The 55,326-nt window shown below is 69.7% G+C and carries 56 protein-coding genes (2 of these 56 only partly in view); 19 read left to right on the top strand and 37 right to left on the bottom strand.

Annotated elements, in window-relative coordinates:
* A protein-coding gene (locus E0H92_RS23160; RefSeq protein WP_165549927.1) for an ABC transporter ATP-binding protein crosses the window boundary here: on the top strand, positions 1–847 show its 3' portion. The gene continues 449 nt to the left of window position 1, outside the view; only the last 847 of its 1,296 coding nucleotides appear in the window; its start codon lies beyond the left edge, outside the window; the stop codon is at positions 845–847.
* Between the two features lie 50 nt (positions 848–897).
* Positions 898–2,358: an outer membrane protein assembly factor BamB family protein gene (locus E0H92_RS23155; protein ID WP_131497695.1), complete on the top strand. Its 1,461-nt coding sequence runs from the start codon at positions 898–900 to the stop codon at positions 2,356–2,358.
* Between the two features lie 2 nt (positions 2,359–2,360).
* On the opposite strand, the gene E0H92_RS23150 is transcribed toward E0H92_RS23155, so the two are convergent.
* The gene (locus E0H92_RS23150) at positions 2,361–3,524 is read right to left on the bottom strand and encodes an acyl-CoA dehydrogenase family protein (RefSeq protein ID WP_131497694.1); all 1,164 of its coding nucleotides are present in this window, start codon (positions 3,522–3,524) and stop codon (positions 2,361–2,363) included.
* Positions 3,525–3,648: 124 nt separating this feature from the next.
* Here E0H92_RS23150 and E0H92_RS23145 point away from each other — a divergent pair, with 124 nt between their 5' ends.
* Positions 3,649–4,986, top strand: a complete 1,338-nt coding sequence (locus E0H92_RS23145; protein ID WP_202873780.1) for a UDP-glucose dehydrogenase family protein — start codon at positions 3,649–3,651, stop codon at positions 4,984–4,986.
* Here the strand turns inward: E0H92_RS23145 and E0H92_RS23140 are convergent.
* The 3 genes from E0H92_RS23140 to E0H92_RS23130 form a co-directional block, all read right to left on the bottom strand.
* A complete protein-coding gene (locus E0H92_RS23140) occupies positions 4,983–6,203 on the bottom strand; it encodes an MFS transporter (protein ID WP_131460206.1) in 1,221 nt (406 codons plus the stop codon). The two genes, E0H92_RS23145 and E0H92_RS23140, sit on opposite strands and share 4 nt — an antisense overlap.
* Positions 6,204–6,278: 75 nt before the next feature.
* On the bottom strand, positions 6,279–6,764 hold the full coding sequence (purE, locus tag E0H92_RS23135; RefSeq protein ID WP_131460932.1) for a 5-(carboxyamino)imidazole ribonucleotide mutase: 486 nt from the start codon (positions 6,762–6,764) through the stop codon (positions 6,279–6,281).
* Positions 6,765–6,789: 25 nt separating this feature from the next.
* Positions 6,790–7,962 (bottom strand): 5-(carboxyamino)imidazole ribonucleotide synthase, encoded by a 1,173-nt coding sequence (locus E0H92_RS23130; protein WP_238152514.1) that lies wholly within the window; start codon positions 7,960–7,962, stop codon positions 6,790–6,792.
* Between the two features lie 144 nt (positions 7,963–8,106).
* On the opposite strand from E0H92_RS23130, the gene E0H92_RS23125 reads away from it, so the two are divergent.
* Together E0H92_RS23125 and E0H92_RS23120 are read left to right on the top strand one after the other, a co-directional pair.
* On the top strand, positions 8,107–8,667 hold the full coding sequence (locus E0H92_RS23125) for a GtrA family protein (RefSeq protein WP_131497693.1): 561 nt from the start codon (positions 8,107–8,109) through the stop codon (positions 8,665–8,667).
* 12 nt (positions 8,668–8,679) lie between these two features.
* Positions 8,680–9,234, top strand: coding sequence for a hypothetical protein (locus E0H92_RS23120; RefSeq protein WP_131497692.1), 555 nt, complete (start codon positions 8,680–8,682; stop codon positions 9,232–9,234).
* Positions 9,235–9,239: 5 nt separating this feature from the next.
* Here the strand turns inward: E0H92_RS23120 and E0H92_RS23115 are convergent, their stop codons facing one another.
* The gene (locus E0H92_RS23115) at positions 9,240–10,151 is read right to left on the bottom strand and encodes a hypothetical protein (RefSeq protein WP_131460210.1); all 912 of its coding nucleotides are present in this window, start codon (positions 10,149–10,151) and stop codon (positions 9,240–9,242) included.
* Between the two features lie 74 nt (positions 10,152–10,225).
* On the opposite strand from E0H92_RS23115, the gene E0H92_RS23110 reads away from it, so the two are divergent.
* A complete protein-coding gene (locus tag E0H92_RS23110) occupies positions 10,226–11,437 on the top strand; it encodes a GNAT family N-acetyltransferase (protein WP_131497691.1) in 1,212 nt (403 codons plus the stop codon).
* Positions 11,438–11,443: 6 nt separating this feature from the next.
* Here E0H92_RS23110 and E0H92_RS23105 read toward each other — a convergent pair whose 3' ends face one another.
* The 3 genes from E0H92_RS23105 to E0H92_RS23095 are packed head-to-tail and all read right to left on the bottom strand — an operon-like array spanning position 11,444 to position 13,824.
* Positions 11,444–12,505 carry a nucleotidyl transferase AbiEii/AbiGii toxin family protein gene (locus tag E0H92_RS23105; RefSeq protein WP_131497690.1) on the bottom strand — a complete coding sequence of 354 codons (1,062 nt, stop codon included), beginning with the start codon at positions 12,503–12,505 and terminating at the stop codon, positions 11,444–11,446.
* The gene (locus tag E0H92_RS23100; RefSeq protein WP_131497689.1) at positions 12,498–13,154 is read right to left on the bottom strand and encodes a type IV toxin-antitoxin system AbiEi family antitoxin domain-containing protein; all 657 of its coding nucleotides are present in this window, start codon (positions 13,152–13,154) and stop codon (positions 12,498–12,500) included. Before E0H92_RS23100 ends, E0H92_RS23105 begins: the two co-directional genes overlap by 8 nt.
* A gap of 58 nt (positions 13,155–13,212) precedes the next feature.
* A complete protein-coding gene (locus E0H92_RS23095; RefSeq protein WP_131460213.1) occupies positions 13,213–13,824 on the bottom strand; it encodes a PH domain-containing protein in 612 nt (203 codons plus the stop codon).
* 165 nt (positions 13,825–13,989) lie between these two features.
* Between E0H92_RS23095 and E0H92_RS23090 the strand changes: the two genes are divergently transcribed.
* From E0H92_RS23090 to E0H92_RS23080, 4 genes are read left to right on the top strand one after another with little or no spacing between them, the layout of a single operon-like run.
* Positions 13,990–15,384 carry an OFA family MFS transporter gene (locus E0H92_RS23090; RefSeq protein WP_131497688.1) on the top strand — a complete coding sequence of 465 codons (1,395 nt, stop codon included), beginning with the start codon at positions 13,990–13,992 and terminating at the stop codon, positions 15,382–15,384.
* Complete coding sequence (locus E0H92_RS45775) at positions 15,381–15,488, top strand: MFS transporter small subunit (protein WP_420323244.1); 108 nt, start codon at positions 15,381–15,383, stop codon at positions 15,486–15,488. The genes E0H92_RS23090 and E0H92_RS45775 overlap by 4 nt, the downstream gene beginning before the upstream one ends.
* A 48-nt stretch (positions 15,489–15,536) precedes the next feature.
* Positions 15,537–16,433, top strand: coding sequence for a helix-turn-helix transcriptional regulator (locus E0H92_RS23085; protein ID WP_131497687.1), 897 nt, complete (start codon positions 15,537–15,539; stop codon positions 16,431–16,433).
* The gene (locus E0H92_RS23080; protein ID WP_131497686.1) at positions 16,433–16,966 is read left to right on the top strand and encodes an MOSC domain-containing protein; all 534 of its coding nucleotides are present in this window, start codon (positions 16,433–16,435) and stop codon (positions 16,964–16,966) included. The genes E0H92_RS23085 and E0H92_RS23080 overlap by 1 nt, the downstream gene beginning before the upstream one ends.
* Here E0H92_RS23080 and E0H92_RS23075 read toward each other — a convergent pair.
* The 3 genes from E0H92_RS23075 to E0H92_RS23065 all read right to left on the bottom strand — a co-directional run bounded on the left by E0H92_RS23075 (position 16,963) and on the right by E0H92_RS23065 (position 21,137).
* On the bottom strand, positions 16,963–17,772 hold the full coding sequence (locus tag E0H92_RS23075) for a biotin--[acetyl-CoA-carboxylase] ligase (RefSeq protein WP_131497685.1): 810 nt from the start codon (positions 17,770–17,772) through the stop codon (positions 16,963–16,965). The genes E0H92_RS23080 and E0H92_RS23075 overlap by 4 nt on opposite strands.
* Positions 17,769–20,396 carry a phosphoenolpyruvate carboxylase gene (locus tag E0H92_RS23070; RefSeq protein ID WP_131460218.1) on the bottom strand — a complete coding sequence of 876 codons (2,628 nt, stop codon included), beginning with the start codon at positions 20,394–20,396 and terminating at the stop codon, positions 17,769–17,771. The genes E0H92_RS23075 and E0H92_RS23070 overlap by 4 nt, the downstream gene beginning before the upstream one ends.
* Before the next feature lie 114 nt (positions 20,397–20,510).
* Complete coding sequence (locus tag E0H92_RS23065) at positions 20,511–21,137, bottom strand: TetR/AcrR family transcriptional regulator (RefSeq protein ID WP_131460219.1); 627 nt, start codon at positions 21,135–21,137, stop codon at positions 20,511–20,513.
* Between the two features lie 66 nt (positions 21,138–21,203).
* Between E0H92_RS23065 and E0H92_RS23060 the strand changes: the two genes are divergently transcribed.
* The gene (locus E0H92_RS23060; protein ID WP_131497684.1) at positions 21,204–21,686 is read left to right on the top strand and encodes an SCP2 sterol-binding domain-containing protein; all 483 of its coding nucleotides are present in this window, start codon (positions 21,204–21,206) and stop codon (positions 21,684–21,686) included.
* 5 nt (positions 21,687–21,691) lie between these two features.
* On the opposite strand, the gene E0H92_RS23055 is transcribed toward E0H92_RS23060, so the two are convergent.
* Positions 21,692–23,458 (bottom strand): hypothetical protein, encoded by a 1,767-nt coding sequence (locus E0H92_RS23055; protein ID WP_131497683.1) that lies wholly within the window; start codon positions 23,456–23,458, stop codon positions 21,692–21,694.
* An 89-nt stretch (positions 23,459–23,547) separates the two neighbouring features.
* Here E0H92_RS23055 and E0H92_RS23050 point away from each other — a divergent pair, with 89 nt between their 5' ends.
* Positions 23,548–25,125 carry an acyl-CoA carboxylase subunit beta gene (locus E0H92_RS23050; RefSeq protein ID WP_131460221.1) on the top strand — a complete coding sequence of 526 codons (1,578 nt, stop codon included), beginning with the start codon at positions 23,548–23,550 and terminating at the stop codon, positions 25,123–25,125.
* Positions 25,122–25,316 (top strand): acyl-CoA carboxylase subunit epsilon, encoded by a 195-nt coding sequence (locus E0H92_RS23045; protein WP_131460222.1) that lies wholly within the window; start codon positions 25,122–25,124, stop codon positions 25,314–25,316. The genes E0H92_RS23050 and E0H92_RS23045 overlap by 4 nt, the downstream gene beginning before the upstream one ends.
* Positions 25,317–25,322: 6 nt before the next feature.
* Here E0H92_RS23045 and E0H92_RS23040 read toward each other — a convergent pair whose 3' ends face one another.
* The 5 genes from E0H92_RS23040 to E0H92_RS23020 are packed head-to-tail and all read right to left on the bottom strand — an operon-like array spanning position 25,323 to position 31,185.
* Positions 25,323–26,798 carry a peptidase M16 family protein gene (locus tag E0H92_RS23040; protein ID WP_165549925.1) on the bottom strand — a complete coding sequence of 492 codons (1,476 nt, stop codon included), beginning with the start codon at positions 26,796–26,798 and terminating at the stop codon, positions 25,323–25,325.
* A gap of 46 nt (positions 26,799–26,844) precedes the next feature.
* Positions 26,845–27,873 (bottom strand): hypothetical protein, encoded by a 1,029-nt coding sequence (locus E0H92_RS23035; RefSeq protein ID WP_131497681.1) that lies wholly within the window; start codon positions 27,871–27,873, stop codon positions 26,845–26,847.
* Complete coding sequence (locus tag E0H92_RS23030; protein ID WP_131497680.1) at positions 27,870–28,265, bottom strand: hypothetical protein; 396 nt, start codon at positions 28,263–28,265, stop codon at positions 27,870–27,872. The genes E0H92_RS23035 and E0H92_RS23030 overlap by 4 nt, the downstream gene beginning before the upstream one ends.
* A gap of 41 nt (positions 28,266–28,306) precedes the next feature.
* Positions 28,307–29,497, bottom strand: a complete 1,191-nt coding sequence (locus E0H92_RS45655; protein WP_165549923.1) for a Maf family nucleotide pyrophosphatase — start codon at positions 29,495–29,497, stop codon at positions 28,307–28,309.
* Positions 29,494–31,185: a DUF885 domain-containing protein gene (locus E0H92_RS23020; protein ID WP_202873779.1), complete on the bottom strand. Its 1,692-nt coding sequence runs from the start codon at positions 31,183–31,185 to the stop codon at positions 29,494–29,496. Before E0H92_RS23020 ends, E0H92_RS45655 begins: the two co-directional genes overlap by 4 nt.
* Before the next feature lie 100 nt (positions 31,186–31,285).
* On the opposite strand from E0H92_RS23020, the gene E0H92_RS44245 reads away from it, so the two are divergent.
* Positions 31,286–32,569 (top strand): neutral zinc metallopeptidase, encoded by a 1,284-nt coding sequence (locus E0H92_RS44245; RefSeq protein WP_165549921.1) that lies wholly within the window; start codon positions 31,286–31,288, stop codon positions 32,567–32,569.
* Here the strand turns inward: E0H92_RS44245 and E0H92_RS23005 are convergent.
* A complete protein-coding gene (locus tag E0H92_RS23005; protein ID WP_131460226.1) occupies positions 32,549–32,887 on the bottom strand; it encodes an MmcQ/YjbR family DNA-binding protein in 339 nt (112 codons plus the stop codon). The genes E0H92_RS44245 and E0H92_RS23005 overlap by 21 nt on opposite strands.
* Before the next feature lie 2 nt (positions 32,888–32,889).
* Positions 32,890–34,302, bottom strand: coding sequence for a DHA2 family efflux MFS transporter permease subunit (locus E0H92_RS23000; protein ID WP_131497678.1), 1,413 nt, complete (start codon positions 34,300–34,302; stop codon positions 32,890–32,892).
* A 92-nt stretch (positions 34,303–34,394) separates the two neighbouring features.
* Here E0H92_RS23000 and E0H92_RS22995 point away from each other — a divergent pair, with 92 nt between their 5' ends.
* Positions 34,395–34,940, top strand: a complete 546-nt coding sequence (locus E0H92_RS22995) for a TetR/AcrR family transcriptional regulator (RefSeq protein ID WP_131497677.1) — start codon at positions 34,395–34,397, stop codon at positions 34,938–34,940.
* Here the strand turns inward: E0H92_RS22995 and E0H92_RS22990 are convergent.
* The 8 genes from E0H92_RS22990 to E0H92_RS22955 form a co-directional block, all read right to left on the bottom strand.
* On the bottom strand, positions 34,937–35,485 hold the full coding sequence (locus E0H92_RS22990) for a hypothetical protein (protein ID WP_131497676.1): 549 nt from the start codon (positions 35,483–35,485) through the stop codon (positions 34,937–34,939). The two genes, E0H92_RS22995 and E0H92_RS22990, sit on opposite strands and share 4 nt — an antisense overlap.
* A gap of 31 nt (positions 35,486–35,516) precedes the next feature.
* Entirely contained in the window at positions 35,517–36,818 is a 1,302-nt protein-coding gene (locus E0H92_RS22985) for a DUF58 domain-containing protein (protein WP_131497675.1), read from the bottom strand.
* On the bottom strand, positions 36,815–37,810 hold the full coding sequence (locus tag E0H92_RS22980; protein WP_238152516.1) for an AAA family ATPase: 996 nt from the start codon (positions 37,808–37,810) through the stop codon (positions 36,815–36,817). Before E0H92_RS22980 ends, E0H92_RS22985 begins: the two co-directional genes overlap by 4 nt.
* A gap of 9 nt (positions 37,811–37,819) precedes the next feature.
* The gene (locus E0H92_RS22975; protein ID WP_131497674.1) at positions 37,820–38,401 is read right to left on the bottom strand and encodes a hypothetical protein; all 582 of its coding nucleotides are present in this window, start codon (positions 38,399–38,401) and stop codon (positions 37,820–37,822) included.
* Positions 38,398–39,114 carry a DUF4129 domain-containing protein gene (locus E0H92_RS22970; RefSeq protein ID WP_131497673.1) on the bottom strand — a complete coding sequence of 239 codons (717 nt, stop codon included), beginning with the start codon at positions 39,112–39,114 and terminating at the stop codon, positions 38,398–38,400. Before E0H92_RS22970 ends, E0H92_RS22975 begins: the two co-directional genes overlap by 4 nt.
* A gap of 17 nt (positions 39,115–39,131) precedes the next feature.
* Positions 39,132–40,343 carry a GNAT family N-acetyltransferase gene (locus tag E0H92_RS22965; protein ID WP_131497672.1) on the bottom strand — a complete coding sequence of 404 codons (1,212 nt, stop codon included), beginning with the start codon at positions 40,341–40,343 and terminating at the stop codon, positions 39,132–39,134.
* A 97-nt stretch (positions 40,344–40,440) separates the two neighbouring features.
* Positions 40,441–41,859: a proprotein convertase P-domain-containing protein gene (locus E0H92_RS22960; RefSeq protein ID WP_131460234.1), complete on the bottom strand. Its 1,419-nt coding sequence runs from the start codon at positions 41,857–41,859 to the stop codon at positions 40,441–40,443.
* Between the two features lie 105 nt (positions 41,860–41,964).
* A complete protein-coding gene (locus E0H92_RS22955) occupies positions 41,965–42,852 on the bottom strand; it encodes an XRE family transcriptional regulator (protein WP_238152517.1) in 888 nt (295 codons plus the stop codon).
* 103 nt (positions 42,853–42,955) lie between these two features.
* On the opposite strand from E0H92_RS22955, the gene E0H92_RS22950 reads away from it, so the two are divergent.
* Entirely contained in the window at positions 42,956–44,029 is a 1,074-nt protein-coding gene (locus E0H92_RS22950; protein WP_131460235.1) for a CobW family GTP-binding protein, read from the top strand.
* On the opposite strand, the gene E0H92_RS22945 is transcribed toward E0H92_RS22950, so the two are convergent.
* Together E0H92_RS22945 and E0H92_RS22940 are read right to left on the bottom strand one after the other, a co-directional pair.
* Positions 44,026–44,721, bottom strand: a complete 696-nt coding sequence (locus E0H92_RS22945; protein ID WP_131497671.1) for a maleylpyruvate isomerase N-terminal domain-containing protein — start codon at positions 44,719–44,721, stop codon at positions 44,026–44,028. The genes E0H92_RS22950 and E0H92_RS22945 overlap by 4 nt on opposite strands.
* A gap of 161 nt (positions 44,722–44,882) precedes the next feature.
* Positions 44,883–45,659 (bottom strand): HpcH/HpaI aldolase family protein, encoded by a 777-nt coding sequence (locus tag E0H92_RS22940; protein ID WP_131497670.1) that lies wholly within the window; start codon positions 45,657–45,659, stop codon positions 44,883–44,885.
* A 73-nt stretch (positions 45,660–45,732) separates the two neighbouring features.
* Between E0H92_RS22940 and E0H92_RS22935 the strand changes: the two genes are divergently transcribed.
* Complete coding sequence (locus tag E0H92_RS22935) at positions 45,733–46,659, top strand: aminoglycoside phosphotransferase family protein (RefSeq protein ID WP_165549920.1); 927 nt, start codon at positions 45,733–45,735, stop codon at positions 46,657–46,659.
* On the opposite strand, the gene E0H92_RS22930 is transcribed toward E0H92_RS22935, so the two are convergent.
* A complete protein-coding gene (locus tag E0H92_RS22930) occupies positions 46,656–48,185 on the bottom strand; it encodes an acyl-CoA carboxylase subunit beta (RefSeq protein WP_131460239.1) in 1,530 nt (509 codons plus the stop codon). The two genes, E0H92_RS22935 and E0H92_RS22930, sit on opposite strands and share 4 nt — an antisense overlap.
* A gap of 7 nt (positions 48,186–48,192) precedes the next feature.
* The gene (locus E0H92_RS22925; protein WP_131460240.1) at positions 48,193–49,356 is read right to left on the bottom strand and encodes an acyl-CoA dehydrogenase family protein; all 1,164 of its coding nucleotides are present in this window, start codon (positions 49,354–49,356) and stop codon (positions 48,193–48,195) included.
* A 68-nt stretch (positions 49,357–49,424) separates the two neighbouring features.
* Between E0H92_RS22925 and E0H92_RS22920 the strand changes: the two genes are divergently transcribed.
* The gene (locus E0H92_RS22920) at positions 49,425–49,817 is read left to right on the top strand and encodes a MerR family transcriptional regulator (protein ID WP_238173551.1); all 393 of its coding nucleotides are present in this window, start codon (positions 49,425–49,427) and stop codon (positions 49,815–49,817) included.
* A gap of 9 nt (positions 49,818–49,826) precedes the next feature.
* Here E0H92_RS22920 and E0H92_RS22915 read toward each other — a convergent pair whose 3' ends face one another.
* Positions 49,827–50,258, bottom strand: a complete 432-nt coding sequence (locus E0H92_RS22915) for a MarR family winged helix-turn-helix transcriptional regulator (protein ID WP_131497667.1) — start codon at positions 50,256–50,258, stop codon at positions 49,827–49,829.
* A gap of 65 nt (positions 50,259–50,323) precedes the next feature.
* Here E0H92_RS22915 and E0H92_RS22910 point away from each other — a divergent pair, with 65 nt between their 5' ends.
* Entirely contained in the window at positions 50,324–51,079 is a 756-nt protein-coding gene (locus tag E0H92_RS22910; protein WP_131497666.1) for a nitroreductase/quinone reductase family protein, read from the top strand.
* Positions 51,080–51,121: 42 nt separating this feature from the next.
* On the opposite strand, the gene E0H92_RS22905 is transcribed toward E0H92_RS22910, so the two are convergent.
* The 5 genes in view from E0H92_RS22905 to nirB are tightly spaced (at most 20 nt apart) and all read right to left on the bottom strand, a layout consistent with a single transcriptional unit that may run on beyond the window.
* Entirely contained in the window at positions 51,122–51,349 is a 228-nt protein-coding gene (locus E0H92_RS22905; protein ID WP_131460244.1) for a hypothetical protein, read from the bottom strand.
* Positions 51,350–51,369: 20 nt separating this feature from the next.
* The gene (locus E0H92_RS22900) at positions 51,370–52,125 is read right to left on the bottom strand and encodes a sirohydrochlorin chelatase (RefSeq protein WP_131497665.1); all 756 of its coding nucleotides are present in this window, start codon (positions 52,123–52,125) and stop codon (positions 51,370–51,372) included.
* The gene (locus tag E0H92_RS22895) at positions 52,122–53,249 is read right to left on the bottom strand and encodes a uroporphyrinogen-III synthase (RefSeq protein WP_131460246.1); all 1,128 of its coding nucleotides are present in this window, start codon (positions 53,247–53,249) and stop codon (positions 52,122–52,124) included. Before E0H92_RS22895 ends, E0H92_RS22900 begins: the two co-directional genes overlap by 4 nt.
* The gene (gene nirD, locus E0H92_RS22890) at positions 53,242–53,583 is read right to left on the bottom strand and encodes a nitrite reductase small subunit NirD (RefSeq protein ID WP_131460247.1); all 342 of its coding nucleotides are present in this window, start codon (positions 53,581–53,583) and stop codon (positions 53,242–53,244) included. Before nirD ends, E0H92_RS22895 begins: the two co-directional genes overlap by 8 nt.
* Positions 53,580–55,326, bottom strand: the 3' portion of a protein-coding gene (nirB, locus tag E0H92_RS22885) for a nitrite reductase large subunit NirB (protein ID WP_131497664.1). Its footprint extends 2,159 nt past the window's final position; only the last 1,747 of its 3,906 coding nucleotides appear in the window; the start codon falls outside the window, past its right edge — the gene reads right to left on this strand; the stop codon is at positions 53,580–53,582. The genes nirD and nirB overlap by 4 nt, the downstream gene beginning before the upstream one ends.

The following is a 55,326-nucleotide window of genomic DNA, read 5'->3' as shown; positions in this document are numbered from 1 at the left end:
CCGGCAGCCGCGGATCTTCCTGATGGACGAGCCGCTGTCGAACCTGGACGCGACCATGCGCACGGAGTTGCGTCAGGAGATCGGGGCGATGGTCCGCGATCTCAAGGTGACCACGGTCTACGTGACCCACGACCAGGTCGAGGCGCTCACGCTCGCGGACCGGATCGCGATCATGCGCGACGGCCGGATCGAGGATGTCGGGACGCCCGCGCAGATCTACAACGACCCGGCCACCGCCTTCGTCGCCGGATTCCTCGGTACGCCGCGGATCAACCTGCTGTCCGCGACCGTCCGGGTCACCGCACGGCACCGGGTGAGCCTCGACTTCGGGGCCCAGACCCTCCCGTTGCCGCCGACCGACCGCCGGTCCCTGATCCTGAGCCGGCACGACGGCGCCCGCGTGATCGTCGGCGCCCGCTCGGACGCCATCACACCGGCCGCCGACGGCGACGACACGGACCAACTGTCCGGAACGCTGCGAGCCCTCGAGTTCCACGGCAACCAGTGGATCGCCTTCATCCATTGCGGTATCGAAGTACTCAACCCCGACTTCGTCGGACCGGCCCCGACCACGTCCCCGTCGCTGGTCGAACGTCCGCGGATCCGGCACGCCGCCGCCCACGGATCAGCCCTGAGCACGATGGCCAAATCCGTCTTCCGCCGCTCCACTACACCGCCCGCCGTCGAACCGGACGACTCCCCGACACACCGCCGGGCCGACCTCGTCCTCGAGGTAGCCGCCGACACCAGCCTCACCACCGGCGGCAAGATCCACCTGACCGTCGACACCTCCCGCCTGCACATCTTCGACCCCCACGGCCAACGCATCGACCGCGTCACCCGGTAACCCGGCAGCGCCGGGAAGGTGTGGACCGTCGCTGTGGTAGATCACTGACTGTGATCAGAAGACTCCTGCGCGGCCGTCGTCTCGTGATCGCCATCGTCGTCGCACTTGGCGCGGTCGCGGGCGGAGGGTTCCTGATCGGGCGCCCGGTGTGGAACGCGCGGTGTGCTGCGGGCTTCGGCGAGATCCCGTCGAAGGAGCTGGGGCAGTTCCGCTCGGTCCCGGTCGCCCAGGTGAACGTCGACGACTTCCCGGAGGAGTACCGGAAGAACGCCCGCACAGCTCTCGAGGTCGCGAAGAGTCCCGTCGCCCCGCTGGGCGCGGCCCGCGGCGCCGTCGTCGTACCGCATAGCTACGGCGTCGCCGGCGCGCAGCTGGCCGGCTCCGAGGACGGCAACGTCAGGCTCGTGATCGGCGCCGGCGGTCTGAAAGGAACGGCAACGTCCGGCGGCGTCGTGCAGGTCGACGGCGAGACCGGCCGCCCTGCCTGGGGACGCCGCCAGGCAGGGTACGCACTCGGTGGCGGCGGCCTGAGTGACCAGTTCCTGCTGTCGCAGATTCCCAACGACAGGGCGCCCCGCGTCGCGGCGGTGAACACGAGCAACGGAGACCTCGCCTGGTGCACGAAACTCGGCAAGGACGTCGAGACCGGCTGGCGGCCGACGTTCGTCTCAGTGGCCAAGGGCGACGCGCTCTTCACCGTCCGCGGCAGTGATTCAGGGGACTCGGCGGATCAGGAGGTGCGGTTGTCGCGGCTCGATACCGCGTCAGGCGAGGTGAGCTGGGACGTACCGGTCAAAGGCGTCACCCAGGCCGATTCCCTGCACCTGCTGGGCGATCGAGTGTTGCTGAGTCCGTTGCGCGCCGACATGGACGACCAGGACAGGGCGGCAATCCTCACGCAGGATCGCGACCAGCCGGTCAGGGATCGCGGCGCGCTGGTCGCCCGGTCGGTCGCGGACGGTTCGGCCAGTTGGTCGTACCGCGGGCCGGACGAGCGGCCGTGGATCAGCAACGTCGTCGGCACCGGCAAGGACGTCGCGGTGGTGATCTCCCGCCGACCGGTCAAGGACGGCGACAAAGCATGGTCGACCGAGACCTGGATGGTCGGCCTCGACCGGACCGGCAAGCAGCTGTGGAAGGCCGACTTCAAGGACCGGTACGACTACGACCTGTCCCGCTTCTTCCTCGTGACCGGTGATCTCGTGGTGTCGCAAGAGCAGGACCCGTCGCAGATGGTGGCGCGAGACCTGGCCACTGGCGAGGTGCGCTGGCGGACTCCACTCCGGAGCGGTGGCCCGCAGCTGAAATCGAGCACTGCCGGCGTCCTCGGACACAGCCTGCTCGCCGCCTCCTACGCCGGCGGGCTGGTCGCCGTCGACCTCCGGACCGGTGCCCTCAGCAACCCCCTACCCGGCGAGAACTTCGGGCCGGTCGACGGCCTCGCCGTCGACGGCCGAACCGTCACGATCGACGTCAACGGCCTCTTCCTCACCTTCGACCGAGTGTTCTGAAGTCAGCTGATGCCCTTGAGGAGTTGGCGGGCCATGACGATTCGTTGGACCTGGTTGGTGCCTTCGTAGATTTGGGTGATCTTGGCGTCGCGCATCATGCGTTCGACCGGGTAGTCGTGGGTGTAGCCGTAGCCGCCGAGGAGTTGGACGGCGTCGGTGGTGACGGCCATCGCGACGTCGGAGGCGAAGCACTTGGCGGCGGCGCCGAAGTACGTCAGGTCGGAGTCACCGCGCTCGGAGCGCGCGGCCGCGGCGTAGGTGAGCTGGCGGGCCGCCTCGATCTTCATGCCCATGTCCGCGAGCATGAACTGCAGGCCCTGGAACTCGGCGATCGCCTTGCCGAACTGCTTGCGCTCCTTCATGTATCCGAGCGCGTAGTCGAGGGCGCCCTGCGCGATCCCGAGCGCCTGCGCGGCGATCGTCACGCGGGTGTGGTCGAGGGTCGCCATCGCGGTGCCGAAGCCCGTGCCCGGATCGCCGATCAGCCGCGCTGCGGGGATCCGGACGTTGTCGAAGTACACCTCGCGGGTCGGCGAGCCCTTGATCCCGAGCTTCTTCTCCGGGGCGCCGAACGAGACGCCCTCGTCGGACTTCTCCACCACGAAGGCGGAGATCCCCTTCGAGCGGGCGTCCGGATCCGTCACCGCGAAGACCGTGTAGAAGTCGCTGACGCCGGCGTTGGTGATCCAGCGCTTCACGCCGTTCAGCACGTACGAGTCGCCGTCGAGCACCGCGCGGGTCTTCATCGAGACCGCGTCCGAACCGGCCTCCGGCTCGGACAGGCAGTACGAGAACATCGAGTCGCCCGCCGCGACCGGCGGCAGGTAGCGCTGCTTCACCTCGTCGGACGCGGACAGCAGCAGCGGCAGTGAGCCGAGCTTGTTGACGGCCGGGATCAGCGAGGTCGAGGCGCACGCGCGAGCGACCTCCTCGATCACGATCACCGTGGCGAGCGCGTCCGCCCCGGCGCCGCCGTACTGCTCCGGGATGTGCGGCGCGTGGAAGTCCGAGGCCTTCAGCGCGTCGTACGACGCCTTCGGGAACTCGGCCAGCTCGTCCACGTCCCCGGCGTGCGGGGCGACCTTGGCGTCGCAGACGTCGCGAACGGCCTCGCGGATCGCCTGGTGCTCCTCGGACAGCGCGTACAGCTCGAATGAGTTACTCACGAGTCACACAGTACGACGAACCAGCCGTCCGGGGAGGGCGTCGTACCCCGAAAGTGACCAAGTACGCACAGGCCGGACATGAGCCGATAACCGGCTGATAACCACGATGGGTAGAGTCCCGGACATGAGTGAAGCGACCTCCCGCCCCCTGCGGATCGCCGTGATCGGCACCGGCTACCTCGGCTGCAACACCTCCGCCGGGATGGCCGAATTCGGTTTCGACGTGATCGGGGTCGAGATCGACGAACACCGGCTGAAGCTGCTGAACGACGGCAAGGCCCCGCTGTACGAACCCGGGCTGGACCCGCTGCTGAAGAAGCATGTGGACTCCGGCCGGCTGCGGTTCACCAGCGACTACACCGAGATCGCCGACTGGGCCGACGTGCACTTCATCTGCGCCGGCACCCCGCAGCTCGAGGGCAGCGAGGCGGCCGACCTGTCCCAGGTGTACTCCGTCGTCGACATGCTCGCTCCGCTGCTCACCAAGCCGACCCTGGTGGTGGGCCGGTCCACGGTCCCGGTCGGTACGTCGAAGGCGGTCGAGGAGCGCCTGCACCGCCAGGCCCCGGCCGGGTCGGCGGTCGAGGTCGCCTGGCAGCCCGAGTTCCTGCGCGAGGCGCACGGTGTGGAGGACACGCTGCACCCGGACCGCCTGGTGTTCGGCGTCCAGTCCGCGGCCGCGGAGGCCCGGCTGCGCGAGGTGTTCGCCACCCCGATCGACGAGGGTTCACCGGTGGTCGTGTGCAACCTGCCGACCGCGGAGCTGGTCAAGGGCGGCGCGAACGCGTTCCTGGCCACGAAGATCTCGTTCATCAACGCGCTCGCCGAGATGGCCGACGCGACCGGCGCGGACGTCACGCAACTGGCCGACGCGCTTGGGTACGACAAGCGGATCGGCCGCGGCATGCTGAACGCCGGCCCTGGGTACGGCGGCGGCTGCCTGCCGAAGGACCTGCGCGCGTTCATGCACCGGGCCGGTGAGCTCGGCGTCGAGGAGGTCATCACGTTCCTGCGCGAGGTCGACGACATCAACCAGCACCGCCGCGCGCGGATCGTTGACCTGACCCACGAGATGCTCGGCGGCCAGTGGATCGGCAAGAACGTCACCGTGCTCGGCGCCGCGTTCAAGGCCGGTACGGACGACGTTCGCGACTCGCCCGCGCTGGACGTCGCCGGGCGGGTCCAGCTGCACGGCGCGAACGTCACCGTGTTCGACCCGGAGGCGATGGAGAACGCCCGCAAGGTCCGCCCGACCCTGCGCTACGCGCCCACAGCGATCGAGGCGTGCCGCGAGGCGCACGCCGTACTGCACCTGACCGAGTGGCCCGAGTTCCGCCAGCTCGACCCGGTCGCGCTCAAGGACGTCGTCTCCAACCCGGTCGTCATCGACGCCCGTCTCAACCTCGACGCTCCCGCGTGGCGCGCCGCGGGCTGGACCTACCGCGCGCCGGGCAGGCCCTAAGCGACGGTGGCCGAGCGCAGCACCGGGCGCGTCAGTACGACGCACCCGGTGATGGCGGCTGCCACCGAGATGCCCAGGCAGACGCCGGTGATGCCGATGCCGCTCACGTCGGAGAGGCTGCCGAGCACTGGGTTCGCGACCATGATCGCGAGGCTCTGGCAGAGCACGACGATCGACTGCAGGCGGGACTGGAACTCACGCTCCACCGAGTTCATCAGCAGCGGCAGCACGTGACCGGTGAACGTGCCGACGCCGATCCCGCTCAGCACCCCGGCGGCGATCGTCAACGGCACCGGCTCCAGCACCGACAGGCCGAGCAGTCCGGCGGCCGCCACCAGAAGTCCGAGTGCGGCGAAGACGCCCGGCCGGGGAAACGCGCCGCGCATCAGGATGCGTAAGGCGATCACCCCCACGCCCAGGCTCCGGCTGGCGACGAGGAGACCGGCCGTCGTGGCGTCCCACCCGTGGTCGCGGGCGAGCAGCGGGAACAGCAGCGCGTCGAGCGGCATCAGCAAACTTGCCGCGATCGTCATCGTGATCAGCAGCGCCCGGGTGAGCGGGCGGCCGAACGCGACCCGGATCCCGGCGCCGATCGAGCGGAGGATGCCGGACGGCATCCGGCCGGGAGGCGCGATCGTCTTCCGCAGCAGGATCAGGACGATGATCATCACGCCGAAGGTCAAGGCGTCGAAACCGGCGGCCGCGGTGAGTCCGGCCCAGCTCACCAGGACGCCGCCGACCGCCGTACCGGTGACGGCGAAGACGACGCCGGTCACCTGAAAGCTCGCGAGCGCCCGCGGCACCTGCGCCGGGGGCACCAGCAGGCGCGGCATGGACCGTGACGACGGCAGGAAGAACGCGTCGATCGTCCCGACCACCAGGGCCAGGACCACCAGCAGCCACACGGGTTCGCCGACAGCCATCGTGGCCGGGACGAGGGCGGCGGTGGTCAGGAACATCGCCGTACAGCTCACCAGCAGCACGCGCGGGGCGCCGTACTTGTCGCCGATCGCGCCACCGACCAGCAGCAGCACGGCCCGCGGTGCGGCGGCGAGCAGCAGGATCAGGCCGGCGACACCGCCGCCATGACGTGTGGCGGACCAGCCGATGGCGAACGTCATCGTCAGATCACCGAGGAGGGACACGACAGCGCCGAACAGCCAGATCCAATAGCGGACCGGAATGCGCTGCGTGTCCGAGTCAGTGGGCGGAGTCACGATCGACGACCTTAGACGACATCCAATGGGAACTCATGACTACCCGCCCCGTCCTGTGGAAAACCACTCACTGCCTCAGCCTTTACGCAGCTCTGCCGCCCCATCACGCACCGTAGCCCCCTTGGCCCGTGCCGCCTCCGCAAGAGTTTCCTGGAACGCGACCATCCGGTCCCGCAACTTGTCGTCGGACGCAGCCAGGATCCGCACCGCGAGCAACCCGGCATTACGAGCGTTCCCAATTGAGACGGTCGCAACCGGCACACCGGCCGGCATCTGCACGATCGACAGCAGCGAGTCCATCCCGTCGAGGTATTTCAGCGGCACCGGGACGCCGATCACCGGCAGCGGGGTCACGGACGCGAGCATCCCGGGCAGGTGCGCGGCCCCGCCGGCGCCGGCGATCAGCACCTTCAGGCCCCGCTCGTGTGCTGACCGTCCGTAGTCGATCATCTCGGCCGGCATCCGGTGCGCCGACACCACATCTGCCTCAAAGGGCACGTCGAACTCGGCGCACACCTCGGCCGCGGCCTTCATCGTCGGCCAGTCGCTGTCCGACCCCATCACGATCCCGATCACTGCTGTTTTCCTATTCGTCGATGGTGCCGGTCAGATACGCAGCCGCATGCCGCGCGCGTTCACGGGTCTGCTCGAGATCGTCGCCGTACGCCGTGACGTGGCCGACCTTGCGGCCCGGCTTCACCGACTTCCCGTAGAAGTGGACCTTCAGGCCCGGGTCGCGCGCCATGCAGTGCAGCAGGCCGCGGTGCATGTCCTCGACGTCGCCGCCGAGCACGTTGACCATGACGGTGTACGGCGCTCGCGCGGCCGGTGAGCCGAGTGGGAGGTCGAGCACCGCCCGCAGGTGGTTCTCGAACTGGGACGTGACCGCGCCGTCGATCGTCCAGTGCCCGGTGTTGTGCGGGCGCATCGCGAGCTCGTTGACCAGCAGCCGCCCGTCCCGCGCCTCGAACATCTCGACCGCGAGGACGCCGACCACGCCGAGCTCGCCGGCGATCCGCAGCGCCGTCTGCTGCGCCTGAGCGGCCCGCTCCGGCGCCAGGTCGGGCGCGGGCGCGGTCACCTCGACGCAGATGCCGTCCCGCTGCACCGACTCGACGATCGGGTACGCGACCGCCTGCCCGTGCGGCGAGCGCGCCACGATCGCGGACAGTTCGCGGACGAAGTCCACCTTCTCCTCGGCCAGGATCGGTACGCCGCTGCCGAACGCGGTCGCGATCTGCGGGTCCTCAGGACCGTCGACGAACCACACGCCCTTGCCGTCGTACCCGCCGCGGGTGGTCTTCAGGATGATCGGGAAACCGCCGACCCGCTTGGCGAAGTCCGCGACCTCGGCGGGCGTCGCGACCACCTGATGCGCGGGCGCCGGCGCGTCGAAGGTGTCCAGCCGGGCGCGCATCACGGCCTTGTCCTGGGCGTGCACCAGCGCGTCCGGGCCGGGGTGGACCATCACACCGTCCGCCTCGAGCGCATGCAGCAGGTCCGTCGGCACGTGCTCGTGGTCGAACGTCACCACGTCGCACTCGGCCGCGAACCGCCGTACCGTCTCTGGGTCCTTGTAGTCGCCGACGGGGGCGTCCGCGACGGCCTGCGCGGCCGACACCGTCTCGCCCTCGGCGAGCACCCGGAGCTGGATTCCGAGGGCGACGGCCGTCTCCTGGGTCATCCGGGCCAGCTGCCCGCCGCCGACCATGCCGACCACCGGGGTACCGACAGGGAGATCCTTACGATCGAACTTCACAGCGGTGAGCCTAATGTCCATACATCATGGCCCGTACGGCGGCCGTCGCGGCGCGCGGGCGATTTCGGAGTCGGACCGGTCGCCGGGTACCGTGGGAAGCTGCCCTCCCCGTCGCGGTGTGATCACAGAAGGTTCCGAAGACCGTTGAAGCTCGTCACCACGCTGTACCGCCAGTTCCAGCACCTGGTGCACGAAGTCGCCAAGTTCGGAGTGGTCGGTCTGCTCGGTCTGGTCGGCGACCTGCCGATCTACAACTGGCTGGTCTTCAGCAACCCGCTGGTGCTCGCCGACTCGGGGGTCGGCATGCTGCACCACAAGCCGCTGACCGCGAAGCTGATCTCGACCACGGTCGCCACGATCGTGACGTACTTCGGCAACCGCTACTGGACGTGGCGGCACCGGGAGCGCTCCGGCCTGCACCGTGAGTACGTGCTGTTCTTCGTGCTGAACGGCATCGGCCTGCTGATCGCGGCCGGCTGCCTGGCCTTCTCGCGGTACGTCCTGGACCTGCACAGCTGGCTGTCCGACAACATCGCCGCGAACTTCATCGGCCTCGGCCTGGGCACCCTGTTCCGCTTCTGGTCCTATCGCAAGTTCGTCTTCAGAGAAGAACTCGCCCTCGAAGAAGCCGAACACACCCCGACCCCGGACTCGCCCGCCGAGCTCGACGGGGAGTCGACCGGAGACCTGCCCGCGGTCCGCTGACCCGGCTGGTCGATGACTTCCCCTACACCGCGGCTCCGTCCCGCAGTTGTCGTCAGCGTCATTCTGGCGGTGCTGCTGGTGGGCACGGCTGTCGCCGGGACCGTGGCCGTCGTCGTCGTGCGGGACGACGCGAAGACGCAACTCAAACGCGCCGACGACCTGCAGCGCAAGGTCGACGAGGCCGGGCCGGGCGAGCAGGTACGCAAGGACGTTCTCGCGGCCGCGCAGGCCGATGTCACCGTCCTCTTCAGCTATGACTACCGAAAGCTCGACGACTACGCCGCGGCGACACGGAAGGTCACGACCGAGAAGTTCGGTGCCGAGTTCGCGAAGACGGTGGCCGCGATCCGTCCGCAGCAGCTCAGCCAGCAGGCCGTGGCCAAGGCCGAAGTCGTGGACGGCGCGGTCAAGGATGCGACCGCGGCCACCGCGCACGTCCTCCTGTTCGTCGACACCACCACGACGACGAAAGGTGCTTCGACGCCGAGCGTCCAGCGAACCAGGGTGCAGCTCACGCTCCAGTCGGTAGCCGGCCAATGGCTCGTGGACGGCGTCGAAGCAGTCTGAGTTCGTTACTCTCCGAACGGCGGTTTCCAGGTGGCGTTGCCGTCGGTCAAGTGGAAGTAGACCGGGTCGGTGAAGGTGCTGGGGACCTTGCCGAAGGACTGGATGACGGTGGTCGCGCCGGTGGCGTGGCCCATGGCGTACATGTAGCCCGTGTGGGTGTCCCGGTCGATGCCGAGCACTACTGAGCCGTACTGGCCGCACTGCTGCGCGATCAACGTCTCGAAGCCCTGCCAGGTCTTACTGCGAACCAGCTTGACGATCGGCTTCATCGGCGCCGTGGCCGGGATGTGGATCGTGTACAGCGCACCGCCGCGGGTGTTCGCGAGGAACGTGTCGTAGGTCTTGGTCGAGCTGATCAGCGCCATCGACTTCACCGCGGCGAATCCGGGCGCGGACACCCTGCTCCGCCACGCACCCTTGCTGTCGATGGTCCAGCGGAACAGCGTGCCGTCGTTGCGGAGTCCGTACATGTTGTAGCGGAGCACCTTGTCGTAGTACAGCCCCTCGTTGAGCGCGACGAAGCTCCCCCAGCCGCCGCCGATCCGCTTGATTCCGCCCTCGATGACGCCGTCCTCACCGGTCGAGTAGCCGGCGTGGTACAGCGCATCCCCCAGCACGCTGTAGCCGCTGGCGAAGGCGATGCTGATCCCGTCGTCGCCCCGCGAGATCGACGAGCTGAACCGAACCGCACCATCCGGGTACACGTCTCGCCCCAGGATGCGGCCGGCCGGGACCTGCGGCGGCGACGCCGCGATGACGCCCCCTTCGCGGTGGTCGCCGCCGGCCGTCACGGACCCCACCGCCACCCCGCAGCCCCCTGCCGACGGCGCGGTCGGCGTCGCTGCCGCGGGTCCCGGGATGATCACCCCAGCCGCCACGAGTAGGGCCGCTGCTGTCGTTCCCAGTGGTTTGAGCATTGGTACCACCCCCTATCTGCCTTGATGGTCGATCAGGCGCTCTGGTTGTCGGTAGGGCGTGTGAAGATGCGGTGGTGACTGACTTCGAGGTGCGGGTAGCGCGGGCGGATGAGCATGATGTGGCCTCGGCGGTGTTCGGTGAGGCGATGATGTTCGACGCGACGCCGAGTGAGCTCGGGCGGCAGTTGTTCGAGCCGGAGCGGGCGCTGATGGCGACCGACGACGGGCAGGTCATCGGGACGACCAGGGCGCTGACGCGGGACCTCTCGGTGCCCGGTGGGGTGGTCGACGCGGCCCATGTGACCGGCGTCGGCGTGCGGGCGACGTACCGGCGGCGCGGTGTCATGTCCGCGCTGATCGGGCGGCAGCTGCGGGAGGTGCCGGAGGCGATCGCGGTGCTGTGGGCGAGCGAGCCGGCCATCTACGGGCGGTTCGGGTACGGCGCGGCCGCGTGGGGCACGAACTACGAGATCGACCTGCGCCGCGTCGGTCCGACCAACGACCGGATCCGTCCGGGCGCGCTCGGCGTACTGACCGTGGACGAGGCGCTCAAGGAGCTTCCGACGGTACTGCGGCGCGCGCAGGAGCAACGCCCCGGTGTGTCCGGGCGGTCGGAGCTGCGGTGGCAGGGTCATCTGGAGGACAAGCCGGACGACCGCAACGGGCGGACCGCGCGACAGATCCTGGTGCATCGCGACGAGGCCGGCACCATCACCGGGTACGCGCTCTGGCGCGGCAAGATGAACTGGGTCCCGACCGGCCCGGCGAACGAGGTCCTCGTCGAGGAACTCGTCGCGCCGGACCCCACGGCGTACCGCGTGCTGTGGCAGCACCTGCTGACGATGGATCTGAGCGCGAAGCTCGGCTACGGGTACGCCGCCGTGGACGAGCCGCTGCAGCAACTCGTCAGCACACCGACCGCCCTCGAACGCCGCGTCGGCGAGTCCCTGTGGGTGCGCGTCACCGACGTACCGCGGGCGCTGCAGCAGCGGCAGTACGCCGTACCGGTCGACGTCGTCCTCGACGTCACCGACGACCTGATCGAGGCGAACACCGGCCGCTTCCGCCTGACCGCCGACGGGTCGTCAGTCACCTGCGCACGCACCGACGACCCCGCCGACCTCAGCCTGCCGATCGGCACCCTCGGCGCGACCTACCTCGGCGGCCGCCCACTGACCGAGTTCGCCCCGACAGGCCGCGTCACCGAACACACCCCCGGCACCCTGACCCGCACAACCGTCGCCTTCACCTGGCCGATCGCACCGGTGAGCCTGGAGATCTTCTAGCCGTCCTCAACGGCCACGGTCTCGAGGCGTACGCCAGTGCTCCCCCGGCGTACCGTGGCGGACCTGCTGATGCCCGTGCACACGTCGGCCGTCGGACAGCGTGGCCGGCGCTCCAATCGACGCGGCTCCTGCAGCCGCACGGTCGGTCCATCCGGTGCCGGGCACCCAGGCAGCCGACGGACCGCGGCGAGACTGCAGCGCCGGGTCGACAAGCTGCGCGACGAAAGCCTCTGCCTCGCCGGCATCGGTCAGGCCGGCGACCGAGGCTGTGCTCTTGGCGAGGCGCTTGTACTCCGCCGTCCAATCTGCTGGGATCTGGAACCGCTCGAACGGCTCTAGGCCGCTCAGCCTGCGCTTGGTGTCGATCGCGACCTGCAGCTCGTTGAGGTCGATCTGCTGGGTTTGCGCGATCACAACCAGATCGACCAGATCCTTGACACGGCTACTCGGCTTCCCGCCCGGGTAGTTGGTCGCCATCGTGGCGCACACCTTGTCTGCCACCTGGTCGACGACGGGGTAAAGCCGATAAGGCCGAGTCACCAGCGGCCGACCCAGCTGGAGTCGGTTGGCGGGCTCCACGATCTCAGGCTGCCCGACCGGCGCCGGGCCGACGACGAGGTCGACCGGCACGTCTCCGATCCTCCGACCGGTCTCGGCGTCGAAGCAGCTGAACACCAGTCGGCGGGTCGCCACGCCTGGCTGGTTGTCGCCGAGCCCTGTCGGCCGTCGCGCGGAGAGCCGGAAGGTCAGGTGGTCGCCCATATCGACGTCCACACAAAGCTTGAGCGCATTCTCAGCTTCGTCGAGATCATCCGCGGACGACGCCAGGTCAACGTCCTTCGTGGCTCGAGTTCTCGGCACACGCGCCAGCATGCTGACGCCACCTTTCAGCAGCCAGCCGGAGTCCGCGCCCGCCGCGAACACCCGGGTCAGGAACCGATCGAAGTACGCTTGCCGGATCAAGGCGTCGACATCGGTGGCCGCTCCCGTCTCGACCGCCTTCTTCGCTGCGTCCTTGATCGCCCGCGAGAGCGACTGCCAGTCCCCGTAGGGTTGCTTCTCAGCCATGCGCCCAGCCTTCAGGGCTGACGCCGGACAACTCGACGAGGTCGCCGGCCAGGGAGATGCCGTCGCCGAGCCGACGCGCAGCGGCGACCGGTTCGAGGTAGGCCACCAGGTCCCGAGGAGACAGCAGCTTCCCCTGCAGTACGGCATCGCGAAGTGTGTCGGCGACCAAGGACCGGTCGATGTGCTGCTCCAGAAGATCGGCGATCGTGCGCTCGACGGTGAGCGTCGGCACGCCCTCCACCGGAACCACCTCGTCCTGGGTCAGTTTCCGGACTCGCAGTCGCACGCCGGGCAGCCTGGTCGACTTCCTCGCCGGGACGATGAAGTCGAGACCGTCGGGCAGGAAGTCCCCGATCCCGTGCAGCAGTGTCGCTGTGACACCGGCAGCCACGACCGGCGCCACACCGTCGCTTGTCCGGGGACCCGTCCCGCCGAGTGCCAGCCAGGTCGCGTAGGTGGTCTGATGCTCGAGCTCAGGCGAGCCGGGCATCCGGTAGACGCCTTGCAAGACTCGCTCGAGGACTCCGGTGGCGGTCAGTCGAGAGAGTTGCTTACGAGAGACGCCAACTTCCTCGGCCTGGGCAGTCGTCAGCAGACCCCAACGCTGTTCAGCGACGGCGCCAAGCTTCGCGAGAGTCACCCCAGCCACTCAACGATTGTACCCCGAAATGGGTACAAATGCTGTAGCTAGTCTTCTTGCCTCTTCGTCAGCGGTCGTCGTCTGAGCTGAAGATGGTGTCGCCTTCGTCGGTTCGGGGGTCCTGCTGGGGGCGGCGGCGCATGTGTTCGGGGGGCTGTTCTTCCTCGAGGATGCCGTCGCCGGGGCGGCCTTCGGGGCCGCCGAAGAGGAGGTCGGACATTTGCAGGTGGACGTGCTCGACGTGCGGTACGTCGGGGAGCACGACCTGACCGCGTTCGCCGGCGGACTCGATGTGCAGCGTGCCGCAACCGAGGATGCGGTCCACCAGACCGTGCTCGTACGACACGTCGTTGATCCGCATCAGCGGGATGTCCCGGCCGGTCCGGGTGAGGATGCCGTGCCGGGTGATCAGCCGCCGGTTGGTGATCGTGTACGTCGAGAAGAACCAGTTCAGGAACGGCTTCACCGCGAAGGTCGCCAGGATCACGACTCCGACCGCGAGGATCGCGATCCGGGCCGGGGTCTGCAGCGACCCGGACGGCACGATCGCGGCCAGGAAGCCGCCCAGGCCCGCCACCACGAGCAGCAGGAAGACCGGCCCGATCAGCGCCTTCCAGTGCGTCCGGGTGCTGACGACGACGTACTCGTCCTCACCCAACAACTTCGCCGAGATCGCCATGGCCCCAGTCTCACAGGTACCGGGTTCGGTTGTCCCCTCCCGACACGATCGAGGGCAGCCACGCGGGCACGATCCGGGGACGAAAAGGTTTAACACTTCACAAAATGCATACAGTGAGCCAGGATGCGCGATGGGTTAACAAGCTGGGGACCAGAAGGAGCCGTGATGGCAGTCTTGTCGATTCTCGACCGGGAGCACACCGTCGCACCGCCGGGCTACAGCCGCTGGCTGATCCCGCCGGCCGCGCTCGCCGTCCACCTGTGCATCGGCCAGGCGTACGCGACCAGCGTCTACAAGACGTCGATGGTGAAGCATTTCGACACCAGCCAGACCGCGGTCGGCGTGGTGTTCAGCATCGCGATCGTGATGCTGGGTCTGTCCGCCGCCGTCGGCGGCACCTGGGTCGAACGCAACGGACCGCGGAAGGCGATGTTCGTCGCCGCCTGCTTCTGGGCGACCGGGTTCCTGGTCGGGGCGCTCGGCATCGGCACCGGCCAGCTCTGGCTGGTTTACCTCGGGTACGGCGTGATCGGCGGCATCGGCCTCGGGATCGGGTACATCTCGCCGGTCTCCACGCTGATCAAGTGGTTCCCGGACCGTCCGGGGCTCGCGACCGGCCTGGCGATCATGGGCTTCGGCGGCGGTGCGCTGGTCGCCAGCCCGCTGTCCCGCCAACTGCTCGGCCTCTACGACTCCGGCTACGACCCGAACGTGAGCACGTCGGTGGCCGGCGGCGGCGCGCTGGTCGGCCTGTTCCTGACGCTGGGCGTCGGCTACTTCGTGATCATGATGTTCGGCGTCTTCAACATCCGCGTCCCGGCCGACGGCTGGGCGCCGGACGGTTTCGACTCGTCGGCGGTGCGGCAGAAGGCGCTCGTCACGACCGGCAACGTCTCGGCGGCGAACGCGATCAAGACGCCGCAGTTCTGGTTCCTGTGGGTCGTGCTGTTCTGCAACGTCACCGCGGGGATCGGAATCCTCGAGCAGGCCAGCCCGATGATCCAGGACTTCTTCCGCGGCGACAACGGCAAGTCGAGTGTCGCGGTCGCGGCCGCGGCCGGGTTCGTCGGCCTGCTGTCGATCTTCAACATGGCCGGCCGGTTCGGCTGGTCGTCGACCTCCGACGTGATCGGGCGGAAGCCGATCTACGCGATGTACCTCGGCGTCGGGATCGTCGCGTACACGCTGCTGGCGTCCGTCGGGCACACCAGCACGGTGGTCTTCGTACTGCTGGCCGCGGTCATCATCTCGTTCTACGGCGGCGGGTTCGCGACCGTTCCGGCGTACCTGCGGGACCTGTTCGGCACGTATCAGGTCGGCGCGATCCACGGCCGGCTGCTGACCGCGTGGTCGGCGGCCGGGATCGCGGGCCCGCTGATCATCAACGGGTTCCTGGACCGCGAGGGCAAACCGGGCACGCTGACCGCGGCGGCGTACCGGCCGGCGCTGTTCACGATGGTCGGCGTCCTGGCCGTCGGGTTCGTCGCGAACCTGCTGATCCGCTCGGTCTCCGAGCGATTCCACGAGAAGTCCGAATCGACAGTGGAGGCGGAAGCATGAATCAGACTCCGCGTTTGGTGATCTCCTGGCTCCTGGTCGCCGTACTCCTCGGCTACGGCATCATCCAGACCCTGATCACCGCAGCCAAGCTTTTCACGCACTAGAGCGAAAACGATCAAGTGCGGCGCTGAGGCGGCGGGCACGATGGTCACATGACCGACGTGTTCGCCGCCTTCGTCTCGGCGCTGGCCGACGCCCTGGACGAGCACGAGGCGACCGCGGCCGAGCTGGCCGCCCGCGTCCGGTTGTCGCGGTCGCACCTGGACCGGATGGTCGAGGCCGCGGCCGGTGAGCGGCCCGCGCAGCTGCGGCGGCGGATCCTGCTCGAGCGGGCGGCGTACCGGCTGCTGACCGGGCCCGGACACATCCTCGACGTCGCGGTCGAGGCCGGGTACGGCTCGCACGAGGCGTTCACCCGAGCGTTCAGTCGCGCGTACGGCGTACCTCCTGCGCACTGGCGCGGACGGCCGGACCGGATCCGGCTGGACGCGCCCAGCGGCATCCACTTCCACCCGCCGAACGGGCTGCGGGTACCGGCCAGGGACGAGGTGAGTTCGATGGATCTGATCCGGACGATGGTTGACCACCACATCTGGCTGCTCGGCCAGATGCTGCGCCAGGCGGGGTCGCTGACCGACGAGCAACTCGACCGCCCGATCGAGATCTCGGTCGAAGGAATCGACGCGGATCCGACGCTGCGATCGTTGCTGTCCCGGCTGGTCGGGCAGCTCGGCATGTGGCACGCGAACCTGGCGGGCGCGACGTACGACTTCTCCGTCGAGAAGGGCGAGAGTGTGCAGAGCATGCGGCGCCGGCTGGACGAGGCCGGTCCGGCGTTCGCCGGCGAGGTCGGTGAGCTCTGTACGGCGAACCGCCTGGACGAGCTGATCGTCTGCCCGGGTGAGAACGTCGAGGTGTACACGGCCGGCGCGATGATCGCGCATGTGCTGACGTTCGCGTCGTACCGCCGGACGCTGGTGGCCGGGGCGCTGCACCATGCGGGGTGCGACGACCTGGACAGCGGCGACCCGATCCGGTGGATCAGCTGATGGGCGCGCGGCTGGTGGCGGTGAACGTCGTCCATGAGCTGATCCGCGGACCGACCCGGTGGACGGCGATCGACAAACGTCCGATGCCGGGGGCGGTCGAGGTCGGCGAGCTGGGGCTCGTGGGCGATCGGCAGTGTGACACGCGGTACCACGGCGGGCCGGACAAGGCGCTCTACGCGTACGCCGAGGAGGACGCGGACTGGTGGGCCGCCGAGCTGGGGCGGGAGATTCCGCCGGGGTTGTTCGGGGAGAACCTGACGACGCGGGGGCTCGACATCACCGGTGCGCTGATCGGTGAGCGGTGGCGGATCGGCGGGATCGTGGTCGAGGTACGGTCGCCGCGAACGCCGTGCGGGAACCTGTCGGGGCGGATGGGGATCAAGCGCTTCCACCACCGCTTCGCTCGCACGGGACGCGTCGGCGCCTACCTGAGGGTGCTGGAGACCGGCAAGGTCCGCGCGGGCGACCGGATCGTGGTCGAACACCGGCCCGCCGACGGACGGACGATCGGCGACGAAGCACGAGGTACCTAGGCGCTGCGCAGGTGGGTCACGTCTCCGGCCGCCAGCGGTCTCGGGCCTTCCTTCGTGTCGACGATCAGGCGACCGTCGTCCGCGAGGTCCCGGGCGGTGCCTTCGAGGAACGTGCCGTCGGGGAGTTCCACACGCACCGCCTGCCCCAGGGTCGCGGACAGTTCGCGGTACTCCGGGAGAACCACGGCCGGATCACCGTTGGCGTCGACCCACGACCGGTACCGATCGGCGAGCTCACGCAGTACTGCCGCCATGACGGTCGCCCGGTCGGTTGTTGCCGCCTTCTCGAGGGCCAGGGAAGTAGCTGCCTCGTGCGGCTTCTCCTCCTCGCGGAGGGTCACGTTGAGACCGATGCCGATGACTGCGGCCGGTCCCTCGACCCGCTCCAGCAGGATGCCCGCGAGCTTGCGGTTCTCGACCAGTACGTCGTTCGGCCACTTCACCTGCGCCGGAATCTCACCGACCTTCCGCACCGCCGCCGCCACCGCCAGCGGGACCAGCAGGCCCAGCCAAGGCCACCGTGACGCCTCAACAGCGGTCGGACGCAGCAGAACCGACATCAGCAATGCAGAGCGCGGCGGTGTGGTCCAGGTACGCCCTAGCCGCCCGCGACCGGACGACTGGTACTCCGCAGCAACGACCAGCCCTTCAGACTGACCACCTGCGGCCGCAGCCGCCACAACCGCATTCGTCGACGGTGTCTCCGCGAGTACGTCGATCTGCGTCCACAACGCACCGGGACGCACCAAGCGGCCCCGCAGGAACTGCTCATCCAGCGGGGGCCGCTCCAGGTCGCTGAACCTCATCCGGTGTTCTGCAGACCGGCAGCAACGCCAGAAACGGTCAGCAACAGCAGCCGCCGAGTGCGGACGATCTGCTCCTCGTCCAGTGAGTCATCGGTCCGTAGCGTCCGCAGTGCCCGCAGCTGCAGATAGCTGAGCGCGTCGACGTACGGGTTGCGCAGCTCGACCGCACGGCCCAGCACACGGCGTCCCTGCAGCAGGCGCTCCTGGTCAAGCACCTTGAGCACCCACTCGGTAGTCAGCGCGTGCTCGTCCAGCATCTTCTGCGTGAGCTCCGGCCGGTCGCCCAGCTCCAGGTAGCGGCCGAGAATGCGCCGGTCCGTCTTGGCCAGCGACATCTCCGCGTTCTCCAGCATCACCTGGAACAGCGGCCAGTTCTGGTTCGCGTCCCGCAGCAGGTCGACGTCCCCGACCGCGGCAAGCGCCGTACCGAGGCCGTACCAACCGGGGGCGTTCACACGGGCCTGCGACCACGCGAACACCCACGGGATGGCCCGCAGGTCCTCCAGCGACGACACCGCGACCCCACGCCTGGCAGGCCGCGACCCGAGAGGCAGCTGGCCCAGCTCCTCCAGCGGAGTCACGGTGCTGAACCACTCCGCGAAGCCGTCTGCCTTCACGAGCGCGTGGTACGCCGTACGCGCTGCCTCGTCGAGGGTCTTCTCGACGACAGCGAACCGGTCAGCCGCGACCAAGGCCCGCTCCTCGACTGCCGGCGTCGACGCCAGCAGAGTTGCCGCGGTCACCTGCTCGATGTGCCGCTGCGCGATCGCCGAGTTCCCGTACCGGGCCGGGATCGCCTCGCCCTGCTCGGTCAGCTTGAACCGCCCGGCCACCGAGCCGGGAGCCTGCGCCAGTACGGCGCGGTTCGCCGGGCCACCGCCACGTCCGAGCGCGCCACCGCGGCCGTGGAACAGCGTCAGCCGGATCGCGTTGCGCTGCGCCCACGCGGTGATCCGCGCCTGGGCGTCGTACAGCGCCAGCGTGGCCGACACCGGTCCGACGTCCTTCGCGGAGTCGGAGTACCCGAGCATGACCTCGAAGCGCCGGTCGTTCGCGGTGAGCCGGTGCCGGACCCGGGTGAGCTGAATGGCGTTGTCCAGCACCTCCACCGAGTTCTGCAGGTCCTCACCGGTCTCGAACAGCGGTACGACGTCCAGCTCGATCGGACGCCCGTCCAGCGCCGCGTCGGCAAGCTCGTACACAGCCGCCAGGTCGCCGGCGTTGCGGGTGAACGACACGACGTACCGGCGGCAGGCCTCGGGGCCGAAGCGCTGCTGGATCTGACCGATCACCCGGAGGGTGGCGAGCACCTCTTCCGTCTGGTCGGACAGCTCACCACCGCCGAGCACCTCCTCCAGCGCCTTGGCGTGCACCGAGGAGTGCTGGCGGACCTCCAGCTCGGCCAGGTGGAACCCGAACGAGTTCACCTGCCAGATGAGCTGCTGCAGCTCGCCGTACGCCTGGCGTGGTGCACCGGCGGTCACCAGCGAGTCCTGCAGGACCTTGAGCTCGTGCAGGAAGTCAGCGGCCCGCGGGTACCCGAAGTCGGCGTCGCGGGCGCGGGTCGCGGCCAGCCGGCGCGCAGCGAGCAGCAGCAGCTGCCGGTGCGGCTCGGCCGGCGAGCGGGTCTCGATGTCGGTGATCAGCTCCGGGTTGACCGCGCGGGCGTCTTCCAGAATCCGGCGTACCGGCGCGGACGGCGGTGTCGTCGCGGCGTCCAGGGTCAGCGCGCGGCCGAGCGCCTCGGTGGCCTGCTCGAGCGCCCGCAGGACGTGGTCGGCCTGGATCTGCATGGCCTCCCGGGTGATCGCCGCAGTCACGTTCGGGTTGCCGTCGCGGTCGCCGCCGATCCACGAGCCCAGGTGGACGAACGGCGCCACCACCGGCGTCCGCGTCCCGGCCTCGTCACCGGCCAGTGCGTCGTCGAGCCGCCGGTACACGTTGCCGACGACGTCGAACAGCGTCTCCTCGAACACCGCCATCGCCGAACGCACCTCGTCCAGCGGCGAGGGCCGGCTGGTGCGGAGTTGCGACGTACGCCAGAGGATGTCGACCTGCTCGACCAGGCGGCGACGGTTCTCCGCGAGGTCGCTGTCACCGGCCCGCGGGTCGTGGCGCTCGTCCAGCAGCGAGCTGATCCGGCGGATCGTCGCCAGGACCGCGCGCCGCCGCGCCTCCGTCGGGTGCGCGGTCAGCACGGGCCGGAACTCCAGGCCGTTCAGCAGCGCGCGGGCCTGCTGCTCGCCGCTGTCGCGGGTGATCTGCTCCACCGCCTGCGCCAGCTCCGACACCACAGCCTCGCTGCCGGCGCGGTCGCGCTCACGCAGGACGCGGGCCCGGTGCAGCTCTTCGCTCAGGTTCGTCAGGTGGAAGTAGCAGGTGAACGCGCGGGCGACGTCCTCGGCGCGCTCATGCGGCCAGGAGGCGACCAGCTGCTCGGCCGCGGCGCCGTCACCGGCGATGGTCAGCTCACGCAGCTTCTCGACGTCGTCGAGCAGCGGCTGACCGGCGTACTCGACCAGAACTTTGCCGAGGATCTCGCCGAGCAGGCGGACGTCGGCCCTGAGTTCCTCAGGCACCTCGAACCGCGCGCGGGTACGGGTCTCACTTCCGGTCTCGCTCACGTTCGCCCACCCTATCGGCGGACGCCCGTCGATGCCGCACAAGTCCGCCCCCTGGAAGCCAACCGTGACCGCACCCCCAGCTACTCCACAGTAAGCCGGAACAGTAAGCCGGGCTCAGACGGTCCCGAAGCCGCCGCCGACGACCTGGGCGACGGTCCTGGCGAGTTCGGCCGGGGTGCGGTCGGTGCCGTCGACGACGAGCATCCGGGCGCAGGCCTCGATCATCGAGGCGAGCAGCTCGGCCAGCACCGGGAGGTTCGCGTCCGGGTCGGTGACGCCGGGGAGGGACTTGACCAGGGTCAGGCGCAGGCTCTCCACCAGGAAGGCACGGGCCGCGAGGACCCGCTCGGCGACGACGGGCGCGGCGCCGTACTGCGCGCCGAAGACGATCCGCCACGACTGCGGCTGCTTGGCGACGGCGGTGAGAAACGCGGTCACGCCCTCGAGGACGTGCTCCTGCGGGGTGCCGACGTTCGGGTCGGCGGGCAGCGCGGAGACGATCGAGATGACCAGGTGCTGCTCCTCGCGTGCGAGCAGGGCCAGCAGCAGCTCGTCACGGTTCGCGAAGCAGTCGTAGACGACCGGTTTGGTGACCCCAGCCGCGTCCGCGACCGACTGCATCGTGGTCCCGGCGTACCCCTTCGCGGAGAAGACCTCGAGGGCCGCGTCCAGGACGAGCGGACGGCGACGCTCGGGCCCGAGGTGCGGCGCGCGCCGGCGCCTCTCACCGTCATCGACCACTTGACAAAGCTATCGCATCGTAGGAAATTCCTACGGTCTGGTAGGAACTGCCAACGGGGGTGGTCCATGACCGTACGAGGCAGTGCCGGCTGGCTCGAGTCCGACGGCCTCACGGCCCTGGACGCGGGTGAGCTCGCCCGGCTGGTCGACCGGACGTCGGAGCGGGAGCTCCGGCATCGACTCATCGGGGGTGTACGAGAGATCGCGTTGCGCGAGATCTTTCGCCGGATGCCGGAGTACCTCCGACCCGCCCGAACCGCCGGGTTCGATGCTGTGATCAGCTGGCAGATCACCGGCGCGGGCGGGGGCGGACGCCGCGAGACGGTCGACGAGTACTGGCTCCGCGTCCACGACGGCCGCTGCACGCTCGAGTCCCCAGGCGCCACTCCTCCGGATATCACCATCCGCACCGACCCCACGACGCTGCTCCGCATCGTCACCGGCAACGAGGACCCCGTCCTGGCCGTCCTCAAACAACGCCTCTCGGTCCGCGGCGACCTGGCCCAAGCCGCCCGCCTCCCCAAGCTCTTCAGCGCCGGCCCGCTGTAGAGCGATCAGCGGCCGAGGGTGGGACGGTTCTGATCGGGGCCGGACGTCGGGCGGTTCGCCGTGGGGGCGGAGTCGCGGGGCTGTGCCCGCGGGCGGGTGAGTGCCGGGTCGTGTCCGGAGGCGAAGCGCGCCATCGGAGCCGCGACCTCCCGGTCCGCCATGAGTGACTCGCGCTGGGCCAGGCCGGGCTCCTCCGCATAGCTCTCGGCCATCATCACAGCCGCCTTACCCGTCTCGACGCCGTACTGCCGAGCAGCATCTCGCTCGGTACCCAGCTCGGTCGGCAGCGCCTCGAACCGGCGATCGGCCTCATCGGTGATCATCCGGCCGGCGTACGGCCGCTCGATGTTCGGCACCCCGACAGCCTCGACCAGCTCGTCGGCGGCTGCCTGGGTCATCAGCACCCTGCCTTCACCAGCCATCCGACGCAGCGTCTCGCCCTCCTCCAGGCCGGCGACGTCGTCGACGACGGCCGCGAACGCACGGGCCGCCGGCGCGAGTCGCTGGTCCGGGAGCGGCGGCTGCGCCTGCCGTACCTGGGTCGCGAGCTCGTACGGCAATGCGCGGTCGGCGATCTCCCGCAGGTGGTCTTCGGCGTACGCCGTCCCGACGGCCTGCTCGATCGTGGCGAATCGCGGTGCGACCGAGTCCGCCGCCGCCTCGTGCCGTGCGTCGTACTCGTCCGGAACGGCCCAGCGTGCGTACGCCGCCGCGACGACCTGGACCGCCTCGCGGGCATCGGCCGCGTCCTCCGCGCTGAGCGGGTACGTGGAGCTGCTCTCGAGCAGCTTCCCGAGCGCCGCCGCCTGCCCCTCGGTGAGCCGCAGAGTCGTGTCGGGAGCTTGGCCCAGGTCGGGTTCGAGCTTGCCGTTCCACCGCGAGTTGGGTGTGTCGGTCAGTTCCCCCACGGCGCCCTGGATCTGTTCGCACAGCTGGTAGACCGATTCCGGACGCTCGACAGCCGGCGGCCAGCCGAGCTCGTCGAAGGACCGATGCAGATGGTCGAGCTCCTCGCGGGCGGTCTCGCTCGCTGAGGTGATCGCGGAGGAGCCGAACCGGGCGACCTGCTGCCGATCGGCCAGGACGGCGCCGATCTCCGGACCCGGCCGCTGCCGCTCGTGGTTCTCGAACCGGGATTCGAGCTCATCGGCGATCGAGGTCGTGAGCGTGTTCCGGTCCGCGGCCGGCAGCACGGCGAAACCGGGCCGCGACTGGAGCAACAGCCGGGCCGCGGTCGTCGCGTGGGCGCCGTGCCCGGCAGCAACGATCTCGTGCCGGATGGTCCCCGCCGGGCGCCCGGTCCGCGCGCTGATCGCCACCACGGCCGCGTGCGCGGCCAGCAGGTCGCCCTCGAGTTTCGGCGTCGGGAAGATCCCGAGATCCTCCGCGCGCCCGCCCGGCCGAAGCTCGGCCAGCAGCCGCGGGGTCTCGTACAGCGCGTGCAGCCGGCTCATGGCCGTCTCGAACCGGGCCCGGCCGTAGGGGTACAGAGATTCGTCGGTCGGCTCCCGCGGTTCCAGTACGCCGACGCAGCCCGCGACGGTCTCGACGAGGGCCGCGCGAACCGCGACGCGCGGGTCCGGCTCGCCGGGGCGCGGCGCGAGCCGGGCCGGGATGTCGAGGTTGTCCGCGAGCAGCCGCAGCCGCCGCTGATCGGACCGTGTCACCCGCCGGGTGATCTGGTCGCCGACCGCCAGCGACCGGCTCCCGGTGTCTGCCTCGACCAGCTCGTTGATTCTCCGGATCAGAGCACTGACCTTCGCGTCCGCCACAGCGGCAACCTACCGGGGCTCAAGTTCAGCGACCCGCTGCGAGCGACGTCACAGGCGGTACGGCGTACTGGCGCGTAGGCTGCCCGTTCATGGGAGAGACCGTGAACATCCACACCACCGCCGGGAAGATCGCGGACCTCGAGCAGCGGCTCGACGACGCCGTCCACGCCGGGTCGGAGCGTGCGGTGGAGAAGCAGCACGCACGCGGTAAGAAGACCGCGCGTGAGCGGATCACGCTGCTGCTGGACGAGGGCTCCTTCTCCGAGCTGGACGAGTTCGCGCGGCACCGCTCGACGAGCTTCGGGCTGGACGCGAACCGCCCGTACGGCGACGGCGTGGTGACCGGGTTCGGCACCATCGACGGCCGTCAGGTGTGCGTGTTCGCGCAGGACTTCACGGTCTTCGGCGGCAGCCTCGGCGAGGTGTTCGGCGAGAAGATCGTCAAGGTGATGGACCTGGCGATGAAGATCGGCTGCCCGCTGATCGGCATCAACGACTCCGGCGGCGCCCGGATCCAGGAAGGCGTCGTGTCGCTCGGGCTGTACGGCGAGATCTTCCGCCGCAACGTCCGCGCGTCCGGGGTGATCCCGCAGATCTCGCTGATCATGGGCCCGTGCGCGGGCGGCGCGGTGTACTCGCCCGCGGTCACCGACTTCACCGTGATGGTCGACGAGTCGTCGTACATGTTCATCACCGGCCCGGACGTGATCAAGACCGTCACCGGCGAGGACGTCACCCAGGAGGAGCTCGGCGGCGCCCGGACGCACAACACCAAGTCCGGGAACGCGCACTACCTGGGGTCCGACGAGGAGGACGCGATCGAGTGGGTGAAGGCCCTGGTCGGTCACCTCCCGCAGAACAACCTCGAGGACCCGCCGGTGTACGACGCCCCGGCAGATCTCGAGCCCTCCGAAACGGACCTCGCGCTCGACACGCTCGTCCCGGACTCGCCGAACCAGCCGTACGACATGCACACCGCGATCGAGGCGGTCGTCGACGACGGCGACTTCCTCGAGGTGCAGACGCTGTTCGCCCCGAACCTGATCGTCGGCTTCGGCCGGGTCGAGGGCCGCCCGGTCGGCGTCGTCGCGAACCAGCCGATGCAGTTCGCCGGCACCCTGGACATCGACGCGTCCGAGAAGGCGGCCCGGTTCGTCCGGACCTGCGACGCGTTCAACCTGCCGATCCTGACCTTCGTCGACGTCCCCGGCTTCCTGCCCGGCACCGACCAGGAGTGGAACGGCATCATCCGCCGCGGCGCCAAACTGATCTACGCCTACGCCGAGGCGACCGTCCCGATGATCACCGTGATCACGCGCAAGGCCTACGGCGGCGCGTACGACGTGATGGGCTCCAAGCACCTCGGCGCCGACATGAACATCGCCTGGCCGACCGCACAGATCGCGGTGATGGGCGCCCAGGGCGCGGTCAACATCCTGCACCGCCGCGAACTCGCCGCAGCCGAGGACGTCGAGACCCGCCGCCAGGAACTGATCACCGAGTACGAGGACCATCTGGCGAACCCGTACATCGCGGCCGAACGCGGCTACATCGACGCGGTGATCAAACCGAGCGAGACCCGCGCCGAGATCGTCCGCGCCCTCCGCCTGCTCCGCACCAAACGCGACACCCTGCCCCCGAAGAAGCATGGGAACATTCCGCTGTGATCGAGATCCGCAAAGGCAACCCGACACCGGAAGAGCTCGCCGCCCTGGTCACGGTCCTCGCCGCCCGGGCCGCCGCTCCCGCACCCGCCCCCGACCCGGACCGGGCCAGCAACTGGGCCACCTACTGGCGCAACGCCCGCACCCCGTTCCACCCGGGACCGGGCCAGTGGCGGGCGTCAGCCCATCCCTGATCGTGGCTAGTCGTCGCTCGTCAGCTTGGACTCGTCGAACCAGAGCTCGGACGGAACGCGCCGGGTGAGTTCTTCCAGTACGACGGTGGCGCCGCGGAACATGTCCGGGTCGACAGGGATCGTGCACCCGTTGGTACCGAAGACCAAGGTCATGCCGTCCGGGCTGCGCATCACGCCCGCGACCTCGTCCCAGCGGATCTGATGGATGCCGTCCGCATCCCGGAGGACCAGCGCGTCGTCGGTGCGGACCCACAACATCGAGCGGGCCTCCTTGACGAACGCCCGCGCGGTCAGCGGCGGCTTGAAGGTGCGCCCCTCCGGTAGTTCGGCGATCACCGGGCACGCAGCCGCGAGCGTGAACCCGGCCGCCTGCCACACCTCCAGGGCGTGCTCGTCGCCGTAGCCGATCGCGCCCGGCAACGCGGTCTTGAGTACCGCGGCGATGTCCGACGACTGCACTGCCGCCAGCCGCGTCGCGCTCACCGAGGGCAACTCGGGCTCGCCGATGATCCGGCTCATCGCGTTGCTGAACGCTCGCCGTACCTCGGGATCGTCGGTGGCCACCAGATTCTCCTCGGCGCGCGCGATCTGATGCGCCAGCTCGGCCGCCGTCGGTCCGTTCTCCGCGAGGTCGGTCAGGGCAGCGACGACCGCACGGGACACCGCGTCCTCGCTGCCTTCGCGCGCCTCGGCGTACACGATCCAATCGCTCGCCCCGCCGGGCCCGGCGACGAGGTCGACACCGATCTCGTAGCTGTGCCCGCCGACGAAGCGACACTTCTCCTCGATCCGCTGCCGCAACGTCATGATCGAGAGCGTCGACAGGCGTACGTCGTCGTCCGGCGGCAGCGTCAGAAGTACGCCGGACGCGGGGATGCCGTGCCCGACCACGACCGGCCCGTCGAAGGACCGTGCAACCGGCAGCACCCGGGCCGGAGCCGGACCGCTCGGCAACGCGAGCTCGAGGCCCTCGGGGAGCGGACCGGTCACCTGCAGCACCGCGTTCGCCGGAACGAACCACTCGTTGGCGAACGAGATCACGTGCTCCGGCGTGAGCCCGTCGTACCCAGGCCCTTCCAGCCAGGCGAGTCCGGGACCGCGAGCGCCGTACCGGACGTTCAGGAGCAAGGCCACGACCGGATGCGCGACGTTGCCCTCCTCCGCGGTCAGCACGCGCGCTTCCAGGTCCAGCCGGTCGACCGGCGGCGCGGCAAGCGCGCGGCACAGGCGGTTCAGGAACTCACCCACGCGCGCCGTTGACCCCGACGCGACGAAGGTCGTCGTCAGCAGGTCGACCTCGGCGTTCATCTCGATCGGCAGATCCCGGACGGTGTACATCACCAGATGCTCGAGGGCGTGCGCGACGCCGATGGTGCGCAGCGTCTCGTCGCGGCTGCCGACGGCGAAGGTCAAGGTGACATCGGTATGCCGCTGCTGCTCACCGTGCCGCACCACCTGAACGCCGTTGATGTACTCATCCACGGAGCGAACCCTAGCCGTCAGATACGCCGGAACCGCACCACCGGCCTCAGCCTCGGCCGTCGGGGCCGTCCTTGCCGTTGCCCAGCCCAGGTTTGCCCAGCCCAGGTTTCCCCGGCCCGCTCCCTGGCTTCTCGTGGTCCGAGGCGGGCCCAGAACCGACCGCACCCGACGCGGGCGCGATCCCCTGGTCGAACGTGACACCGCCGAAGTCCGCCATCTGCGTGTAGAACCGCTCGGAGGTGCGGACCATCTCGATGGCTCCGGCCGCAATCCGTTCGCCGCCCAGCAGCCCTGCCGACTTGACCGTCTCCACCTCGGAGAGTCCGGCGAATCCGGCGCCGACGAGACCGGCGAGTTCGCCCCGGAACGCAGCGGCCCGGCCGGGATCGGACAGCAACTCGGGCAGCCGGGTCCGGCTGATCATCAGGTCGGCCAGCGCACCAGGCCGGCGGGATGCGGACTCGCGGGCTCCGGCCCGGAGTACGTCGTCCGCGCGCAGATCCTCGAACTCGGCCGCGAGCTCGCCCGCGAACGCGTTCGCCGCGATCGTCCATCCCGGATAGGACGGCAGCACCGGCTCCGGACCGGCGGCCACGGCGCGGGCCAGTGCTTCGGCGAGCTCGGGTGGCAGGACCCTGCGGATCATTCCCGGCGTCTCGCGGTGGGTGAGCGCCTCGATGAAGGCTTCCTCGGCCGGATCCTGCTCGTCGCGGTCGAGATCACGGATCCGGTCCGCGATGGTCCAGTCGGCCGAGGCCGTCAGGTGGCCGAGTTCGTGGGCGGCGGCCTTGAGCCCGCGCTGGCACAGACGCGCGAACTTCGGGTCGGACAGTGCGCTCGGGCCTTCGGCGTACAGGCGCTCGAGGACGTCCACCACCAGGGGTCCGCTGAGGAGAATCTGTCCATCCGCGGTCGCCTGTCCTCTGGCGATCTCGGCCCGCCCTGGCGGCAGAAAGTCGATGCGGCCGGTCCAGACGGTGGCCTCGGCCTGATGGAAGCGCATCACCTCGGCGGCGATGCGGTCCCACAGCCCGTCGAAGGCCGGTACGTCGCTCGCTGGGTCGCGGCGGATCATCGCGAGGCGATCCGCTCCAGTACTCGCAGCAGGGTCGCGTTCATGTCGAGCGCGGCGTCGCGCTCCTCGTCGGTCGGCGCCGCCGCGGCGATGCGGGCGATCTCGGCGATCCCCGCCTCGACATGCGCGCGCTGCTCGGCCGGCGCACCGTCCGGGAGGCGCCGGGCCTGCAGCAGTACGTCGAAGGCGTGGTCGACGGCGGCACTGCCCGGCGTAGTTGCCTCCAGCAACAAGCGCTCGGTCGCCTCCAGGTACCGCTGCGCCTTGGCGGGGTCGTCGTCCACCGTCAGGACCAGGGCGCGCAACCGTTCGACGCCGGTCCTGAACGCCGCGACGTCATCCGCCTCGCGCACGACCTTGGACCGCTCGGCGTAGAACTCTTCGAACCGCATGCCTCGGATGATCGCACACCAGGGGGCGGCGCTGGTGCCGTTCAGGTACGGCGGAAGCGGACCAGCGGGTACGTCGGGGGCTCGCCGGTGTTGCGGGTTGGGCCGGGGAACGTGGTTGCGCCGTCGAGGACCAGGCCGTGGCGGGACGCGACCGTGACCAGGTGGGCGAGGGCGTCCTGGGAGCGGGTGTCGTTGGGGCCGCGGCCGTCGGCGTAGCGGCTGGCGTCGGACTTCTCGGCGGTGGTGACGAAGACGCCGTCGGTGCGCAGGACCCGCGCGACCTCGGCGATCACCGGCTCGCTGTCGTCGAGCAGGTGCAGCAGCCAGACGGCAACGACGGCGTCGCACCGGCGATCGCCCACTGGCAGTTGCGCCGCGTCGGCGGCCGCGACATGCCCGGGCAGCCGAACGTTCGCCCGCTGCAGCATCGCCGTGGACAGGTCGAAGCCGTGCACCAGGTTGCCCAGAGCAACCAGCTCGGCGCCGACGATGCCGGTGCCGACCGCCAGTTCGAGCACTCGTCCACCCTTGGGGACAAGCGAGTCGACGGCGCGCGCGGCCGCTTCGGCGCGGGCGGGTCCGCCGCGCGTCTCGTCGTACGTCGACGCCACGGATTCGTCGTACGTGAAGGGTTTCTGGGAGCGCCACAGCTCGGGCCAGGTGATGTCGACGTCGGTCAGCATCCGGCGCAGCAACGGCAGCGAGAGTCCGACGACGTTGTGGTAATCGCCCTCGATCGCCGTGACGAACGGGCCGCCGAGTCCGTCCACCGTGAACGCGCCGGCCACCACGAGCGGCTCGCCGGTCGCGACGTACGCGTCGATCTCCTCGTCGGTGAGGTCGGCGAACTGGACCTGCGTCGACGCCAGCTCGCGGATCTCCTGCTTGGAGGTCGTGTCGAACAGGCAGTGGCCGGTGTGCAGTACGCCGCTGCGCCCGCGCATCATCCGCCAGCGTTCGCGCGCGACCTCGGGAGTACCGGGCTTGCCGTACGCGACGCCGTCGAACTCCAGGACCGAGTCGCAGCCGAGGACCGTCGCGTGATCGGTCAGGTTCGCGACCACCGCACGGGCCTTGAGCGTGGCGAGCAGACGGGCGAGTTCGCCGGGGTTCTCCGCGGTGACGTTGTCCTCGTCGACGCCGGAGACGATCACCTCGGGCTCGATGCCCGCGGCGCGCAGCGTCTTCAGCCTCGCCGGTGACGCCGACGCCAGGACGAACCGGACGCTCACAGCTTCGCCAGCGCCCGGCGCAGCGGGTCGAGCCCGATCGACCCGAGGTTCAGCGCGTCGGAGTGGAACGTCCGCAGGTCGAACGCGGATCCCTTGCGCTGCTTGGCCTCTTCCCGCGCCTGCAGCCAGATCCGTTCACCGACCTTGTACGCCGGTGCCTGGCCCGGCCACCCGAGGTAGCGGTTCAGCTCGGCCTGCAGGAACTCGACCTCCATCCGGCAGTGCGCCCGCAGGAACTCGAACCCGAGGTCGGCGTTCCAGCGCTCCCCCGGCCGCCAGCCGAACGGGTTGTCCTTCGGCACCTCCAGCTCCAGGTGCATGCCGATGTCGACGATCACCCGCGCCGCGCGGAACCCCTGCGCGTCCAGCATGCCGAACCGCGCGCCCGCGTCCTCGAGGTAGCCGAGTTCCTCCATCAGGCGTTCGGCGTACAGCGCCCAGCCTTCGCCGTGGCCGGAGACCCAGCAGGCGATCCGCTGCCAGCGGTTCAGCAGGTCGGTGCGCAGCATCGTCTGCGCGCACTGGAGGTGATGCCCGGGCACGCCCTCGTGATAGACCGTGGTGACCTCGCGCCAGGTGGCGAACTTCTCGACGCCGCTCGGCACCGCCCACCACATCCGGCCGGGCCGGGTAGTCAGGTCCTCGCTCGGCGGCGTGTAGTAGATGGAGCCGTCCGAGGTCGGCGCGATCATGCACTCCAGCCGGCGGATCTCATCGGCGATGTCGAAGTGCGTACCGGCCAGCTCGGCGACGGCCGCGTCGGACTGCTGCTGCATCCAGTCCCGGAACGCGTCCTTGCCGTGGATCGTCCGCGCCGGGTCGTCGTCCAGCAGCGCGGCGGTCGCCTCGATGTTCCGGTCGCCGCCGTTCAGACCGGCCGCGATCGCCTGCATGTCGTTCTCGATCCGGGCCAGCTCCTGCCAGCCCCACGCGTACGTCTCCTCGAGGTCGATCTCGGCGCCGAGGAAACTGCGCGACGCCAGCTCGTACACCTCCCGGCCGCACGCGTCCCGCTCCGGCGCCCGCGGCGCGAGCTCGGAGGTCAGCCAGGAACCGAACTGGTCGAACGCCTTCCGCGCCGCCGCGGCCGCGGCCTCGACGGTCGGCTTGACCGCGCTCTCGGGCGCCTGCGCGGCGAGACCGGCGAAGAAGTCGTCGCCCTCGGCACCGGTCCAGCTGGCGATCCGCCCGGCCAGCCCGGTCACCTGACGCACCGCGGAGATCCGGCCCTGATCGGCCTGCTCGAGCAGCGTCTCGCGGTACCCGTCGAGCGTCGTACCGACCTGGTTCAGCCGGATCGCGACGATCTCCCAGTCCTGCTCGGTGTCGGTCTGCATCAGGTCGAACACCTGCCGCAACCCCGCCGGCACCGAGGCGATCGCGTTCAGCTGATGCTGCGGTACGCCGGCCTCGTGGCGCTCGAGCTCCAGGCCGAGCCGCTCCACGAACGCATCCTTGGCGACCTCCTCCCGCGGACTCGCCGGCTCGATCGCGGCGGCCTCGGCGAGCGACCTCTTGAGCAGCTCGAGCCGCGCCTCGAATCCGGCGGGTGTGAAGTCCGGCAGCTCGTGGTCGTGGCCGGCGACGCCCAGCTCGGTCGCCAGGATCGGGTCGAGCACGATCTCCTGCTCCAGGTGCCGCTCGGCGAGCTGGTCGATCGGGCTGTTCGGGGTGGTGGCTGCAGTCACCTGATCGACCCTACCTGTCGAGGGCAGCGGGGACTGACCTGTTTGTTGCCGATACTGTGGCGGTCGCTGAATGCCAGCACGAGGGACGAGAGGAACGGCGTTGAGCCAGCCACCCTACGGGCCGCCCGGCCAGAACCCGCCGTACCAGCAGGGCCCACCGCAGGGCCCGCCACCGGGTCAGTACGGTCCTCCCCCTGGTCAGTACGGCGGCCCGCCCCCGCAGGCGCCGTACGGTGGTCCGCCCCAGGGTCAGTACGGCGGCCCTCCGCAGTACGGGCAGCAGCCGCCACAGGGTCCTGGCTTCGGCTGGGGCCCTAGCTTCGGCCCGGGTGGTCCCGGCGGTCCTGGCGGTCCCGGGATGGGCTGGCAGCCGCAGCAGCCGCGGAAGAAGTCGAAGGCGCCGCTGATCGCGATCCTGACGATCGTCGGGATCGCCGTCGTCGGCGGCGCGATCATCGGCCTGGTCCGCAAGGCCACCACCGACGTGACCACGCCGCCGGTGACGCCGAGCCGGTACACCCCGTCGCCGACCAGCTCCCCGACCGAGGAGCCGACGGAAGAGCCGACCGAGGAGCCCTCCGAGTCGCCGTCCGAGGAGCCGACGACCACCGAGCCCACCACCACGGAGACGTCCAGTACGCCGAACAAGCCGGACGACGCCGTCGTGGTCGGCAAGAACGCGCTCTACAAGGTCGGCCAGATGAAGACGGTCAACTGCAAGGAGCCGAAGGCACGGCCGACGAACGCCCGCGGCGCGGCCGCGTACTGGGCCGCGATCAAGCCCTGCCTGGACAAGTCGTGGGCGCCGCTGGTCGCGAAGGCCGGCTACAGGTTCACCGCGCCGCGGATGACGTACTGGTCCGGGACCTCGATGTCCACGCCGTGCGGCGACGGACCGGTCGCCGTACCGTTCTACTGCTCCGGCAACCACATGATGTACATGAAGGTGGACGTCTTCGTGAAGGCGTACACCCAGTACCCGGGTGATCAGATCGGTCAGGCGTACGCGCGGATGTGGTACAGCCGGTCGATCGCCCACGAGTACGGCCACGCCGTGCAGTTCATGACCGGGATCCTGCAGTCGTCCAGCAACCTGCGCTACGAGCAGCCGGACTACGAAGGCCGGACCCGGATGACGCGCCGGATGGAGCTCCAGGCGAACTGCTTCGCCGGTGTCTTCCTCGCCGCGAACAAGCGCAGCTACCCGATCAACGGCAACCTGCTGTACGTGTGGAAGAAGTACGTCGTCACCGCGGGCGACAAGCCCGAAGAAGGCGACCACGGCAGCGTGGCCAGTCAGGCGCGCTTCATGGGGAAGTCGTTCAACACGGCCAACCCGGCCAGTTGCAACACCTTCTCGGCGTCACCGGCCAACGTCAGCTGACAACTCCGGCGGCGCCACCTGCCGCCAGGAGTCGACGAGGATGTCGTACAGCTCGTCGGCGTCCTCCAGTGCCCCGAGGCGGGCTCGAACCCAGTTCGAGCCCGCCTCGTGTTTCGGCACCCAGAACTTCTCCGGCTCCGCCGCGATCAACTCCGCACGCTCCAACCGAGGACACCGCACCGCGAACGACGTCTGATCATCAGGCACCGTCACAAACATCCGCCCCACCACATCAAACGTCGGATGCCCCCACCGCCGCTTCTCCACCGTCTCCGGCAACGACAGCGCAATCCGTCGTACGTCCTCAGCATCCAGCACGGTCACACTGTAGAACGCGCACGGCCGGGCAGGAGGAGGGCTACCAGGGCGCCGGCGGCGACTATGGCGGCTCCGGTCCAGACGGCGGGGACCAGGCCGGCGGCGTATTGGGTTGGGGACTCGTAGGAGCCGGCTGAGGCGAAGACTGAGGCGAGTACGGCTACGCCCATGGCTACTCCGACCTCGCGGATTGTGTTGTTCGTGCCGGAGGCTACGCCGCGATCCGCGTCCGAGGCGCTTTCCATCACCACGCTGGCGGACGGGGCGAAGGTCAGGCCCATCCCGATGCCGGCGAGGATGAACGGTGCGACGAGTTCGCCGTACTGCGTGGTTGACGTGGTGACCAGTGCGATCCAGGCGAGCGCGGTGGCGAGGAGCGCCTGACCTGCCACGATCAGGATCCGGGGGCCGACGCGGTCGACGATCAGGCCGGCGATCGGCGCGACGACGAGCGGGGCGGCGGTCCACGGCAGCGTGCGGACACCCGACTGGAACGGCGTGTACCCCTGCACGACCTGGAAGAACTGCGCCAGCAGGAACACCGCCCCGAAGACACCGACCGCGAAGGTGAACGCAACCACGTTCACAACACTGAACGAGCGAACCGAGAACAACCGCAGCGGCAGCATCGGCGCGACCGCCCGGCGCTCCCACCCGAGGAACGCGGCCAGCAGCACGCCACCCGCGATCAGCGAACCGAGCACCCCGGCGGACGTCCAGCCGTCATCGGCTCCGTGCACGACACCCCAGACGACGGACAGTACGCCGGACGTCGCCAGCACGAGCCCGAGCAGGTCGAGCTGCTTCGCCGTACCGCGCGACTCGGTCAGGACCCGGGCGGCGAGCACGATCGCGACGACTCCGACCGGAACGTTCAGCCAGAAGATCCACTGCCAGTTGAGACCGTCGACGACGGCTCCGCCGACCACTGGACCGACGGCGATCCCGAGGCCGGAGATGCCGCCCCAGATCCCGATCGCGGCGCTCCGCATCTTCTCCGGTACGGCGCCCGCGAGCAACGTCAGCGACAGCGGCATCACGGCGGCCGCGCCGATGCCCTGGATCGCGCGGGACCCGATCAGCATCCACGGCTCGGTGGCCAGCGCGCAGGCCGCCGAGGCCAGGGTGAACAGCGCGATCCCGCCCAGGAACACCCGCCGCCGGCCGAGCCGGTCGCCGATCGCGGCCGCGGTCAGCAGCAACGCGGCGAAGGCGAGCGTGTAGGCGTTCACGAACCACTGCAGGTCCGACAGGGACGCGCCCAGCTCGGACTTGATCACCGGCAGCGCGTTCGTCACCACCAGGTTGTCCAGCGTGACCATGAACACCGGGATCCCCACGGCGGCCAGCACCAGCCCGAGTCCGCGGCTCCGGGGAGCGGTCAGTTCCCTCTCGTCGAGAGCGGTCGATGTCATCTCGTACCCCTAGTTGTAATTGACTGATAACAAGCTCGATCACGAGAGTATGCATCGACTGATAACATGTCAAGGGAGTGGAAGGAGCACGGATGACGCCCAAGGTTCGGCTGACCGCCAAGGAGCGTGGCGCCGAGGTTCTGCAGGCCGCGGTCCAGGCGTTCGCGATGTCCGGGTACGACGGCACCAAGACCGACGAGATCGCCCGGCTGGCCGGGGTCTCACAGCCGTACGTGATCCGGCTGTTCGGCACCAAGCAGGAGCTCTTCCTGGCCGCCGTACGGAGTGCTTGCGACCGGATCGAGCAGACCTTCCGCGACGCCGCGGCCGAGGCGCCGGAGCTGGGCGCGCTGGGCCGCAACTACGAGCGGCTGTTCGAGGAGCCCGAGATCCTGCTCGTCCTGCTGCAGGGCTTCTCCGCGAGCGGTGATCCCGTGATCGGGGATTGCGTCCGGGAGCGCTTCGGTCGCATCTACAACCTGGTCCGCGAGTTGACCGGTGCGTCACCCCAGCAGGCGCGAGAGTTCCTCTCCACCGGGATGTTGCTGACCGTCATGTCCGCCATGCAGGTGATGGGCCCGGACGCGATCCCGATGCCGTGGGCCGAGGAGATCCAGGGAACGTTCGGCGAGCACTAATCGCGGCCGAGTTTCTGGCCGGCGGCGAACCAGATGGTTGCCGCGGCCAGTGCGGTGGCGGCGACGGTCACCAGGAGCGAGCCGGCTACGTCAGCGTCGCGGATCAGGGCGGCCGCTCCGGCGACGGCCGGTACCAGCAGTACGGCGATTGCTCCCGGCAACCACCAGCGTCGCAGGGCTGCTCGGTGCACTCGCGCGTACGACGGCAACTGACCGGCGAACGCGGCGGCCAGGTGGAGGACGACGAGCGCGACTGCTGTGATGGCGAGGCTCCAACTCGGAGCGCTGGGTGCACGCATGAGCCAGCCGAGCGTCACCACGAGCACGAAGAGCAGCGCTGCGAAGGAATCCGGGAGGACCACGGTGCACAGCAGCAGCGCGGCGCCGACGATCGGGACAAGGTCCGCCTGATCCCACGACTGCACCGAAGGCACAACCAGCGCGATGGTCCCCGCCAGCGCAATCACCAGCCGAGCAACCACCACAGCCTGCCCAGACGCCCGCACCTGCGCCAACCAGAGCGTGATCTTCTCGTCAGCTGTCACGAGCACCACCCGCGGCGAGGTATCAGTACTGTCATGAGCGGATCCTTGGGGCGGCGGAGAGCCTGGCGGCGTCTCGGAGGACCTCGTCGAGGGTGCCGGCGCCTTGCCAGGGGACGGTGGGTACGCCGAGGTCGCTGAGGCGGTCGAGGTCTCGGCGGCGTTCGAGCAGCCGTAGGCGCCAGGCGAGAGGCCACGACCGGGCGTCGTGCGCGTCGAGGTCCATGATCGACGCAACATCCGGCGGCAGCGTGTCGACCGCGATCACAGTGCAGCCGGAGTGGACGAGGGTCACGATGTAGCCGAGGATCGTCGGCCGCAGCAAGGGGCTGAGGACGAGCACCAGGCTGTCCGAGCGAACCCGGTTCCGCCGCGCCAACTGCTCCTCGTCCTGCTGCCGGCCACGCCGGTCCGCGTGCACCAGCGTGTCCAGGATCCGCCGCAGATGCGCCCGCCCGCTCCCCGACCGCACACCGCGGAACAGGCTCCCGGTGTCGATCAGCCGTACCCGATCGCCGTTCCGCAAGTAATGCTCGGCGATCGCCGCGGCCGCGCGGACGGCCGTGTCGAGACTCGAGGACCGCCCGTCGATCCCTTCACTGATCCCGATCTCGCCGCCGGTGTCGACCATGATCACGACCTCGGTGTCCCGGTCCGACCACGTCGACATGACGTGCAGTTCCTGCGTCCGCGCCGACACCGCCCAGTTGATCCGCCGCAACCGGTCCCCGGTGCGGAACGGCCGTACCCCGGCCAGTTCCGTCCCTTCGCCCGGCCGCCGCGACCGGTGCAACCCGACCAGTCCGGCCGGCCGCGGTACGGCGTCCACCGCCTCGAACCCCTCGCGCAACGGCAGCGTCGTGACCGCTTGCGACTCCGCCGACGTCACCTGGATCCGGTACGCCCCGACCGTCGACGTCGCCGCGACCGTTGGCCGCTCCAACGACCGCAGTCCCCACCGCTTCGACCGTACGCCGACCTCCAGCCGCACCTCACCGTGCGAGACCGGTTCGGCGATCGCAGCCTGCGGCGGGTCGTACTGGAACCAGAGCGTCCGCGGCAACGCCGCCACGATCAGATCGATGTCCGGGTCGACGGACTCCGGCACCCGCATCCGGTACGTCGTACCCTGCCCTTCGAACAGCACGTCCGCGTCCAGCTCGGTGTGCACCTCCGGGCGCTCGCGTGGCCGGAAGAACCGCCCCCAGGCGGCGAGGAACGCCAGCGGCAGACCGAACACGGCCGCATCCGGCCGCCGCAGCAGCACGGCCGCCCCCAGGAGCACCGCAGCGACACAGATCGCCCGGACCTGCGCGTGCGTCGGCTGCCAACTCATGACACCACGGTGGGTGGCGCAGCAACCGATGCGAGCACAGTTCGGACTACTGTCGCGCCACTGACTTCGTGCAGCCACAGCTCCGGCCGCACGGTGATCCGGTGCGCCAGCGCAGCCACCGCGACTGCCTTCACATCCTCCGGTACGACGTAGTCCCGGCCCTTGATGACGGCGTACGCGCGTGCAGTCAGCAGCAGCGCCAGCGACCCACGTGGCGACGCCCCGACGAGGACCTGGGAGTCCCGACGGGTCGCCGTGGCGAGATCGACGCAATACTGACCGACGGTGTCGTCCACGGTCACCGTCTCGACCGCACGCTGCGCGGCACGCAGGCCGGCGGCATCCGTCGCCGCCTCGACCGACTGGTCCTCGGTACGGCGGCTCATCCGGCGCCGTAGTACCTCCCACTCCTCCGCCGGACTCGGGTAGCCGAAACCGATCCGCAGCATGAACCGGTCGAGCTGCGCCTCCGGGAGCGGGTAGGTGCCCTCGTACTCCACCGGGTTCGCGGTCGCGAGCACGTGGAACGGCGCGGGCAGCGGGAACGTCTGCCCCTCGACCGTCACCTGGTGCTCCTGCATGGACTCCAGCAGCGCGGCCTGCGTCTTCGGCGGCGTCCGGTTGATCTCATCGGCCAGCAGCAGGCCGGTGAAGATCGGGCCCGGCCGGAACACGAACTCGGAGTCCTTCTGGTCGTACACGAACGCGCCGGTCACGTCCGACGGCAGCAGGTCCGGCGTGAACTGCACCCGCCGGAACTCCAGCCCGAGCGCCTGCGCGAACGACCGCGCGGCCAGCGTCTTCGCCAGCCCCGGGTAGTCCTCGAGCAGTACGTGCCCGCCGGCCAGGATGCCCGCGAGCACCAGTTCCAATGCCTCGGCCTTCCCGACCACGGCCTGGCTGACCCGCTCCAGCACCTGCCGGCTCAGCTCGGTCACCTCACCGAGCTTCAGTTCGCCCTCAGTCACTGGGTCGGTCACTGGGTCGGTCACAGGTCTCCCTCACAGGTTCTCGATGGTGTGGATCGCGTACTCGATCTCGTCGAGGGACGCGGTGCGCTTGTCGTCGCCGGCGATCAGCTGCCAGAGCCGGTCGCCGGTGATCGCGCGGGCGCGGTCCGGCTCCAGCCCGGGGTCGACGCCGTGCCGGTGCACCAGACGGTCGGTGGCCAGCTCGAACAGCAGCGGACGGACCCGGCGGGCGAAGGTCTGCGATCCCTCGCCGGCACGCCGTTCGCGGCTCGACTCCTGCAACCAGGTGGCGATGAACTGCGTACGGTTGTCGTTGGTCCGGGCTCGCAGCGCGGCCAGGTTGTCGTCGTGCCGCCCCGGCCAGCTCGTCTCCAGGGTCTGCGGCATCACCAGCCGGATCGCCAGCGACACCAGACCGACCGCGAGCGCGGACGCCACGAACCACAACGGTCGCGGCGCCATACCGGCAGCACTGAACACAGCCACCAGCAACAGACTCACCAGCACGGCAAACCCCAGGTGCTGCATCAGCAGCTTGTTCGGCAGCCGCCGACGCTTGGCCTCCGGCGGCGGCCCCTTCTCCTCCAGAGCAGTCCAGCGGTACGACGTCATACGACCTCCGCCTCTACGGGACGAGCCGCGGCGAGCTCGTCGCGTAGGCGCAGCAGGGCTGCGCGAGCCTCTGTGCGGGCCTGCTCGCTGGAACCGTGTGTCGAGTACCGCGCTTCGCGGTACAACGCACCGAGCTGGATCAGCTGCGGCTCGGAGATCCCACCGATCCCGAGCACCCGCACGGTGAACTCGGCCGGTGTCTCGGACGGATCCCGCGGTACGCCGGCCGAAGCGGCCGCCTCCTCCAACGCGACCCAGCACGCGACGACCGCGTCGGTCGCCGTACCGGTGTCGATACGCGCCAGACCCGTGTCGACCGCCTCGGCCAGTCGCTCCGCCTTCATCCGCTCCCAGTCCGGCTCGTCGGCCTCCACGTGCGGGAGCCGGACCCGGCGCACGATCCGGATGATGAGCAGCAGGATGAACCCCACCACGGCGGCGATGATCAGGTAGACCACGGCCTGCCACAGCGCCAGTACCCACGCAGGCGGCTCGCCCTGCGGGAGTATGCGCGGCGATGGGGTGTCGGACGGCTCGGGCGCTGACGCGGTCTGCGTGGGAACCGGCAGCGGTCGCGGGCTGGCGCTCAGCGTGCTGTCACTGATCGGGCGCACCGGCCCGCTCGCAGAGGCGAGCACGACGAAGCCGGCCACCACGACCCCCACGAGCAGCACGGCTACCGCCGCGAGCGCACCCCGACGCTGCGTCTGCATCTCGGCAGGCTACCTCCTCAGAAGCCTGTGTCGAGGAACGGTAGCCGGGTTGTGGAAAACGCTTCCGCGGTTGCGGCGAGCGCGCCGGGGGTGTGCTCGGTGACCAGACCGGCCCGGCCGAGTCTCGCCAGTGACGGGCGGCCCAGGTAGACGGCGCCCAGGTCCCGGACGTCGAGCGTGAGGTCGGCATCCCGCGACACCGCCGCGCAGGACGCGCCGTCCGGCCCGCCCGCGAGGTGCCAGCGGCCCGCGTTCCACGGGAGGAAGTCGTCGACCACCTCCAGCACGACGTCGAGGTCGCGCGCATACGTCCGCTCCGCGAGCGCACGACGTACGTCGACCGGCCGGATCCAGAGACCGTCCCGCGTGATCGGCGCCGGCGCCCGCGGGTCGAGCAGAAGGTCCAGCAGCGGGTCGTCCGACGGCACCATCTCGCACCGGGTCTGGCTGAGCAGGTCCGGTTCGAGCAGGTACCGCCACAGCGCCGCATGCGACGCGATGTCCACCGCATGCACCCGCTGTACGTCGACGTACCCCTTCTCCGCGCGCTTGGTCCGGTAGTGCGCGAACCCGGTCAGCTCACCGTCCCGCTCGGCGACGACGCACCGCAGCTTGGACGCGTTCGCGATGTTGCTCGTGACGGTGGCGCTGATCGCGTACTCCTGCCACCGGTCGTCGTGGTGACACACACCGGGCCGCTCCAGCGCCAGCGTGTTCCGCAGCTCGGCGCAGCGAGCCAGGCTCTCGTGTACGTCGACGTACCGGATCCGCACGTCATCGATACCGGCCACCGGGCGAAGCGTGCGGGACTCCTTGGGTACGACGATCTCCTGGTGGTCGGACGCCAGTCCGTAGCCGAACCGCGGGTAGATCACCGGCTCGCTCGCGGTCAGCGCCGCCAGCGGTTCGCGGCCCGCCTCGTGGATGTCGGTCAGCTGCCTGCGCATCAGGTCGCGCAGGATGCCGCGCCGCCGGTGCGTGGCCCGTACGCCGACCATCGTCACGCCCGCGACCGGCAGCTGCCCTCCGGGCACTGTCATCAGGTGCGAGAACGTGCCGGTATGGCCGACGAGCTGTCCGTCCTCACGCGCGACGATGCTGCGCTCACGCTCCCAGATCCGCCGCTCGGACTCGTACTGCTCGTCCGTCCACGGCGCCGAGAACGCCATGTCCAGGAGCTCCAGGAGCTCGTCCCACTCGCCAGCGAACTGCCCGATCTCGATGGTCATGTCCCTTACCTACCAGACGGCAGGGACCGCCGACCTGCGATTAACGGTGGCACCGGCCGGCCTTGCCCCGAGCCGGCCGGCGCCTGTCCGGTGACGTTTAGAGGGTGATCGACCAGTTGGTCAGCGTTCCGGTGTCGCCGTACCCGTTGTCGCCGATGCGCAGCGTCCACGTGCCGGCCGCGGTCTCGTCGGCGGCCACGGAGTACGTCTTGGACGCCGGCAGCGGGTGACACGTCGTACCGCCGTACCGCTGGAGGTAGTACCAACGGCCGCTCGGTGAGACCAGGCTGATGTTGAGGTCCTCGAGGCAGGTGTGGTTGCCCTCGACGGTCACCTTCACCGGACTGTTCGTCCGGCCGGTTGCGGTCGACTTGACGCTGCTGACGGCCACTTGGAAGTCGCGGATCGGGTAGTCGGTGCCGTTCGCGGAGGTGCGCTCACCCGGGTCCGGGTCCGGGTCGCCCGGATCGTCCGAGCCGGTCAGTAGCGTCAGGTTCCACTTGGCCAGCGCCTCGCTGACGGGCTGGAAGATCGAGTTGTCCTCGCCCGTCGAGCAGGTGGAGTTGCCACCGGAGTGCAGGCCGACCGCCTGATTGCCACGCAGCCAGGCGCCTCCCGAGTCACCACCCTCGGAGCACGCGGTGGTCGTGGTCAGGCCGTCGATCACCACGGAGCCGTAGTCGATGCTCTGGTTGACCGCGGTGACGGTGCCGCACTCCCAGTTCGGCGCGGTGTTGCCCGAGTGGCAGACGGTGTCGCCGACGATCGCCTCGGCTGCACCGGTCACGGTGACTGCCGGTTGGCCCCAGGTGTTGACGTTCGGCGAGATGGTCCAGCCGGGCTCGGTCACCGCGACGACGCCCATGTCACCTTCGCGGGCGTTGACACTGTGCGTGCCGCCGACGTTCGACGTACCGAGGCGGTTGGTCTGCCCGCTGGCGCCGTACGCCGCCTGGCCGGCGTCGTTGGTGCAGTGACCCGCGGTCAGGAAGTGCTTGTTTCCTTGGGCGTCCGTGGCGGGGAAGCCGACCGAACAGTTGCTCTCCGAACCAGGCCACCACGGGTCACCCGGGTTGACCTCACCGGACTGCTGACGGAAGTCGGAGCGCACGCGCACCACCCGGACGCCTTCGCCGAGGGCCGCGAACGCGTTCGTGGCGGTACGGGTCTTCACGACGACGCTGTTGCTGACCGGGTCGATCCCCCAGCTCTGCAGGCCTTGCTGGCTCCGTGCGATCCGATCGACCCGCGCGAGCAGCTGGTCGAGCTGCTGCTGGTCGCGTTCGACGTACTGCGGAATCGCACCGGCGGCTCGCACCTGGGCCGCGGCGGTCTCGTCGACCACAGCGACCATCAGCTGGCCGTGGGCAATCCAGCGACCGGCCTGCCCAGGCGAGGGTGCGAGCTGAGCAGCGACCTGCTGTGGTGTGTCCGGTGGAGCTGCGTCGGAGTAGGCGGCGGCGCTGACCGGTGTCGCGACCAATCCGGCGGTCAGAAGGATCACTGCGAGTTTCATCGGTGCACTCCTCGGAGTTGGGACGGTGCACCGACCGTAAGAGCGCTGTCAGCCGTGGAAAATCGGCCAGATCCCTTTCACAGTTGACTTTCTGGCGTTAACAGTTCACTGGGGCCAGGTCCAGCGGAGGCCGTAGCGACCGGGTCCGAAGTTCAGCTCGACCCCGTGCACCTCGGCCGCGACCTCCACAGCACGAACGAGCTCGTCCGCGTCGTCGAGCTGCGAGACGACCTCACAGGCGGCGGGCAGCTCGGCCGGGTCGAAGCAGATCTCCAGCACGAACTCACGCACCGGCAGCCGGAACTTCCGCTCGTAGTTCGTCGCCGGCGGGTACGGCGCGACGTTGACCAGCTCGTGCTCGGTGATCACCGTCTCGCCCTTGCGGAGCGGCCGGTCGAAGAGCAGCTCGGCGACGAGCAGTCCGTCAGCGGGACGCCGTACCGTTCGGCCCAGCCGGCAGTGCCGCAGCGGGCGGATCTCCGGCAGCGGCCGGTCGTGCTCGTCGAGGTGCATGATCACGACCCAGCGGTCCGGGCCGTCCGCCTCGGCGCGCAGGACCTGACGCGAGTGGTACGACCGTTCGCCGCGGTCGGCGCCGATCGTCACCCGGTCGTGCTGGCTGATCCGCGTGAGCCGTTCGTCCCAGCGGATGTCGACCCCGGCGACCGCGTCCTCGACCGTGTCGGGCCGCGGCCAGTACGTCGCCAGCCCGCGCCGGTCCGGCACCGTACTCAGCCAGCGTCCGCGCCGTCGCGGCGGACCGATCGACGCCGACAGCGTCCCGGCCGGGACCTCGAGCACCTCCTCGAGCAGCTCGACTGCGGTGAGCGAGTCGCGCCGCTCGGGCCGCGACCGGCCCGACTGCCAGTAGCTCAAGGTGGCGAGGCTCACCGTCACGCCACGCGCGCGGAGCCGCTCCTGGATCCGCCCGAGCCCGAGCCCGCGCGCCTGGATGGCTTCCCGCAGCACGACCGCGAACTCCCGTTCGCCCATGCGCCGAACCCTAGGCACAGCAGGCCGTTCGAGCCAGCCCTGGGGCGATCAACAGTTAACACCAGCCCTGGACTGATGAAAACCGTTTTCATATACTGTCGGTATGACCGCCCAAGCGAAAACTCCGTTGTCCTTGTTGGTGGGGCTTTCCACGACGTTGCGGGAGCCCGTACTGGAAGCGATGACCGACGCCACCACAGTGGCCGTCGTCATCGACCAGGACGACCTGCCCGGCCGGGGCGTGCTGTCCTGGCGCGTGCGGGACGCGTCGGGGCCGATCGACGCGGGCGAGTTCACGGTCGGGGACGACTGCGGCGCCTGCCAGCTGATCGAGTCGCTGCTGCCGTTGCTGGAGACACTGGTCGCACGAGCGCACTGGGATCACATCGTGCTCGCGGCGCCGCCGGCGATGGAGGCGCGGCCGCTCGTCACCACCCTGACGACCATGCTGCCGGAGATCGTCGTCGACACGGTCACCTGCGTCGTCGACGCCGTACTTCTGGTCGAGCAGCTGTCCGGCGACGAGCTGCTCGCCGAGCGCGGCCTGGCCCTCGGGCTGCCGGATCGGCGCAATGTCGCGGAGCTGACCGCACGGCAGATCGAGTACGCCGACGTGTGCGTGCTGGCCAACGCGCATCGCAGCACGGCCGTCGAGCGGCTCGAGAACCTGTTAGTGCACCTGAACCCGCGGACGTCGGTGGTGACGGCGGACGTTGCCGGCGTACCGAACGAGGCGGTCGCGCGAACCGGGCGGTTCGACTTCGACGCGGCCGAGGCGTGGGCCGGCGAGCTCGCGGCGTCGGACCGGGTGCAGCCCAGCGGCGACGGCGTGACCACGGTGCTGTGGAGGTCGACGCGACCGCTGCATCCCGCGCGGCTGAACGACGCGCTCGAAGACATCGTGGACGGGGTGGTTCGCAGCCGCGGCGTGGTCTGGCTGGCGAACCGCCCGACCCAGCGTGTGCGGTGGGAGTCCGCCGGATACAGCGCGTCGCTCGGGACGCTCGGCGAATGGTCGGAGACCGAGCACCTGGCCGAATGTACCGTCGTCGCGACCGGCATGGGCCTCGACCCGGCCCGCCTCCAAGCGGTCCTCGACGCCTGCCTCCTCACCGAATCCGAACTGGCCACCCCCGACTGGACCAACCTCGACGACCCCTTCGCCGGCGTCCTCTAACCGAGCAGTGGCAGGCGGTGGGCGTGGGGGCCGAGCATGGCCAGGTCGTGCTCGTCGAGGGGCAGGCGGCCGGTGGCCTTCAGGATGTACGTCGTGGTGTCCCAGGCGATCACGTCCCACGCGTCCGGACCGAACAAGCCGTCCAGCGTGCGGGCGGTGACCTGTAGACCTTCCGGATCGGGCTCCGGCGCCTCCGGCAGGCCGACGATCAGGTCGAGGTGATGGACCGTTGCCTCGAGCACCAAGGTGGCGACGAAGTCGGTCGCCCGCAGGACATGACCCTGCGTCTCGACCCGGTGCCCCTTGGTCGCCAGCCCGGTCGAGGCCGCCCGGACCGCCGCCTCGGACACCTCACGCCAGTGCTGCACGAGCAGACCCGGTTTGCGGTACGCCGCCGCCACGCTCCGCACGAAACTCGTGTCGCCGTCGGGCTCCGGCGGGAAATCGCGCCAGTACGTGACGAAATCCCGGTCCGGCTCCACCCCGGCCGGGCTGGCGAACGCGATCAGGGCGCGCTCAGCGTCGTACAGCAGATGCACCAGCAGCGGACCGACGGGCATGCCGGCGCACCGGGTCTCGAGCCGGAAGTCGGCGTCGCTGAGCCCCTGGACTGTGTCGGTCAGCCGCCCGTAGGTCCGCTCCAGAGTCCCCGCCAACCCCAACGGCAACGCGCCGCGCTCGGGTGCCTTCATCCCCGGCCTCCTCGGTGTCCTCTGAAGAACGTAACCCGAGAACCCGCCGAGGTGTTCCGCATCTCCACCACCCACCAACCCACGCCGGGCCCCGTTCGCGGCGGCACGCCGAGCGTGAGCCGCCCGGAGCCGGCCCGGTTGGTGAGTGGTGGGCGTCCGCCCTACGAGCGAGCCGTGTCCAGGTGGGCCGCCGCGGTCGCCTCGAGGTGGCTGAGGTCGGAGGCCACGGTGGCGAAGGTGTAGCCCTGGTCCAGGCGCTTCTTCGCCGACTCGCCGTCGAACGTGTGGATACCCGCGGCGATCCCTGCCTCCCGCGCGGTGCGCGCGATCAGCTCGACCGCCTCCTCGAACGGGCCCTCGACCTCCGGGTCACCGGGAAAGCGTGCCCCGAGCGCGAGGCTGAGATCCGACGGGCCGACGTACACGCCGTCGAGACCGGGCGTCGCGCAGATCTCGGCGACGTTCTCCAGGCCGAGCGGCGTCTCGATCATCGCCAGTACGACGGTCGCGTCGTTGCTGTCCGCCGGCACCGGGCCGATCCGCAGCGCGGCCCGCATCGGCCCGAACGAGCGCGCCCCCACCGGCGGGTACTTCGCCGCCCGGACCGCCCGCGCGACATCGTCCGCGCTGTCGATCAGCGGCACGATCACGCCGGTCGCCCCGGCGTCCAGCGCCCGCCCGATCGGCGTCGGATCGTTCGCCTCGACCCGCACCAGCCCGACCGTCGCCCGCGGCCCGATCGACGCGCCCGCATCGATCGCGAGCAGCCCGGTCATCAGCCCCTGGTACCCGATCAGCCCGTGCTGCGCGTCGAGCACCACGTAGTCGTACCCCAGCCGCGCGATCCGCTCGGCCGCCGGCGGCACATCCAGCGTGATCCAGTACCCGACCAGCTTCTCCCGCGACCGGACCTTGTGCGAGAAATCGTTTGCATTCACGCCCGCAGCCTATCCAGACCGGCCCCAGGAAATCGCTCGACCAACCATCAGTTGGGACGAGACGATGCTGCGGATGCCTCCCACGAAGCCCCTCCTGCACGAGCTGGTCGCCGAAGCCGGTCTGCCCGAGGTCACGTCGTACCAGGAGCTGAGCGGCCACGGCTTCGACCACCAGGTCGTCCACGCGACCCTCGCCGACTCACAGCAGGTCGTACTACGGAGTCGTGAGGAGTCCTGGCCGGTTCCGGTCGGGCGTGCGCAGTTCCTGACCGAGCGCGATCTGCCGGCGCCGGCGCTGCTCGGCGGCAACGAGTTCGCGACGCTGTACGAGTACGTCCCCGGCGAGATGCTCTACAAACTGCTCGCCGAGAACCGCATGACCGAGGCCCTCTGGAGATCGGTCGGTACGGCGTTTCGCCGGGTACACGCCGTACGGTTCCCAAGCGGCCTGTCCGGACCGTTCGGCCCCGACAGCCTGACGCTCAAGCCCATCGACCCCGTGCGGGACCTGCACGAGCGGATCGCGGCGGCCGAACCGCGGCTCGAGGCCAATCTCCCGTTCGTGCTCCCGCACTTGCCGCGCCTGCACGCGATCATCGACGCCCACGCCGACCCGTTGCGCCTGGCGACGACCGCACTCCTGCACAACGACGTGTTCCCGGCGAACATCATCGTCGGCGCGGACCGGACCACCCTCATCGACTGGGACTGGCCGCGCGTCGCCGACCCGGCACAGGAGGTCTCGGCCCTCGACGAGTGGATGTATCTGGCCGGCGACACGCACCTCCCGGAGCCGTTCTTCGACGCCTACGGACCGAGACCTCCGAACACCAGCCTGTACCGCGTCACCGGTGCGATCAGCTGGTTCGGCCGCGGCGTCTTCAACGGCTGGGAGATCGACTCCAGCCTTGACGAGGCGCGCACGCACCAGGTGCACGGCTGGCGAGACTCGCTGGTCGCGTATCTCACCGGCCTCGGCGACCGGTTGGACGAGCTCTAGACCGGTGGTACGCCGTGCCGCTTGTGGGAGAACGTCCGGTCCTTCGACTGGGCCGCGGCGAGGCGGGCGATCAGGTCGGCGCGGAGGTTCTCCGGCTCGATGATCGCGTCGATCACCAGGTCGGCGGCCAGTCTGAGGATGTCGATATCGGTCTCGTACTCCTCGCGCAGCTTGGACACGTACTCGACCCGCTCGCCCTCGTCGGCGATCTCCTGGATCTTGTTGTAGTACACAGCGTTGATCGCCGCCTCCGGACCCATCACCGCGATCTTCGCAGTCGGCAACGCGACACACGCGTCCGGCGAGAACCCCGGCCCGCACATCGCGTACAGCCCCGCGCCGTACGCCTTCCGGACGATCACCGACACCGTCGGCACGGTCGCCTCCGACACCGCGGTGATCATCTTCGCGCCGTGCCGGATGATCCCGGCCCGCTCGACCTCGCTGCCGATCATGAACCCCGGTACGTCGCACAGGTACACCAGCGGCACGTTGAACGCGTCGCACAGCCAGATGAACCGGGCCGCCTTGTCCGCCGAGTCGACGAACAGTACGCCGCCCTTCACCGCCGGCTGGTTCGCGACGATCCCGACGACCTGGCCCGCGAGCAGCCCGAACCCGACCACGAGCTCCGGCGCGTACGCCGGCTTGATCTCGAAGAACGTGTCCGCGTCGACGAGCGCGTCGATCACGTCGTGGATGTCGAACCCGACGCTCTCCTCGGCCGGCACCAGGTCCCGGGTGAAGTCGCGACCGGCGTCCGAGGCGTCGTACGACGGTGGTCGCGAGCGCCACGAACCGGGCAGGTAGAAGAAGTACTGCTTCGCCAGCTCGATCGCTTCCGTGTCGTCACTGGCCAGCAGGTCGCCGCAGCCGGAGACGCTGGTGTGCATCCGGGCGCCGCCCATCTCCTCCAGCGTGACCTTCTCGCCGACGACCATCTCGGCCATCCGGGGCGAGCCCAGGTACATCGAGGCGTTGCCGTCGACCATGATCACGATGTCGCAGAACGCCGGGATGTACGCGCCGCCGGCCGCGGACGGGCCGAACAGGCAGCAGATCTGCGGGACCTTGCCGGACAGCGCGACCTGGTTGTGGAAGATCCGGCCCGCGCCGCGGCGGCCCGGGAACAGCTCCACCTGGTCGGTGATCCGGGCGCCCGCGGAGTCGATCAGCCAGAAGATCGGCAGCTCGTCGCGGAGCGCGACCTCGGTCACCCGGACGATCTTCTCGACCGTCCGCGCGCCCCACGAGCCGGCTTTCACGGTCGGGTCGTTCGCGACGAGCAGAGCCGGGCGGCCGTCGACGAGCGCGCGACCGGTGACCACGCCGTCCGCGGGCAGGCCCGGGTTCAGCGCGTTCGCCAGCTGCGCGTCCTCGACGAAGCTGCCTTCGTCGACGAGCAGCGCGATCCGGTCACGGACGTACAGCTTGTTCTGGGACTTCAGCTTGGCCGCCGCCTTCTCCGGCGGGGAGAGCGTGGCCTCGCGAGCGACCTTGACCTCGGTCCAGTGATCGTGGGTCATACCGTCATCATTCCACTGGGAGGCCGAGGGAGCGGGCGATCAGCATCCGCTGCACCTCCGACGTACCCTCGCCGATCTCCAGGATCTTGGCGTCGCGGTAGAACCGGGTGACCGGGTACTCCTCCATGAAGCCGTAGCCGCCGAAGACCTGCGTGGCGATCCGGGTCGCGGTCACCGCGGACTCGGTCGCGTACAGCTTGGCCACCGACGCGGCCTGCTTGAAGTCTTGGACCGATGCTTGAGCATCCTTGAGCGCCGCGGCACGGTAGACGAGCATTTCCGCCGCGTCCGCCATCACCTTCAGGTCGGCGATCTGGAACGCCACCCCCTGCTTGCGGCCGATCGGTACGCCGAACGTCTGGCGCTCACCGGCGTACTGGACCGACATCTCCAGGCACGCGCGGATGCACCCGAGCGCGACCGCCGCGATCGCGACCCGGCCGTCGTCGAGCGTCGCGAGGAACTGCGCGAACCCCTTGCCGCGCTCGCCGAGCAGATTGGCCTCGGGGACGCGGCAGTTCACGAACGACAGCGGGTGCGTGTCGCTGGCATGCCAGCCGAGCTTGTCGTACGCCGCTTCCGCGGTGAATCCCGGCGTACCGCTCGGGACGATGATCGTGGAGATCTCCGGCTTGCCGTCCGCGCGTTCACCGGTGCGCGCCGTGACCGTCACACAACTGGTGATGCTCGAACCCGAGTTGGTGATGAACTGCTTGGAGCCGTCGATCACCCACTCGCCGTTGTCGACGACCGCGCGGGTCTTGGTGGCGCCGGCGTCCGACCCGGACTCCGGCTCGGTCAGCCCGAACCCGGCCAGCTTGGTGCCCGCGACCAGGTCCGGCAGCCAGGCGGCCTTCTGCTCGTCGGTGCCGAACGTCAGGATCGGGTTGATCCCGAGCCCGACCGCCGCCTCGAGCGTGATCCCCATCGACTGGTCGACCCGGGAGATCTCCTCGATCGCCACGCACAAGCTGGTGAAGTCGCCGCCCGCACCGCCGTACTCCTCCGGCGCGGTCAGCCCGAAGAGCCCGAGCCGCCCCATCTTCTGCACGACCTCCACCGGGAAGTAGTGCTTGCGGTCCCACTCGGCCGCGTGCGGCGCGATCTCGGCCTCCGCGAAGTCACGAACGCTACGACGGAACTCCTGATGCTCCGCGGACAACTCGAACATGCGGCACCCCTTCGTGCTTGACGCTTACGTAAACGTAAAGCACGCTGGGCAGCATGCACAATAGCCAGGTGCCCGCAGAGACCTGGTCGATCGCCGAACTGGCCGCCGAGTACGACGTGACACTCCGGACGATCCGGTTCTACGAGGACCGCGGCCTGCTCACCCCCGAACGCCGCGGCACCACCCGCGTCTACCACCCCCGCGACCGCGTCCGCCTGGCCCTCATCCTGCGCGGCAAACGCCTCGGCTTCTCCCTCGACGAGATCGCCAAGATCGTCGACATGTACGACGCCGAACCCGGCGAGGAAGGCCAACTCGTCTACCTCCTCAACCAGATCACCCACCGCCGCACCGAACTCGAGCAACGCCGCCGAGACATCGAAGAAACCCTCCAAGACCTCGCCCAGGTAGAAACCCGCTGCCGAGCAGACCTGGAAGCCCTCCGCAACGGCCAGCCCTGACCTGCCAGATCAGAGCGCGTCTTCGTAGGCCTTGAGGGTCCGAAGGAAGAGAGCTCGTTCGTCGTTGGTGAGGGGTTCGAGGGCAGTACGCCAGGCGCGGGCACCGCGGGCGAGCCAGGCGTCGATGGCGGGGCGATGGTCTTCGGCGAGGGTGATGATGACGCGGCGGCGGTCGGTGGGATCTTCCTGGCGTTCGAGGATGCCTTTGCGGGTCAGTTCGGTGACCATCAGGCTGACGGTGGCAGGGGTGACTTCGAGCCGCTCGGCGAGTTCGTTGACACCTAGCGGGCCGTCGAAAAGCAGATAGGCGAACAGGCTGAGGTGCCGCGGCGCCAGATTGAGGCCGGCCAGTTCCTCGGGGATCTTGAGCCGCTTGGTGCGCCCCACCATCCGCGGCATCAGCAGCAGGAGCGTGCGGATGCTGTCGTCGACACTTGACATACCTTTGTCCTCAAAACTATTTTGCTTGCAAAGCTAAATCAGTTCTCGAGTCAAAGGTTAGGCGCATGCTCCTCGAGCTCACCACCATCGGCGCGCGGTCCGGCGCCACACGGACCGTCACCGTCGCGTACGCCGAGATCGACGGCCGGCTCCTCGTCTTCGCCAGCAACGCCGGCCGCCCGCAGGCACCGGCTTGGCTGCACAACCTCCGCGCCAACCCCCTCGTCACGGTCGAGCTCGACGGCCGCCGGTACGACGCGATCGCGGAAGAGGTCGTCGGCGCGGAGCGGGACCGGTTGTACGGTGTACAGGCGGAGCGGGATGCGGCGTTCGCGACGTACCAGCAGAACACCTCCCGCGTGATCGCCGTCGTCGCACTCACACCGGCCCGCGTCGGCGCGGCGACCGCGCAACTGAAGGAGATCCACAACGGACTCCGCGAACAACTGTCCGCGACCCTGGCCGCGGTCGACGCGTACCTAGCCGGCTCAGCCCCAGCACCCCACGCCAAGACCCTGCACCAGCACTGCCTCTCCTTCTGCAGCGCCCTGCACGCCCACCACTCCCGCGAGGACGGCGTCTTCCCCCGCCTCGCCGCCAACTTCCCCGAACTCAAGCCCACCCTCGATCGCCTGTCCCATGAACACGCAGCCGTTGCGGAACTCAACCAGCAACTAACCACTACCATCGAGCAGCTGACCGACTCAACCCCACCAGAAGCCGAACTCCTCCGAGCTCACCTGACCCACCTGGCCGAAACCCTGGAAGCCCACTACACCTACGAAGAAGCCCACCTAGGCCCAGCCCTGGACGCGGCCTGACCCAGCCCGCTACCGGTGCCCCTCGGCAACCAATAGGCCGGACTAGGTGGTCTTGCGGCCGTAGAACCAGTAGACGAGCGGGGCGGCACCGAGCGAGTTGGCGAAGGTGAGGATCAAGGCCCACACCGGCTTGGGGCCCCGGACCTGAGCTGCGGGGCGACGCGCCAGGTCGGCCAGCGCGACCGCCTTCAGCACGCTCTCGACCGCGGCTCCGACCATGATCAATCGCCGTTGCGCGGGGCTCAGGTCAGCCCATCTCTTCCCGATCACAGCTCCACGATCCGCGCCCGTCACGCCGTACGCAAGCACCGAGCGCCACGGGCGCCCGCCCGGCGAGTCGTGGATCGCGGCGGCGAATCCCAGCCCGAATCCACGACTCGAGCCACAAGTGCCTCCTCGTACCGGTGGAGGGCGAGGGTGGCGAGGCGGGGGTCGGGGGCTAGGGGTTTGGTGACGGGGTGGGGGCTGGCGTGGCGGCGGATTAGGTTGTGGAAGAAGCCGGGGGCCAGGAGGTAGGTGGCTACGGCGACGCGGCCTGGGGTTCGGGACAGGACTGTGGGGAGGCGGGCGCCGGTGCCGGAGATGTAGGCGACTTGGACTGGGCGGTCTACTCGGTCGGACAGGAGCTTGGCGGTGGTTTCGCAGTCGGCTAGGGCTCGGGGGTCGGAGGAGCCGGCTGCGGCTAGTACGACGGTGTCCACGCGGGACAGGTCGCCCAGGCGGTCCGCGAGGATCTCGACGAGGACGGGATCGGGACCGAGGGCAGCGGCCGCGTGGACTCGGCCTGGGTAGCGCTGGGCCTCGGCGGCGACGTCGACGTACACGTGGTAGCCCGAGCTCAGCAGCAGTGGTACGACGACGGCGTCCGAAGCGTCCGTGGTGATCCGGCGGACGAGCGCCGGTAGCGCCGGCGTCAGCAGGTCGACGAAACCCAGTGAAGTGGGCAGGTCGGGTCGTTGACGAGCCATCTCGCGGACGAGGTCGTGGACGACGCGGATGCCGCGCGGGTCCGCCGTACCGTGGGCTACTGCGACGAGGTCGGTCATGTGGGAACTCCGGCGGGTTCTACGGCGAGCCGGTAGCCGCGGCGTACCACCGTGCGGACCAGTTCGGGACGACCGACCGCGGTACGCAGCCGGTTGACGGTGACCTCGACCGCGTGGACGTCTTCGGCCCCGGGGAGGACAGCCAGCAACTCAGGACGTGACACCACATCTCCCCCCGCCGCGACCAGCGCCGCCAGAACGGCACGCGGCCCGGGCCCCAGCGGCAGTACGACGCCGTCGAGCACCGCCGCGCCACCGCGGATCACCAACTGGCCGAACGCCGTCTCGATCGACCGCGCGTTGTCGTCGGTGAGCCGGTCGGTCACGATCCGGATCAGCGCGCCCAACCGGTACCGGTCCGGCACCAACGGGTCGAGCCCCAGCGCCCCGAACGGTCCCGCGGTCACCGGACCGACGCAGGCGTTGAGCACCCGCCCGGTCCGCAACGACGACACCAACTCGTCGTACTGAGAGGTCAGCGCCGCCGCGTCGAGCATCGCCTGCGCACCGGGCGCCGACGTGTGGACGACGGCGTCGACGGTGCCCGCGCACACCTGCGAGATCATCCGCTCCACCAGCGCCGGATCGGGCGCCGGCCCCCACCGGTACACCTCCAGCCCACGCACCGATCCACCGGCAGCCCGCAACGTGTCCTGCAGCGCGGGATCCGACAGTCCGTGCAGCTGTACGACGATCTTCCGCCCGACAACGCCCTGTGTACGCAGCCATTCGACCACTTCGGCGGTCGTCTCGGACCGCGCCGACCAGTGCTCGACCAGCCCGGCCGCGCGGATCGCGCCACGCGCCTTCGGGCCGCGGGCCAGGATCCGCGAATGCTCCAGCGTGCCCAGCAGGTCCGCGGCGAGACCGGCGGTGTCGGCCGCCTCGATCCAGCCGCGGAACCCGACCGCGGTGGTGACCACGACGTCGTCCGGCGGGTTCGCGATCACTCGCCGGGTCGCCTCGATCAGCGCGTGGTCGTCGGCGACCGGCACGATCTGCAGGGTCGGCGCGTGCAGCACCTTCGCACCGCGCCGCTCGAACGACGCGATCAGGTCCTCCGCACGCCGGTGTGCGGTGATCGCGATCGTGCAGCCGCTCAACGGCCCCGGCCTACTAGCCACCCGAACTCACCACGACCTGTCCGTCGACGACCTCGACCGGGTACACCGGCAGGGACACCTCCGGATCGTCCAGGCACGCGCCGGTGCGCAGATCGAAGACCTGCTTGAACATCGGCGACGCCACCGTCGGTACGTCGCCGCGGCTGCCGACGATGCCCCGCGACATCACGTTCGCCCCGCTGAACGGGTCCTGGTTGCCGATGGCGAACACCTCGTCGTCGTGAGTTCTGAACAACGCGATCTGCACGTCCCCGAGCAGGGCCGCGACGCCACGCTCCGGCAGCAGTGCCTCGAGCGGGCAGACCACTGTGTTCCCGACAGTCGTCATGGTCATCGACGTACCTCCAATCGGGGGCCGGCCAGCAGGACCGGCTCCAGCTGCCCGCGTTCGGCCGAGGTGGCCGGGCGCGGCTGGTTGCGTTCGACGACGTACCGAAGGTCGGCGTCGGGCTGGTCCGGCGCGTTCACGAACGACACGAACCGGGCCAGCTTCTCGGGATCGTTCAGGGTCGCCTGCCACTCGTCGACGTACGCGTCCACGTGCTTGGCCATCGCCGCGTCCAGGTCGGCCGCGATCCCGAGGCTGTCGTTGAGTACGACGTCGCGCACCTGATCCAGACCGATCTCGCGCATCCACACCGACGTACGCTGCAGGCGGTCACCGGTACGGACGTAGTACATGAGGAAGCGGTCGATCGCCTGGAACAGCTCCTCGTCGCTCAGGTCCGAGGCGAGCAGCTCGGCGTGCCGCGGCGTCATACCGCCGTTGCCGCCGACGTACAGGTTCCAGCCCTTCTCGGTCGCGATCACGCCGACGTCCTTGCCGCGGGCCTCCGCGCACTCACGCGCGCAGCCGGAGACGCCGAGCTTGAGCTTGTGCGGCGACCGCAGCCCGCGGTACCGCAGCTCCAGCGCGATCGCCATCCCGACCGAGTCCTGGACGCCGTACCGGCACCACGTCGACCCGACACACGACTTCACGGTCCGCAGCGCCTTGCCGTACGCGTGTCCCGACTCGAAGCCCGCGTCCACCAGCCGTTTCCAGATCGCCGGCAGCTGCTCAATGCGCGCCCCGAACAGGTCGACCCGCTGGCCGCCGGTGATCTTCGTGTACAGCCCGAAGTCGCGCGCCACCTCGCCGATCGTGATCAGTCCCTCCGGCGTGATCTCACCGCCGGGGATCCGCGGGACGACGGAGTACGTGCCGTCCTTCTGCATGTTGGCCATCACGTGGTCGTTGGTGTCCTGCAACGTCGCGCGCTCGCCCTCGAGCACGTGACCTGCCGGGTCCAGACTCGCCAGAATGGACCCGACGACGGGTTTGCAGATGTCGCACCCACGGCCCGTGCCGTGCCGCTCCACGATCTCGCTGAACGTCCGCAGTTCGGTGATCCGGACGACGTCGAACAGCTCCGCCCTCGACAGCGCGAAGTGCTCGCACAGCGCCTTGCTGACCTCGACGCCGGCCTTGGTGAGCTCGGTGTTGAGGAGGTTCTTGACAATCGGCAGGCACGAACCACAGCTCGTACCGGCCTTGGTCTTGCCGCACACCGACTTGATGTCCGTGCAGCCCTCGTCGCGGACCGCGCACCGGATCGTGCCTGCGGACACGTTGTTGCACGAGCAGACCGGCGCGTCGTCGGGCAGCTCGAGCTGCACCGGACCAGCGCCTTCGGGCAGCAGGAACGCGGCCGGGTCGGCGCCGAGTTCACGGCCGACCATCGGCCGCAGTCCGGAGTACGCCGACGCGTCGCCGACCAGGATGCCGCCGAGCAGGGTACGGGCGTCGTCGGACAGCACGAGCTTCTTGTAGACACCGGCCACCGGGTCGGCGTACACGATGTCCAGCGCGCCCTCGGTCGCGCCGAACGCGTCGCCGAAGCTCGCAACGTCGACGCCGAGCAGCTTCAGCTTCGTCGACGTGTCCGCGCCCGGGAACGTCGCTTCACCGCCGAGCAGGCGGTCCGCGACGATCTCGGCCATCGTGTAGCCGGGGGCGATCAGGCCCCACACCCGCCCTTCGATACAAGCGACTTCGCCGATCGCCCAGACACCAGGAACGGACGTACGGCACGCC

The sequence above is a fragment of the Kribbella speibonae genome (assembly GCF_004331375.1).
GTDB classification, from domain to species: Bacteria; Actinomycetota; Actinomycetes; order Propionibacteriales; family Kribbellaceae; genus Kribbella; species Kribbella sindirgiensis.
Note: the sequence above shows the minus strand (reverse complement) of the source record. Positions and strands in the feature narration are given on the sequence as shown.

What these genes read in the sequence shown, in the direction of transcription:
- E0H92_RS22950 (WP_131460235.1), top strand. Translation starts at nt 42,956, where the DNA reads ATGACCGCCCAAGCGAAAACTCCGTTGTCCTTGTTGGTGGGGCTTTCC.
- E0H92_RS22935 (WP_165549920.1), top strand. Translation starts at nt 45,733, where the DNA reads ATGCCTCCCACGAAGCCCCTCCTGCACGAGCTGGTCGCCGAAGCCGGT.
- E0H92_RS23120 (WP_131497692.1), top strand. Translation starts at nt 8,680, where the DNA reads ATGACTTCCCCTACACCGCGGCTCCGTCCCGCAGTTGTCGTCAGCGTC.
- E0H92_RS22995 (WP_131497677.1), top strand. Translation starts at nt 34,395, where the DNA reads ATGACGCCCAAGGTTCGGCTGACCGCCAAGGAGCGTGGCGCCGAGGTT.
- E0H92_RS45775 (WP_420323244.1), top strand. Translation starts at nt 15,381, where the DNA reads ATGAATCAGACTCCGCGTTTGGTGATCTCCTGGCTCCTGGTCGCCGTA.
- E0H92_RS22910 (WP_131497666.1), top strand. Translation starts at nt 50,324, where the DNA reads ATGCTCCTCGAGCTCACCACCATCGGCGCGCGGTCCGGCGCCACACGG.
- E0H92_RS23050 (WP_131460221.1), top strand. Translation starts at nt 23,548, where the DNA reads ATGGGAGAGACCGTGAACATCCACACCACCGCCGGGAAGATCGCGGAC.
- E0H92_RS22900 (WP_131497665.1), bottom strand. Translation starts at nt 52,125, where the DNA reads ATGACCGACCTCGTCGCAGTAGCCCACGGTACGGCGGACCCGCGCGGC.
- E0H92_RS22955 (WP_238152517.1), bottom strand. Translation starts at nt 42,852, where the DNA reads ATGGGCGAACGGGAGTTCGCGGTCGTGCTGCGGGAAGCCATCCAGGCG.
- E0H92_RS22975 (WP_131497674.1), bottom strand. Translation starts at nt 38,401, where the DNA reads ATGACGTCGTACCGCTGGACTGCTCTGGAGGAGAAGGGGCCGCCGCCG.
- E0H92_RS22970 (WP_131497673.1), bottom strand. Translation starts at nt 39,114, where the DNA reads ATGCAGACGCAGCGTCGGGGTGCGCTCGCGGCGGTAGCCGTGCTGCTC.
- purE (WP_131460932.1), bottom strand. Translation starts at nt 6,764, where the DNA reads ATGGGGTCGGACAGCGACTGGCCGACGATGAAGGCCGCGGCCGAGGTG.
- E0H92_RS23080 (WP_131497686.1), top strand. Translation starts at nt 16,433, where the DNA reads ATGGGCGCGCGGCTGGTGGCGGTGAACGTCGTCCATGAGCTGATCCGC.
- E0H92_RS23105 (WP_131497690.1), bottom strand. Translation starts at nt 12,505, where the DNA reads ATGGCTGAGAAGCAACCCTACGGGGACTGGCAGTCGCTCTCGCGGGCG.
- E0H92_RS23075 (WP_131497685.1), bottom strand. Translation starts at nt 17,772, where the DNA reads ATGAGGTTCAGCGACCTGGAGCGGCCCCCGCTGGATGAGCAGTTCCTG.
- nirD (WP_131460247.1), bottom strand. Translation starts at nt 53,583, where the DNA reads ATGACCATGACGACTGTCGGGAACACAGTGGTCTGCCCGCTCGAGGCA.
- E0H92_RS22960 (WP_131460234.1), bottom strand. Translation starts at nt 41,859, where the DNA reads ATGAAACTCGCAGTGATCCTTCTGACCGCCGGATTGGTCGCGACACCG.
- E0H92_RS23095 (WP_131460213.1), bottom strand. Translation starts at nt 13,824, where the DNA reads ATGGCGATCTCGGCGAAGTTGTTGGGTGAGGACGAGTACGTCGTCGTC.
- E0H92_RS23000 (WP_131497678.1), bottom strand. Translation starts at nt 34,302, where the DNA reads ATGACATCGACCGCTCTCGACGAGAGGGAACTGACCGCTCCCCGGAGC.
- E0H92_RS23035 (WP_131497681.1), bottom strand. Translation starts at nt 27,873, where the DNA reads ATGATCCGCCGCGACCCAGCGAGCGACGTACCGGCCTTCGACGGGCTG.
- E0H92_RS22915 (WP_131497667.1), bottom strand. Translation starts at nt 50,258, where the DNA reads ATGTCAAGTGTCGACGACAGCATCCGCACGCTCCTGCTGCTGATGCCG.
- E0H92_RS23115 (WP_131460210.1), bottom strand. Translation starts at nt 10,151, where the DNA reads ATGCTCAAACCACTGGGAACGACAGCAGCGGCCCTACTCGTGGCGGCT.
- E0H92_RS22925 (WP_131460240.1), bottom strand. Translation starts at nt 49,356, where the DNA reads ATGTTCGAGTTGTCCGCGGAGCATCAGGAGTTCCGTCGTAGCGTTCGT.
- E0H92_RS22985 (WP_131497675.1), bottom strand. Translation starts at nt 36,818, where the DNA reads ATGAGTTGGCAGCCGACGCACGCGCAGGTCCGGGCGATCTGTGTCGCT.
- E0H92_RS22945 (WP_131497671.1), bottom strand. Translation starts at nt 44,721, where the DNA reads ATGAAGGCACCCGAGCGCGGCGCGTTGCCGTTGGGGTTGGCGGGGACT.
- E0H92_RS23090 (WP_131497688.1), top strand. Translation starts at nt 13,990, where the DNA reads ATGGCAGTCTTGTCGATTCTCGACCGGGAGCACACCGTCGCACCGCCG.
- E0H92_RS22965 (WP_131497672.1), bottom strand. Translation starts at nt 40,343, where the DNA reads ATGACCATCGAGATCGGGCAGTTCGCTGGCGAGTGGGACGAGCTCCTG.
- E0H92_RS22930 (WP_131460239.1), bottom strand. Translation starts at nt 48,185, where the DNA reads ATGACCCACGATCACTGGACCGAGGTCAAGGTCGCTCGCGAGGCCACG.
- E0H92_RS23060 (WP_131497684.1), top strand. Translation starts at nt 21,204, where the DNA reads ATGACCGTACGAGGCAGTGCCGGCTGGCTCGAGTCCGACGGCCTCACG.
- E0H92_RS23145 (WP_202873780.1), top strand. Translation starts at nt 3,649, where the DNA reads ATGAGTGAAGCGACCTCCCGCCCCCTGCGGATCGCCGTGATCGGCACC.
- E0H92_RS23085 (WP_131497687.1), top strand. Translation starts at nt 15,537, where the DNA reads ATGACCGACGTGTTCGCCGCCTTCGTCTCGGCGCTGGCCGACGCCCTG.
- E0H92_RS23030 (WP_131497680.1), bottom strand. Translation starts at nt 28,265, where the DNA reads ATGCGGTTCGAAGAGTTCTACGCCGAGCGGTCCAAGGTCGTGCGCGAG.